General features: G+C 54.2%; 50 protein-coding genes and 2 pseudogenes (2 of these 52 only partly in view). 29 read left to right on the plus strand and 23 right to left on the minus strand.

The window, feature by feature from the left end:
* Positions 1 to 88, minus strand: the 5' portion of a protein-coding gene (locus tag MUA00_RS19795) for a glutathione S-transferase family protein (RefSeq protein WP_271124706.1). The gene continues 530 nt to the left of window position 1, outside the view; 88 of the gene's 618 nt are visible here — the first part of the coding sequence; its start codon is at positions 86 to 88; its stop codon lies off the left edge, out of view.
* A gap of 70 nt (positions 89 to 158) precedes the next feature.
* On the opposite strand from MUA00_RS19795, the gene MUA00_RS19800 reads away from it, so the two are divergent.
* Entirely contained in the window at positions 159 to 1,241 is a 1,083-nt protein-coding gene (locus tag MUA00_RS19800; RefSeq protein ID WP_271124707.1) for a LacI family DNA-binding transcriptional regulator, read from the plus strand.
* Positions 1,242 to 1,272: 31 nt separating this feature from the next.
* Here MUA00_RS19800 and MUA00_RS19805 read toward each other — a convergent pair whose 3' ends face one another.
* Positions 1,273 to 1,821, minus strand: a complete 549-nt coding sequence (locus MUA00_RS19805) for a DUF924 family protein (protein ID WP_271124708.1) — start codon at positions 1,819 to 1,821, stop codon at positions 1,273 to 1,275.
* Positions 1,822 to 2,022: 201 nt separating this feature from the next.
* Between MUA00_RS19805 and MUA00_RS19810 the strand changes: the two genes are divergently transcribed.
* The 4 genes from MUA00_RS19810 to MUA00_RS19825 all read left to right on the plus strand — a co-directional run bounded on the left by MUA00_RS19810 (position 2,023) and on the right by MUA00_RS19825 (position 8,152).
* On the plus strand, positions 2,023 to 5,115 hold the full coding sequence (locus tag MUA00_RS19810) for a beta-galactosidase (RefSeq protein WP_271124709.1): 3,093 nt from the start codon (positions 2,023 to 2,025) through the stop codon (positions 5,113 to 5,115).
* Positions 5,116 to 5,180: 65 nt separating this feature from the next.
* Positions 5,181 to 6,443 (plus strand): MFS transporter, encoded by a 1,263-nt coding sequence (locus MUA00_RS19815; RefSeq protein WP_271124710.1) that lies wholly within the window; start codon positions 5,181 to 5,183, stop codon positions 6,441 to 6,443.
* A 133-nt stretch (positions 6,444 to 6,576) separates the two neighbouring features.
* Positions 6,577 to 7,368, plus strand: coding sequence for an MBL fold metallo-hydrolase (locus tag MUA00_RS19820; protein ID WP_271124711.1), 792 nt, complete (start codon positions 6,577 to 6,579; stop codon positions 7,366 to 7,368).
* Positions 7,369 to 7,453: 85 nt separating this feature from the next.
* Complete coding sequence (locus MUA00_RS19825) at positions 7,454 to 8,152, plus strand: RluA family pseudouridine synthase (RefSeq protein WP_271124712.1); 699 nt, start codon at positions 7,454 to 7,456, stop codon at positions 8,150 to 8,152.
* Between the two features lie 85 nt (positions 8,153 to 8,237).
* On the opposite strand, the gene MUA00_RS19830 is transcribed toward MUA00_RS19825, so the two are convergent.
* Positions 8,238 to 8,588, minus strand: coding sequence for an MmcQ/YjbR family DNA-binding protein (locus tag MUA00_RS19830; RefSeq protein ID WP_271124713.1), 351 nt, complete (start codon positions 8,586 to 8,588; stop codon positions 8,238 to 8,240).
* 240 nt (positions 8,589 to 8,828) lie between these two features.
* On the opposite strand from MUA00_RS19830, the gene ansP reads away from it, so the two are divergent.
* The 3 genes from ansP (at position 8,829) to pqqU (ending at position 13,308) form a co-directional block, all read left to right on the plus strand.
* Positions 8,829 to 10,328 carry an L-asparagine permease gene (gene ansP, locus MUA00_RS19835; protein ID WP_271124714.1) on the plus strand — a complete coding sequence of 500 codons (1,500 nt, stop codon included), beginning with the start codon at positions 8,829 to 8,831 and terminating at the stop codon, positions 10,326 to 10,328.
* Between the two features lie 55 nt (positions 10,329 to 10,383).
* Entirely contained in the window at positions 10,384 to 10,932 is a 549-nt protein-coding gene (idi, locus tag MUA00_RS19840) for an isopentenyl-diphosphate Delta-isomerase (RefSeq protein WP_271124715.1), read from the plus strand.
* Between the two features lie 237 nt (positions 10,933 to 11,169).
* A complete protein-coding gene (pqqU, locus tag MUA00_RS19845) occupies positions 11,170 to 13,308 on the plus strand; it encodes a TonB-dependent receptor PqqU (RefSeq protein ID WP_271125017.1) in 2,139 nt (712 codons plus the stop codon).
* A gap of 94 nt (positions 13,309 to 13,402) precedes the next feature.
* On the opposite strand, the gene MUA00_RS19850 is transcribed toward pqqU, so the two are convergent.
* The 3 genes from MUA00_RS19850 to umuD form a co-directional block, all read right to left on the minus strand.
* Positions 13,403 to 13,768 (minus strand): DUF4186 domain-containing protein, encoded by a 366-nt coding sequence (locus tag MUA00_RS19850; RefSeq protein WP_271124716.1) that lies wholly within the window; start codon positions 13,766 to 13,768, stop codon positions 13,403 to 13,405.
* Between the two features lie 140 nt (positions 13,769 to 13,908).
* The gene (gene umuC / locus MUA00_RS19855; protein WP_271124717.1) at positions 13,909 to 15,171 is read right to left on the minus strand and encodes a translesion error-prone DNA polymerase V subunit UmuC; all 1,263 of its coding nucleotides are present in this window, start codon (positions 15,169 to 15,171) and stop codon (positions 13,909 to 13,911) included.
* A complete protein-coding gene (umuD, locus tag MUA00_RS19860) occupies positions 15,155 to 15,589 on the minus strand; it encodes a translesion error-prone DNA polymerase V autoproteolytic subunit (RefSeq protein WP_271124718.1) in 435 nt (144 codons plus the stop codon). Before umuD ends, umuC begins: the two co-directional genes overlap by 17 nt.
* A 392-nt stretch (positions 15,590 to 15,981) precedes the next feature.
* Here umuD and paoA point away from each other — a divergent pair, with 392 nt between their 5' ends.
* The 6 genes from paoA to yciZ all read left to right on the plus strand — a co-directional run bounded on the left by paoA (position 15,982) and on the right by yciZ (position 21,721).
* Positions 15,982 to 16,710: an aldehyde dehydrogenase iron-sulfur subunit PaoA gene (gene paoA, locus MUA00_RS19865; protein ID WP_271124719.1), complete on the plus strand. Its 729-nt coding sequence runs from the start codon at positions 15,982 to 15,984 to the stop codon at positions 16,708 to 16,710.
* Complete coding sequence (locus MUA00_RS19870) at positions 16,707 to 17,657, plus strand: FAD binding domain-containing protein (protein WP_271124720.1); 951 nt, start codon at positions 16,707 to 16,709, stop codon at positions 17,655 to 17,657. The genes paoA and MUA00_RS19870 overlap by 4 nt, the downstream gene beginning before the upstream one ends.
* Positions 17,658 to 17,661: 4 nt before the next feature.
* Positions 17,662 to 19,860, plus strand: coding sequence for an aldehyde oxidoreductase molybdenum-binding subunit PaoC (paoC, locus tag MUA00_RS19875; protein WP_271124721.1), 2,199 nt, complete (start codon positions 17,662 to 17,664; stop codon positions 19,858 to 19,860).
* 57 nt (positions 19,861 to 19,917) lie between these two features.
* Positions 19,918 to 20,877, plus strand: coding sequence for an XdhC family protein (locus MUA00_RS19880; protein WP_271124722.1), 960 nt, complete (start codon positions 19,918 to 19,920; stop codon positions 20,875 to 20,877).
* Positions 20,877 to 21,443, plus strand: a complete 567-nt coding sequence (locus MUA00_RS19885) for a nucleotidyltransferase family protein (protein WP_271124723.1) — start codon at positions 20,877 to 20,879, stop codon at positions 21,441 to 21,443. The genes MUA00_RS19880 and MUA00_RS19885 overlap by 1 nt, the downstream gene beginning before the upstream one ends.
* A gap of 95 nt (positions 21,444 to 21,538) precedes the next feature.
* Complete coding sequence (yciZ, locus tag MUA00_RS19890; protein WP_271124724.1) at positions 21,539 to 21,721, plus strand: protein YciZ/DeoL; 183 nt, start codon at positions 21,539 to 21,541, stop codon at positions 21,719 to 21,721.
* A 52-nt stretch (positions 21,722 to 21,773) separates the two neighbouring features.
* Here the strand turns inward: yciZ and fsa are convergent, their stop codons facing one another.
* Positions 21,774 to 22,436, minus strand: a complete 663-nt coding sequence (gene fsa, locus MUA00_RS19895; RefSeq protein ID WP_271124725.1) for a fructose-6-phosphate aldolase — start codon at positions 22,434 to 22,436, stop codon at positions 21,774 to 21,776.
* Positions 22,437 to 22,569: 133 nt separating this feature from the next.
* On the opposite strand from fsa, the gene MUA00_RS19900 reads away from it, so the two are divergent.
* The 4 genes from MUA00_RS19900 (at position 22,570) to osmB (ending at position 27,186) form a co-directional block, all read left to right on the plus strand.
* Positions 22,570 to 23,469: a glycyl-radical enzyme activating protein gene (locus tag MUA00_RS19900; RefSeq protein ID WP_271124726.1), complete on the plus strand. Its 900-nt coding sequence runs from the start codon at positions 22,570 to 22,572 to the stop codon at positions 23,467 to 23,469.
* A 5-nt stretch (positions 23,470 to 23,474) separates the two neighbouring features.
* A complete protein-coding gene (locus MUA00_RS19905; RefSeq protein WP_271124727.1) occupies positions 23,475 to 25,907 on the plus strand; it encodes a formate C-acetyltransferase/glycerol dehydratase family glycyl radical enzyme in 2,433 nt (810 codons plus the stop codon).
* Between the two features lie 43 nt (positions 25,908 to 25,950).
* Positions 25,951 to 26,709, plus strand: coding sequence for a DNA-binding transcriptional regulator YciT (yciT, locus tag MUA00_RS19910; protein ID WP_271124728.1), 759 nt, complete (start codon positions 25,951 to 25,953; stop codon positions 26,707 to 26,709).
* 258 nt (positions 26,710 to 26,967) lie between these two features.
* Positions 26,968 to 27,186, plus strand: coding sequence for an osmotically-inducible lipoprotein OsmB (gene osmB, locus MUA00_RS19915; protein WP_271124729.1), 219 nt, complete (start codon positions 26,968 to 26,970; stop codon positions 27,184 to 27,186).
* Positions 27,187 to 27,318: 132 nt separating this feature from the next.
* On the opposite strand, the gene yciH is transcribed toward osmB, so the two are convergent.
* From yciH to pgpB, 5 genes are all read right to left on the minus strand, one after another.
* Positions 27,319 to 27,645, minus strand: coding sequence for a stress response translation initiation inhibitor YciH (gene yciH, locus MUA00_RS19920; protein ID WP_271124730.1), 327 nt, complete (start codon positions 27,643 to 27,645; stop codon positions 27,319 to 27,321).
* 3 nt (positions 27,646 to 27,648) lie between these two features.
* Positions 27,649 to 28,386, minus strand: a complete 738-nt coding sequence (gene pyrF, locus MUA00_RS19925) for an orotidine-5'-phosphate decarboxylase (protein WP_271124731.1) — start codon at positions 28,384 to 28,386, stop codon at positions 27,649 to 27,651.
* A gap of 201 nt (positions 28,387 to 28,587) precedes the next feature.
* Entirely contained in the window at positions 28,588 to 29,757 is a 1,170-nt protein-coding gene (gene lapB, locus MUA00_RS19930; protein WP_271124732.1) for a lipopolysaccharide assembly protein LapB, read from the minus strand.
* Positions 29,758 to 29,763: 6 nt separating this feature from the next.
* Positions 29,764 to 30,069 carry a LapA family protein gene (locus MUA00_RS19935; RefSeq protein ID WP_271124733.1) on the minus strand — a complete coding sequence of 102 codons (306 nt, stop codon included), beginning with the start codon at positions 30,067 to 30,069 and terminating at the stop codon, positions 29,764 to 29,766.
* 137 nt (positions 30,070 to 30,206) lie between these two features.
* Positions 30,207 to 30,971: a phosphatidylglycerophosphatase B gene (pgpB, locus tag MUA00_RS19940; RefSeq protein WP_271124734.1), complete on the minus strand. Its 765-nt coding sequence runs from the start codon at positions 30,969 to 30,971 to the stop codon at positions 30,207 to 30,209.
* 209 nt (positions 30,972 to 31,180) lie between these two features.
* On the opposite strand from pgpB, the gene ribA reads away from it, so the two are divergent.
* The 3 genes and pseudogenes from ribA to MUA00_RS19955 all read left to right on the plus strand — a co-directional run.
* Complete coding sequence (ribA, locus tag MUA00_RS19945) at positions 31,181 to 31,771, plus strand: GTP cyclohydrolase II (RefSeq protein WP_271124735.1); 591 nt, start codon at positions 31,181 to 31,183, stop codon at positions 31,769 to 31,771.
* A gap of 166 nt (positions 31,772 to 31,937) precedes the next feature.
* Positions 31,938 to 32,030 (plus strand): annotated as a pseudogene (locus MUA00_RS19950) (hypothetical protein); the annotation flags it as partial.
* Positions 32,026 to 32,142: pseudogene (locus tag MUA00_RS19955) on the plus strand (cytochrome c biogenesis protein DipZ); the annotation flags it as partial. The pseudogenes MUA00_RS19950 and MUA00_RS19955, both read left to right, overlap by 5 nt.
* A gap of 134 nt (positions 32,143 to 32,276) precedes the next feature.
* Here MUA00_RS19955 and acnA read toward each other — a convergent pair.
* The 6 genes from acnA to topA all read right to left on the minus strand — a co-directional run bounded on the left by acnA (position 32,277) and on the right by topA (position 39,813).
* Complete coding sequence (gene acnA / locus MUA00_RS19960) at positions 32,277 to 34,952, minus strand: aconitate hydratase AcnA (protein ID WP_271124736.1); 2,676 nt, start codon at positions 34,950 to 34,952, stop codon at positions 32,277 to 32,279.
* Positions 34,953 to 35,130: 178 nt separating this feature from the next.
* Positions 35,131 to 35,229: a small membrane protein YmiC gene (gene ymiC / locus MUA00_RS19965; RefSeq protein ID WP_271124737.1), complete on the minus strand. Its 99-nt coding sequence runs from the start codon at positions 35,227 to 35,229 to the stop codon at positions 35,131 to 35,133.
* Between the two features lie 157 nt (positions 35,230 to 35,386).
* Complete coding sequence (locus MUA00_RS19970) at positions 35,387 to 35,557, minus strand: hypothetical protein (protein ID WP_271124738.1); 171 nt, start codon at positions 35,555 to 35,557, stop codon at positions 35,387 to 35,389.
* A gap of 2 nt (positions 35,558 to 35,559) precedes the next feature.
* Complete coding sequence (locus MUA00_RS19975) at positions 35,560 to 35,700, minus strand: YmiA family putative membrane protein (protein ID WP_271124739.1); 141 nt, start codon at positions 35,698 to 35,700, stop codon at positions 35,560 to 35,562.
* Positions 35,701 to 36,037: 337 nt separating this feature from the next.
* Positions 36,038 to 37,012, minus strand: coding sequence for an HTH-type transcriptional regulator CysB (gene cysB / locus MUA00_RS19980; protein ID WP_271124740.1), 975 nt, complete (start codon positions 37,010 to 37,012; stop codon positions 36,038 to 36,040).
* A 203-nt stretch (positions 37,013 to 37,215) separates the two neighbouring features.
* Positions 37,216 to 39,813: a type I DNA topoisomerase gene (topA, locus tag MUA00_RS19985; RefSeq protein ID WP_271124741.1), complete on the minus strand. Its 2,598-nt coding sequence runs from the start codon at positions 39,811 to 39,813 to the stop codon at positions 37,216 to 37,218.
* 405 nt (positions 39,814 to 40,218) lie between these two features.
* Between topA and MUA00_RS19990 the strand changes: the two genes are divergently transcribed.
* Positions 40,219 to 40,470 (plus strand): YciN family protein, encoded by a 252-nt coding sequence (locus MUA00_RS19990; RefSeq protein ID WP_271124742.1) that lies wholly within the window; start codon positions 40,219 to 40,221, stop codon positions 40,468 to 40,470.
* A 51-nt stretch (positions 40,471 to 40,521) separates the two neighbouring features.
* Here the strand turns inward: MUA00_RS19990 and sohB are convergent, their stop codons facing one another.
* Entirely contained in the window at positions 40,522 to 41,571 is a 1,050-nt protein-coding gene (sohB, locus tag MUA00_RS19995; RefSeq protein WP_271124743.1) for a protease SohB, read from the minus strand.
* A 264-nt stretch (positions 41,572 to 41,835) separates the two neighbouring features.
* On the opposite strand from sohB, the gene MUA00_RS20000 reads away from it, so the two are divergent.
* Entirely contained in the window at positions 41,836 to 42,597 is a 762-nt protein-coding gene (locus MUA00_RS20000) for a YciK family oxidoreductase (RefSeq protein ID WP_271124744.1), read from the plus strand.
* The gene (gene cobO, locus MUA00_RS20005; RefSeq protein WP_271124745.1) at positions 42,594 to 43,184 is read left to right on the plus strand and encodes a cob(I)yrinic acid a,c-diamide adenosyltransferase; all 591 of its coding nucleotides are present in this window, start codon (positions 42,594 to 42,596) and stop codon (positions 43,182 to 43,184) included. Before MUA00_RS20000 ends, cobO begins: the two co-directional genes overlap by 4 nt.
* 159 nt (positions 43,185 to 43,343) lie before the next feature.
* Here the strand turns inward: cobO and MUA00_RS20010 are convergent, their stop codons facing one another.
* The 3 genes from MUA00_RS20010 to MUA00_RS20020 form a co-directional block, all read right to left on the minus strand.
* Positions 43,344 to 45,719 (minus strand): glycoside hydrolase family 3 N-terminal domain-containing protein, encoded by a 2,376-nt coding sequence (locus MUA00_RS20010; protein ID WP_271124746.1) that lies wholly within the window; start codon positions 45,717 to 45,719, stop codon positions 43,344 to 43,346.
* 3 nt (positions 45,720 to 45,722) lie between these two features.
* Positions 45,723 to 47,111: an MFS transporter gene (locus tag MUA00_RS20015; RefSeq protein ID WP_271124747.1), complete on the minus strand. Its 1,389-nt coding sequence runs from the start codon at positions 47,109 to 47,111 to the stop codon at positions 45,723 to 45,725.
* Between the two features lie 235 nt (positions 47,112 to 47,346).
* Complete coding sequence (locus tag MUA00_RS20020; RefSeq protein WP_408639728.1) at positions 47,347 to 49,509, minus strand: TonB-dependent siderophore receptor; 2,163 nt, start codon at positions 49,507 to 49,509, stop codon at positions 47,347 to 47,349.
* Positions 49,510 to 49,665: 156 nt separating this feature from the next.
* On the opposite strand from MUA00_RS20020, the gene MUA00_RS20025 reads away from it, so the two are divergent.
* A complete protein-coding gene (locus MUA00_RS20025) occupies positions 49,666 to 51,228 on the plus strand; it encodes an alpha/beta hydrolase-fold protein (protein ID WP_271124748.1) in 1,563 nt (520 codons plus the stop codon).
* Positions 51,229 to 51,265: 37 nt separating this feature from the next.
* Here MUA00_RS20025 and ppsA read toward each other — a convergent pair whose 3' ends face one another.
* Positions 51,266 to 53,644: a phosphoenolpyruvate synthase gene (gene ppsA, locus MUA00_RS20030; protein ID WP_271124749.1), complete on the minus strand. Its 2,379-nt coding sequence runs from the start codon at positions 53,642 to 53,644 to the stop codon at positions 51,266 to 51,268.
* 334 nt (positions 53,645 to 53,978) lie between these two features.
* Between ppsA and ppsR the strand changes: the two genes are divergently transcribed.
* The 4 genes from ppsR to MUA00_RS20050 all read left to right on the plus strand — a co-directional run.
* Positions 53,979 to 54,812, plus strand: a complete 834-nt coding sequence (gene ppsR / locus MUA00_RS20035) for a posphoenolpyruvate synthetase regulatory kinase/phosphorylase PpsR (protein ID WP_271124750.1) — start codon at positions 53,979 to 53,981, stop codon at positions 54,810 to 54,812.
* Positions 54,813 to 54,972: 160 nt separating this feature from the next.
* Positions 54,973 to 56,025 (plus strand): 3-deoxy-7-phosphoheptulonate synthase, encoded by a 1,053-nt coding sequence (locus MUA00_RS20040; RefSeq protein ID WP_271124751.1) that lies wholly within the window; start codon positions 54,973 to 54,975, stop codon positions 56,023 to 56,025.
* Between the two features lie 163 nt (positions 56,026 to 56,188).
* Positions 56,189 to 56,353 (plus strand): hemin uptake protein HemP, encoded by a 165-nt coding sequence (gene hemP / locus MUA00_RS20045; protein ID WP_271124752.1) that lies wholly within the window; start codon positions 56,189 to 56,191, stop codon positions 56,351 to 56,353.
* Between the two features lie 81 nt (positions 56,354 to 56,434).
* Positions 56,435 to 57,671, plus strand: partial view of a TonB-dependent hemoglobin/transferrin/lactoferrin family receptor gene (locus tag MUA00_RS20050; protein ID WP_271124753.1) — the 5' portion only. Its footprint extends 740 nt past the window's final position; 1,237 of the gene's 1,977 nt are visible here — the first part of the coding sequence; it begins with the start codon at positions 56,435 to 56,437; its stop codon lies beyond the right edge, outside the window.

Below are 57,671 nucleotides of genomic sequence, written 5' to 3' on the forward strand. Positions count from 1 at the left end.
TTTTCCACTTATAAGGTTCATTCGTCAGGATGAACATAATTTCAACAATCGCCGAGCCGCATCCCGGCGCACCGTAGAGTTTGTACATGATGCTCTCCTGTCTAAAGTGATTAAGTGTAGAATACCTCCGGACTTTAAGAGCGATAAGGAAACCCGGCATGAAACCCAAGTCAGTAACGCTTTACGATGTGGCGGAATATGCCGATGTTTCCTATCAGACCGTTTCCCGGGTGATTAACCAGGCCAGCCACGTTTCCGAAAAAACGCGTCTGAAAGTTGAGGCGGCGATGGTCGCGCTAAATTACGTACCCAACCGCGTAGCGCAGCAGTTAGCCGGGAAACTGAGCCAGACCATTGGCCTCGCCACCACCAACCTTTCGCTTCACGCCCCTTCGCAAATTGTTGCGGCTATCAAAACTCAGGCTGGCAGCATGAACTTCAACGTGGTTATCTCCATGATTGAAAAACCAGGGCTTGCGGCCTGTAAAACAGCGGTCAACAGCTTGCTTTCACAGCGCGTAGACGGGCTGATTGTTAATATCCCTCTCGAAAACGAAGAAGCGCAGGCGGTAAAAGAAACCTGCGCCAACGTGCCTGCGCTGTTTCTGGATGTCTCCCCGGACCTGGATGCCAACACTATTATTTTCGATCCCAACGAAGGCGCGCGTCTGGGCGTTGAACACCTCATTGAACTTGGGCATCAACACATCGCGTTGCTCACCGGGCCGCTGACGTCGATTTCAGCCCGCCTGCGTTTTGAAGGCTGGAAGAAAACGCTGAGCGCGCACAAGCTGGAAGCCGTTGCGATAATGGAAGGCGACTGGAGTTCGCTTTCAGGCTATGAACAGGTTTCCAGACTGCTGCGCGAGGGTAAGATGCCGGGCGGGATTATCGTCGCCAACGACCAGATGGCCCTTGGCGCGCTGCGCGCGCTTTCCGAACAGGGTTTAGCGGTGCCGGCAGACGTGTCCGTGGTGGGCTATGACGATACCGAAGACAGCGCCTGTTTTATTCCCCCGCTCACCACCATTAAGCAGGATTTCAGAAATCTGGGTAAGGCAAGCGTGAATCGCCTGCTTGAACTGATTCACAAGCCAGCGACGCAGCCACAGCCGCAGGTGCTGCCCGTTACGCTTGTGGAGCGCAAAACCACCGCTGCTCCCGGCGGGAACGCCCCTTCCGCTCAGGCGCTTGCGGATGCGCTGGTAGCGCTCGCGCACCAGGTCGGAAGATTGGGCTAACGGTTTTCCCCGGTTTATCCGCACAGGATGGTTACTTCTGTTCCGCCAGCCAGAGGATCTCTTCCGGCGTTGAGGGTCTACCGAGCGCCTCATTACGCCAGGGATAGCGCCCAAATTTATCGATAACCTGTTTGTGCTGTTTTTCAAATTCGCAGGATTGCTCACTGCCATACTCCTGGAACATTCTGAGCGCCAGTTCGTGAATAACCGGCGATTCCGAATGCATGTAGGGCATAAGAGCAAAGTCTCTTTTCTCAACCGGCAGTTCAGCAAAACCGGGGGATGTTACCAGTTCCTGTGCAAGCACTAAGGCCATGCCGTCTGCTGCGTAGGCAAGAGGACCTACGCGAAAAAGGTTTCGCGAAAACTGGTCGAGAATAATAACTTCAGCCAGTCGTCCGGAAAGGCTTTCTCTCCAGCTAACCAGTTCACCACGAATTGCTGCGCGATAAACGGCGGAAAAACGGCTTCGGATCTGTTCATCAAGCTTTTCCTCTGCGCTAAACCAGAGATCGGGAGCGGTTTCTTTAAACCAAAAATCAAGCACGCTCTCATCATCTTCCGCGGTTTCAGCTTTCATCGTTTAGCTCCGGCTTTTTTATTGAATAAATAGAACTATAGAGAAGTTCCGTTTTGTCTGTAGAAGGCTTGCTCCGCCTGGCGTGACAAATCTGTGAGCCATATCACCTAATGCCGCCATACTGCTTTACACGCCAGCCGGAAAAAATCATATTGCCTTTAAATTGTGAGCGCTTCGCAAATTAATTAAGGAACCCGGAATATGATAATAAAAGCAGGCAGCAATGCCGCCACTCTTGCTTCCGTCCTGGCCCGGCGCGACTGGGAAAACCCGGCCGTAACCCAGTTAAACCAGCTCGCCGCCCATCCCGCGTTCGCCAGTTGGCGCTCTGCGGAACTGGCGCGCAAAGACGCACAGTCTCAAAGCCTGCGCAGCCTTAACGGCATCTGGAAATTCAGCTACTTTACCCGGCCACAAGCCGTTCCCGAAAGCTGGGTTGAGCAGGACCTTAACGGGGCTGACGACGTTCAGGTTCCCTCTAACTGGCAGATGCTGGGTTACGATGCGCCAGTTTATACCAACGTCACCTACCCCATTCCTGTCAATCCGCCGTTTGTTCCTGAAGAGAACGCCACGGGTTGTTACTCGCTCACATTTAACCTTGATGCGGACTGGCTGGCGTCGGGGCAAAGCCGCATTATTTTTGACGGCGTGAATTCCGCCTTCCATTTATGGTGCAACGGCAACTGGGTTGGCTACGCGCAGGATAGCCGCCTGCCGTCTGAGTTTGACTTAAGCCAGGTGCTCAGGGCGGGTGAAAACCGCATCGCGGTGATGGTGCTGCGCTGGTGCGATGGTTCGTATCTGGAAGATCAGGATATGTGGCGTATGAGCGGTATTTTCCGCGACGTTACGCTGCTGCATAAACCGCAAACTCATCTCAGCGATATCCGCATTGCTACCCACCTGAATGAAGATTTCACCCGCGCCGAACTGGAAGCGCTGGTTGTGGTGAACGGTGATGAACAAGAGACGCAGGTTTGCGTTCAGCTATGGCATGGCGATGAACTGGTCGGTGAAAAGCAGCAGCCGATCGGCAGTGAAATAGTCGACGAACGTGGCGCATACAGCGACCGCACAACGGTTCGCCTGCCCGTAGAACGCCCGCTGCTGTGGAGCGCGGAGACGCCGAATCTTTACCGCGTGGTGGTGGTGTTAAAGGATAAGCATGGCGCGGTGATTGAGGCCGAGGCCTGCGACGCCGGTTTCCGTAAAGTAGAAATTTCGCAGGGACTGCTGAAGCTCAACGGCAAACCTCTGCTGATTCGCGGCACCAACCGTCACGAGCATCACCCGGAAAATGGCCAGGTGATGGATATCGATACCATGCGCCGGGACATTATGCTGATGAAACAGCATAACTTTAACGCCGTTCGCTGCTCCCACTACCCCAACCACCCGATGTGGTATCGCCTGTGCGACCAGTACGGTCTGTATGTGGTTGACGAAGCAAACATTGAAACTCACGGCATGGTGCCGATGAACCGTCTGAGCGACGATCCCGTCTGGCTGCCCGCCATGACCGAGCGCGTTACACGCATGGTGCAGCGCGACCGCAACCACCCCTCGATTATTATCTGGTCGTTAGGCAATGAATCCGGCCACGGCAGCAACCACGATGCACTGTATCGCTGGATCAAATCCAACGACCCGACGCGTCCGGTGCAATATGAAGGCGGCGGCGCGAACAGCGCGGCAACGGATATTATTTGCCCGATGTATGCCCGCGTCGACCAGGATCAGCCTTTCCCGCAGGTGCCAAAATGGTCAATCAAAAAGTGGATCGGCATGCCAGATGAAAACCGTCCGTTAATTCTGTGCGAATACGCGCACGCCATGGGCAACAGCTTCGGCGGCTTCCATAAATATTGGGCGGCGTTCCGTCAGTATCCTAAGTTACAGGGCGGTTTTGTCTGGGACTGGGTGGATCAGTCGCTGATTAAACGTGACGAGAAAGGCCAGCCGTTCAGCGCCTACGGCGGCGATTTTGGCGATAAGCCTAACGACCGTCAGTTCTGCATGAACGGCCTGGTGTTTGCCGACCGCACGCCGCATCCGGCGCTGTACGAGGCGAAACAGGCGCAGCAGTTCTTCCAGTTCTCTTTGCTGCGCGAATCGCCGCTCAAAGTTGAGATCGCCTGCGAATACCTGTTCCGCGCAAGCGATAACGAACGCCTGGTCTGGACGGTGAAGCAGGCAGGCACGGAACTGGCGCGCGGCGAAGCGCTGCTGGATATCTCTCCGCAGGGTAAACAAGTCATCATCCTTGATGCGCTGCCAGAAATCACACGCGGCGAAGACGTATGGCTCACGGTGCAGGTGCAGCAAATCGAAGCAACCGCCTGGTCGGAAGCAGGTCACATCTGCGCGTGGGATCAATGGCAACTGCCGGGCGTGCTGGCGACTCCGGAGCGAACCACGCAGGGTGAAGCGCCGCAGCTTGAAGCGACCAGCGACAGCTTCGAAGTTCATCAGAGTAACCAGCGCTGGGTCTTCAGCCGCGAAACCGGTCTGCTGACGCAATGGTGGAAAGACGACAAAGCCACCCTGCTTTCGCCTCTGCAGGACCAGTTCACTCGCGCCCCGCTGGATAACGATATCGGCGTCAGCGAAGCCACGCGCATTGACCCCAACGCCTGGGTTGAACGCTGGAAAGCGGCAGGCATGTACGAGCTGGAAGCTGAGCTGCTGAGCTGTGAAGCGCAAGGGCTTGAACGCGAAGTGCTGCTGCGCACGGTTCATCGCTGGACGCACCAGAACAAGACGCTGTTTGTCAGTCGAAAAACTTATCGCATAGACGACCAGGGAGAGCTGCATATCAGCGTCGACGTAGATATTGCGTTTGGCACGCCTGCCCCGGCGCGCATCGGGCTGACCTGCCAACTGGCAGAGATCCAGCCCACCGTGAGCTGGCTTGGCCTTGGACCGCACGAAAACTATCCGGACCGCAAACAGTCTGCGCTGTTCGATAAGTGGCAGTTGCCGCTGGAGGAGATGCACACGCCGTATGTGTTCCCGACGGAAAACGGGCTGCGCTGCGACACGCAAAGTCTGGAATACGGCGAAAACCTGTGGCGCGGCAGATTCCATTTCAACCTCAGCCGCTACAGCCAGCGACAACTGCGTGAAACGTCGCATCGACACCTGTTATCCGCAGAGCCCGGTAGCTGGCTGAATATCGACGGCTTCCATATGGGCGTGGGCGGAGATGATTCCTGGAGTCCCAGCGTTTCGCCAGAATATTTGCTTGAAAAACAACAATATCACTATTCAGTGAGCTGGGTGCGTCGTTAAGCCCTGCGCTTTCGTCCGGGCAGACCTGGCCAGTCTGCCCTGCTTTTACCCTAAGGATAAACATCATGTACTACTTAAAAAACACCAATTTCTGGATGTTCGGGCTGTTCTTTTTCTTCTACTTCTTCATTATGGGCGCCTACTTTCCGTTTTTCCCGATCTGGCTGCATGACATCAACCACATCAGCAAAAGCGACACCGGCATCATCTTCGCCAGCATTTCGTTTTTCTCCCTGCTTTTCCAGCCGATTTTTGGCCTGCTTTCCGACAAGTTAGGGCTGCGTAAACACCTGCTGTGGATTATCACCGGCATGCTGGTGATGTTCGCCCCGTTCTTTATTTATGTCTTCGGGCCGCTGCTGCAGGCCAATATTTTACTGGGATCGATAGTCGGCGGGATTTACCTCGGTTTTATCTACAACGGCGGCGCGCCGGCCATTGAAGCCTATATCGAAAAAGTGAGCCGTCGCAGCTCGTTTGAATTCGGCCGTGCGCGCCTGTTTGGCTGTGTCGGCTGGGCGCTGTGCGCGTCGATTGTCGGCATTATGTTCACCATCAATAACCAGTTTGTTTTCTGGCTCGGCTCCGGCTGTGCGGTGATCCTCGCCATTTTACTGTTTATTGCCAAACCGGAAACGCAGCCGTCTGCGGAAGTGGCCCATTCCCTTGGCGCTAACCATTCGCCGTTTAGCTTCCGCCTCGCGTTAGAATTGCTGAAAAATCGTAAGCTGTGGTTCCTCTCGCTCTACGTGGTCGGCGTGTCGTGTACTTATGACGTGTTTGACCAACAGTTTGCCAACTTCTTTACCTCGTTCTTTGATTCAAGCCAGCAGGGCACGCGCGTATTCGGCTATGTCACAACCATGGGTGAATTGCTGAACGCCTGCATCATGTTCTTCGCGCCGCTCATTGTGAACCGCATCGGCGGCAAGAACGCGCTGCTGCTGGCCGGGGCGATTATGTCGGTGCGCATTATCGGCTCCTCATTTGCTTCAACGCCGCTTGAAGTCATTGTGCTCAAAACGCTGCATATGTTCGAAATTCCGTTCCTGATCGTCGGCTGCTTTAAGTACATCACCAGCCAGTTTGAAGTGCGTTTCTCCGCCACTATTTACCTGGTGTGCTTCTGCTTCTTCAAACAGTTAGCGATGATTTTTATGTCCGTCTTCGCAGGCTACATGTATGACAAAGTCGGCTTCCACGGCGCGTACCTGGTGCTGGGCCTGGTCGCCCTGTCGTTTACCTTGCTGTCCGTGTTTACCTTAAGCGGCATGGGGCCTTTACAAGCCCTGCGCTCTTTCGGCAAGCAGGATGAGAAACTGGCGTAATAAAATTACGGCGGGGCGTACTGCGTCCCGCCGTTTTTACGTCTGATTTGTTGGATGAGAAATACCAGAAACGGCAGGTAAGACAAAAGCTATCCTTCTGAATGAATCTCTGACGAACAAAGAGGACGACTTAATGATTACTTTATGCAAAGCCTGCGGCACATCCTATGAGATAGCGGGTTCCCATCCGCAACATTGCAAAATCTGTGAAGATGAGCGCCAGTATGTCCCCGTAACGGGACAGGAATGGATCGATTCAGACACCCTTTTTGCTTCGCACTCAAACAAATGGAAACAGCACGAGACCAACCTTCTCAGCATCCGGACCGTTCCTGATTTTGCGATTAATCAGCGCGCTTTTATTCTCAGAACGCCGGAAGGCAATATTCTGTGGGACTGCATTGCCACTCTCGACGACGCCACGAAAACGCTGGTTTCTTCGCTGGGCGGGCTCAGGGCTATCGCCATCTCTCATCCTCATTACTACACCACCATGCAGGACTGGGCCGCCGAATTTGACGCCCCGATTTACCTGCATGCCGGCGATCGCCAGTGGATCATGCGCGGCAGCCCCTGGATCACCCTTTGGGAAGGCGACACCCTTAATCTTACCGCTGACGTCAGTATCATTCGTCTTGGCGGGCACTTCGCTGGCGGCAGCGTTCTTCACTGGGCGCGGGACGAAGGCGTGCTGCTTGCCGGAGACATCCTTCAGGTCACCCCGGGGGCAGATGCCGTATCCTTCATGTGGAGCTATCCCAATATGCTGCCGCTTTCGGCCGTAACGGTCAGCGACATTACGCGCCGCCTGAGCGCCGTGAAATTTAAAAAACTCTACGGCGCGTTTGAAGGAAAGGATATCAAGGAAAATGCCGATGACATCGTGCGTCGTTCAGGTGAAAAGTATATTGCCTGTCTCAGTTAAGTGAATTTATCAGGCGAACAGCGAGATTCGTCAGTCGGCTCAAAATTCGTTATCATCCGCACCCACACTTCATCCTGGTAGCCCGATGTCTAAGATTGTCGATACCTTTATTGCTCCGCCGTGCCATGACAATATCGAGCATCTCTATCAGGACGATCACCTGGTACTGATCAATAAACCCGCCGGACTGCTCAGCCTCTCGGGGAAAAATCCGCAAAATCTGGATTCGGTGCATCATCGACTGGTACAGATATTCCCCGGCTGCACCCTGGTCCACCGCCTGGATTTCGGCACTTCTGGTCTGATGGTGATTGCCCGCAATAAAGCTATCAATGCCGCCCTCTGCCAACAGTTCAGCCAGCGCACGGTGACCAAAGTGTACAGCGCGCTGCTTTGCGGGCATCTGAAAGACAACGAAGGGGTGATAGACGCAGCGATTGCCAGGGACCCGGCGATGTTTCCTCTGATGTCGATTTGCGCAATCCATGGCAAACCCGCTCGCTCCCGCTATCGGGTCGTTGAACGCTTTTATCATGAACCGGAGAACGGGACGCCGCTGCCCTTGACGCGGGTACAGCTAACCCCGGAAACCGGGCGTACCCATCAACTCCGCATTCACTGTCAGCAGTTGGGGCACCCTATTTTGGGCTGCGATCTGTATGGCGGTCGCCTGCTGCCAGGCACCGAACAGACGCCGCGGCTGATGCTGCACGCCAGCGAGCTGCATATTGTTCATCCCATCAGCAACGAGTTGATCAAAGCCCGTCACGCCAGCCCGTTCTGAAAGCGAAAGTAGCTTGACGATAATGTGTCCTGCTCCCCGTTGATTTATGCGCCGTGATGCCAGCAGCATTACGGCTGCGCACCCGTTAGCGGGTAAGCCGGTAGCTTTCATCTATCAAATCGAGAATCTCAGCGTCCGGCACTTTATCCAGAAGCACCGTCACCCAGTGTTCTTTATTCATATGATAAGCGGGCAAAATTCCGGGCTGCATTCTCAGCGATCCCAGCAGTTCCGGCTGAACTTTGATGTTCATCGCCTCAAGCAACGACGTCCCTTCAAGCCCCAGCTTTTCTGCCTGTATGGCATAAACCAGCGCAAACCATTTCTTTTTAAATTTATGCCTTAACACCGCGTAATCGCTGTTTTTCTGCCACGGGTAGTCAGGCTCAACCTGATATTTTTCAAATACGCTTTCAAAGAGCGCTTCACGTTTCATACGTCGTTTTCTCACCTCGCCCATTTCCTGTTGAGCAAAGTTAACACAACCCCTTCCCCGCTTTCGATTGTGAAGTCATTTCGGCCCGGTCACGAACCGCAAAGCAGGCTTTGCGTTGCTCTTCATTTCCTGCCAGGATCCATCGCCGAAATTTGCCATGTCCGCGATTTAACAAACTACAGGACAGAGGGTTTCGGAGGATAAACATTCAAGGCAAGCAGTAACAACACAGGAATAACAATGAAAACAAAGCACAAAACTGAGGCTGAACACCGCGCCGCTAAAAGGCGCTGGCTCAACGCTCAAGATTCTGGCTACCACAAGGCGATGGGCAATCGTCAGGTGCAGATGATTGCTATCGGCGGCGCCATCGGCACGGGTTTATTTCTCGGCGCAGGCGCTCGCTTACAGATGGCCGGACCGGCGTTAGCGCTGGTGTATCTGGTCTGCGGCATTTTCTCTTTCTTCATCCTGCGCGCACTGGGTGAACTGGTTTTACATCGTCCTTCGAGCGGCAGTTTTGTTTCTTATACCCGCGAGTTTCTTGGCGAGAAAGCCGCCTATGTCTGCGGCTGGATGTACTTCGTCAACTGGGCGATGACCGGCATCGTGGATATCACGGCCGTTGCGCTTTACATGCATTACTGGGGCGCGTTTGGCGATGTGCCGCAGTGGGTGTTTGCTCTCGGCGCGCTGGCGATTGTCGGTACGATGAATATGATTGGCGTGAAATGGTTCGCCGAAATGGAGTTCTGGTTTGCGCTTATCAAAGTGCTGGCGATTGTCGCTTTTCTGGTGGTCGGGACGGTATTTCTTGGCAGCGGCAAAGTGCTCGACGGCAACGCCACCGGCTTCCATCTGATAACCGATAACGGCGGCTTCTTCCCGCACGGCCTGTTGCCTGCGCTGGTGCTGGTGCAGGGCGTCGTCTTTGCCTTTGCCTCTATCGAACTGGTGGGCACGGCGGCGGGAGAATGCAAAGATCCGCAAAATATGGTGCCAAAAGCCATCAACAGCGTTATCTGGCGTATCGGCCTGTTCTACGTTGGCTCTGTCGTGTTGCTGGTGCTGCTGCTGCCGTGGAATGCCTATCAGGCGGGGCAAAGCCCGTTCGTCACCTTCTTCTCGAAGCTCGGCGTGCCTTATATCGGCGACATCATGAATATGGTGGTGCTGAGCGCGGCGCTCTCAAGCCTGAATTCCGGCCTTTACTCTACCGGACGTATTCTGCGTTCTATGTCGATGGGCGGCTCGGCGCCGAAGTTCATGTCCAGGATGAGCAGGCAGCAGGTGCCTTACGCGGGGATTCTGGTCACGCTTGGCATCTACGTTATTGGCGTGGTGCTAAACTATTATGTGCCTTCGCAGGTATTTGAAATCGTTCTGAACGTCGCGTCGCTTGGGATTATCGCTTCCTGGGCGTTTATCGTGGTTTGCCAGATGAAACTGCGTCAGGCTATCAAACAGGGCAAAGCTGACGACGTAAGCTTTAAGCTGCCGGGCGCCCCTTTCACCTCCTGGCTCACGCTGCTGTTCCTGTTTAGCGTACTGGTGCTGATGGCGTTCGACTATCCGAACGGCACCTGGACTATCGCCTCAATCCCTTTGATAGCCGTGCTGCTTACCCTGGGATGGTTCGGGGCGCGTAAGCGCGTGAACCTGATTGCAAACCAGGTTCACGAACATCACGAAGAAGAACAGCCTGAACATCTTATTCCTGCGGATGATTTAAGAAGCTGATACGTTAAGGCGGGTAAGCTTTGCGAACCCGCCTCCCGTTTACCGGATAAATGTTATGACTGCTGTAACCGAATACGTCCTGCTGCTGGATGACAAACTAAACATCTCAGGCACCATGGAGAAATCACGGGTACACACCGCCGCCACGCCGCTGCATCTGGCCTTCTCCTGTTATATTTTTAACGCGCAAAATGAGCTGCTGCTGACGCGCCGCGCCATTGGCAAAGTTGCCTGGCCGGGTGTCTGGACCAACTCGGCCTGTGGTCATCCTCAGCCAGGCGAAGCCCTGCCCGACGCGGTGATACGCCGTTGCTATTACGAACTGGGGCTGGCTATTGAAACGCCAACGCTGATTGACGAGTCGTTTCAGTACTACGCTACCGATGCCAGCGGCATCGTAGAAAACGAATATTGCCCGGTTTTTTTCACCCGCACCGCTTCCCGGCCGCAGCCAAATGAAGACGAAGTGATGGATTTTAGCTGGATACCCGTTGAGCAGGTATTAGCGGGGGTTAACGCCGTTCCTGCCGCTTACAGCCCGTGGATGGTTGAGCAACTGCGGCGACCTCTGATTCAGGCGGCGTTGAAGCAAAAAATTTCGTAAGATTTTTCCACTGCCAAACGGCTTGAATACCTGACGAATTTTGTCGTCGGCATGGCCTGAAAAACTCACTCCTGCGTCCCCGTCCTTGCGCTTAGTTGTTCTTTCACCAACACTTATCCTTAACGTAAAGTGCCTTTACAGTTTTCAAACTTTACTCATAAGTATTAACATATGCCGACAATGTTCCAGATGGTTCGTCTGGACGCTCGCCCTTCTCACCTGATGAAAATTGCTCTGATGAAAATGACTCAACACGGAAAGTCCACTCTCCCTCTCTTGCTGATCCCGGCCCTGACGCCCTGGGCTGCGCCTGTCCTTGCTGCTGATGCGCCGAAAGATAATGAACAAACGATGGTCGTTACGGCAAGCCCCGGCGGCATATCCGAGCTGGATACGCCGGCTGCCGTCAGCGTCGTCGCTGGCGATGACATGCGCCAGGCCGCGCCGCGCGTTAATCTTTCAGAGAGCCTGAGCAGCGTGCCGGGTTTGCAGGTACAAAACCGCCAGAACTATGCGCAGGATTTGCAGCTTTCGGTACGTGGATTTGGGTCGCGCTCCACCTATGGCGTGCGCGGAGTGAGAATGTATGTGGATGGTATTCCGGCCACCATGCCGGACGGCCAGGGACAAACGTCCAACATCGATATCAACAGCGTTGAGAGCATCGAAGTGCTGCGCGGTCCGTTTTCGGCGTTATACGGCAACGCCTCCGGCGGCGTGGTAAACGTCAATACCACAACCGGCACCCAGCCGCCGACCCTTGAGGCAAGCACGTATTACGGCAGTTTCGGTAGCTGGCGCAACAGCGTCAAAGCCACGGGGTCTACCGGCGACGGCACTCAGGCAGGCGACGTGGATTATTCCGTTTCCGCCTCACGCTTTACCACGCACGGCTATCGCGACCACAGCAGCGCACAGAAAAATCTAGGCAATGCCAAACTTGGCGTGCGTCTCGACGAAGCCAGCAAGCTGACCTTTCTGTTCAACAGCGTGGATATTGACGCAAACGATCCGGGCGGTTTGACCGAACAGGAGTGGCATGACAACCCGACCCAGTCGCCGCGCGCTAACCAGTACGACACGCGCAAAACCACTAAACAAACCCAGGCTGGCCTGCATTATGAACGCCAGCTCACGGCAAACGATGACCTGAGCGTGATGGTTTATGCTGGCGAGCGTGAAACCACACAATACCAGTCGATTCCCGTTGCGCCGCAGCTTAACCCAACCCATCCGGGCGGCGTGATCCAGCTTTCACGTCACTATCAGGGCATAGATTCCCGCTGGACGCACCGCGGCAATTTGCTTTCTGTGCCGGTCAGTTTCACGACGGGTCTTGATTACGAAACCATGTCCGAGAAGCGCAAAGGCTACGAGAACTTCGTGGTTGAAAACGGCGCCACCGTGCTGGGCGAAAAAGGCGACATGCGGCGTAATGAACGCAACTTAATGTGGAACGTAGATCCCTATCTGCAAACCGCGTGGCAGTTTACCGACAAACTGAGCCTTGATGCCGGGGTGCGCTTTAGCTCGGTTTATTTCGACTCTAACGATTACTACATCACCGGCGCCAACGGCGACGACAGCGGCGAAGCGAGCTACCACAAATGGCTGCCGGCCGCCTCGTTGAAGTACGCGGTAACCGACGCGTGGAATGTCTACGCCTCGGCGGGGCGCGGATTTGAAACGCCAACCATCAACGAATTGTCCTATCGCGATAACGGCCTGTCCGGGCTGAACTTTGGCCTGAAGCCGTCCACCAGCGACACCGTAGAAGTCGGCAGCAAAACCCGCATTGGCAACGGTTTGTTCACCGCGGCGGTATTCCAGACCGATACCGATGACGAGATCGTTACCGATCAAAGCAGTGGCGGACGCACAACCTATAAAAACGCCGGTGAAACCCGTCGCCGTGGCGTTGAACTTTCGCTCGATCAGCAGTTTGCTTACGACTGGCGCGTGAAGATGGCGTGGACTTATCTGGACGCCACCTACCGCACCAACGTCTGCGGCGACGACAACTGCAAAGGCAACCGCATGCCGGGCATCGCTCGCAATATGGGCTATGCCGCGCTGGAATACGCGCCGGAGGAAGGTTTCTATGCGGGAGCGGACGTTCGCTATATGAGCGATATTCAGGCCGATGACGAAAACGACGCCAAAGCGCCGACCTACACCGTCGCCTCGCTGAACAGCGGCTATAAATTCCGTATTCAGCAAAGCTGGCGGCTGGACGTATGGGGACGCGTGGATAACCTGTTCGACCGGGATTATGTCGGCTCGGTCATCGTTAATGAAGGCAACGGCCGCTACTTCGAACCGGCGCCGGGCCGCAATTACGGCGTGGGCGTGAATCTGAGCTATACGTTCCAGTAACGATAGCCGTTGTGGCGGTGGATGGCGCGCATACGCTTATCCACCCTACAATGCCCATAGCCAGGTCGGGTAAGCGCTGCGCCACCCGAAAAAGCTACCCCGATGCGCCCGTCATTTGCACAGTCAGCCACCGGTAAATCACCGCCACCACATACTGCTGTTGTTCGGCTGACAGCGCCGTTCCCGCCGGAATATTGTGCCATTTGGCAAGGCAGCCACGGCAGCAGGTGGCGGTGGCATGCTGGGCGATAAACACCGGATGACCGCGCATCGGCGTTTGCTTGCCGTCGTTATTCGGCTCGGCGGGCGCAAGACGCTTTGCGATAAAATCTTCGGCGTGGCGGGTGATGGTTTCCGGGCCTTTATCAATGCAATACTGGCGCTCTTTCGGACCAAGGCGGAAACGCATACGAAACGAGGAGCGCGCCAGGCGCTGGAAAACGGGGTCAAGACTGGTCACTGCATCACTTCTGGCTGGTTTCATAGAAGGCACATTCTTCCTCTTTTTCTGTCCGCCAGGTAAGCAGACCTGCAAGCGTAAATAACGTTCACCTGAACCTTTTCTTTTGCACAACAAGATCTGTCGATCGCCAAATAAAATTATTTAACGACGGGCAGGTCTGAATAACGCGTTGTATACCCGGGCGAGAGCATTTCGCGCTTCATCGCCCAGCTTTGTTGAATCCCCTGCCCGGCAAACCACACCGTGCCTCTGCCCGACTGATTAAGCTTATCAATCACCTGCATCAGTTCATTGCTGTTCGCCCGGGGCTGGTACTCGTCAAAAAGATTAAGCTGCGCCACCCCCAGACTGTAGAAGTCGCTTAGCATCACTCCTGCTTTCATATAGCGATGGCCGTCTTTCCAGATGCGATCGAGAGCGTTCGTGGCAACACGAATAATATCCCGGGTATCGTTGGAAGGAACAGCCAGACGTCCGCTGGCCTGAGGGTCGTAAAAGACTTCATTTGCGGCGTGCGAACTGGTACGCATAAACACGCTAATAACGCAGCAGAACTGTTTCTCTTTCCTGAGTTTCTCAGCGGCTCGTTCCGCATAGGCGCAAACCGCCTGATGCATCTCTTCATACGTGGAGATGCGGTGCCCAAATGAACGGCTGCATAAGATATGTTGTTTGGTCGGCGCAAATTCTTCCGGCTCCAGACAGGCTTCACCGCGTAGTTCACGAACCGTGCGTTCGAGCACCACGCTAAAGTGTTTACGGATAATCCAGGTTGGGCTTTCAGCCAGTTGCAGCGCATTTCCAATGCCCAGCATTTCGAGTTTTTTACTGATGCGTCGCCCAACTCCCCAGACTTCATGCACCGGCACCAGGGGCAATAGTTTTCTCCGGCGTTCGCTGTCGGATAAATCCACCACGCCACCGGTTTTACGCCACCTTTTCGCCGCATAGTTGGCAACTTTCGCAAGGGTTTTGGTTGGCGCAATACCCACCCCGACGGTCAGGCCCGTGTGCTTCAACACCCGGTTACGTATCTGATGACCAAACGTCTCAAGCGAAAGGCAGCGGCTTACGCCAGACACATTAAGAAAAGCCTCGTCGATGGAGTAGACCTCTACTGCGGGAGCTATCTCAGCCAACGTCATCATTACCCGATGGCTGAGATCGGCATACAAAGCGTAATTTGAGCTGAAAACAGCGACCTGCTGGCGCTGCAACTCGGCCTTAATTTTGAAGTAAGGCGCGCCCATTTTTATCCCTAAGGCCTTCGCTTCGGCCGAGCGCGAAATAATGCACCCATCGTTGTTCGAAACCACCACCACGGGCTTGCCCTGCAAATCCGGCCGAAAGACGGTTTCGCAGGAGGTGTAGAAGCTGTTGACATCAACCAGCGCGAACATGTCTGTTCGATTTTAATGTGAACGTCACTACGCCGAAGATTTCCAGCTCTTCTTCCGACCGGAAAACTATCGGGGAATAATTGGCATTATGCGGCACCAGCCGCAGGCAGGGACGGGTATGCAACTCTTTAACGGTAAATTCCCCGGCGACTGCCGCAATAACGATGTCGCCATGTACTGCGGACAGTGAGCGATCCACCACCAGCAGGTCGCCATCGCTGATACCCGCGCCGGTCATTGAATCGCCGCTGACTCTGACAAAGTAGGTCGCGCTCGGGTGTTTTACGACCAGTTTATTCAGATCAAGTTTGTCCTCGACATAGTCCTGAGCCGGGCTGGGAAAGCCGCAGGAGACTCGTTCCAGGAAAAGAGGCAGTTCAATAAGCTTGCCGGGATTAACCGAAAAAATACTGTTCATAATGGCTCGATCAATATCATACTGTATATAAATACAGTATTACGTATTTACCGAATGAATCAAGCGACTTGTGGCGAGACTGAGTAAACCCTTTGTAGCCGCACAAAAATTAGCCGGTCAATTTTTTGCTTCCGTATAAAATTTGTCACGCTTAGCCAGCAACGCTCCTGAATCCCATAAATATTCTGTTAAAACAAAGCATTAACCCTCAAGAGATCACATTCCTCTTCTTCATTGATGAATGCTGCTCATAGCACTATTCAGCCCCCGCAATAACCGCAGCGCCTGGGCCGACTATTATTAAATGTTCGTTATAAAAATTTATGCAGCGCAGTTGCGGAACATCTGTCCGCTTTTTCCTGGTTCAACTTTTCGAATACTGGAGGCCTGGTATGAGCAACCAAGGCAATGAAGCTAATAAAAAGCGCCTGCCTGATGCAGGCGGCATCAGGAGCAGTCATCACAACGCAAAAGATACGGAACAGAATCACTTCAGCCTGACGAGGCGGGATCTTGTGAAAGCCGGTGCGGCATCGGCGGCCATGGCGGCAATGTCTCCCTCCCCGGCGTTTAGCGCCGGCGAACCTCCTGTTACGCCGCCGCCTGAAATGTCTCTTCTGACGTTGAAGGTAAACGGCGAGGTTCGGCAACTGGAAGTGGATACGCGTACTACGCTGCTGGATGCGCTACGCGAAAACCTGCACCTCACCGGGACCAAAAAAGGGTGCGACCACGGTCAGTGCGGCGCATGTACCGTCATCGTGGACGGCCGCCGGATCAATTCGTGCCTGACGCTTGCCGTCATGCATCAGGATGCGGAAGTCACTACCATCGAAGGGCTAGGTACGCCGGAGAATCTGCATCCTATGCAGGCCGCGTTTGTTAAACATGACGGTTATCAGTGTGGCTACTGCACGCCGGGGCAAATCTGCTCGTCCGTGGCCGTTCTGAAAGAAATCGAAATGGGTATTCCGAGTCATGTCACCCTCGATCTGGTCTCCCCTCCACAGGCCACGGCGGATGAAATACGTGAGCGAATGAGCGGCAACATCTGCCGCTGCGGCGCTTACTCCAACATCCTTGCTGCGATTGAAGACGTCGCCGGGGGGCAGAAATCATGAAGGCATTTACCTATGAACGTGTCAAAACGCCTGCCGAGGCGGCCGCAAGCGCCCGTCATAAGCCCGGCGCAAAATTTATTGCGGGCGGCACCAACCTTCTCGATTTAATGAAGCTTGAAATAGAGACCCCCTCCCACCTGATTGACGTTAACGGCCTGGCGCTGGATAAAATTGAACCGACCGACGACGGAGGGTTGCGGATCGGCGCGCTGGTGCGTAACACCGATCTGGCTGCGGACCCGCGGGTTCGTCGCGACTATGCCGTGCTTTCGCGGGCGCTGCTTGCTGGCGCATCTGGCCAGTTGCGCAACCAGGCGACCACCGCCGGTAACCTGCTCCAGCGCACGCGCTGTCCCTACTTTTACGATACCAATCAGCCCTGCAATAAACGGCTTCCCGGCAGCGGCTGCGCGGCCCTGGAAGGCTTCAGTCGGCAACATGCGGTGGTTGGAGCCAGTAAAGCCTGTATCGCCACCCATCCCAGCGATATGGCCGTCGCCATGCGCCTGCTCGATGCCGTTGTGGAGACGGTGAACCCGGACGGGAAAGTGCGAAAAATTCCTGTCGCCGATTTTTACCGCGCGCCGGGCAATACGCCTCATCTGGAGAACGCGCTGTCCACAGGTGAACTGATCACCGCAGTCACGCTGCCGCCTCCCCTCGGCGGAACGCATATCTATCGCAAAGTACGCGATCGCGCTTCATATGCCTTTGCCCTGGTTTCGGTCGCCGCCGTCGTGCAACCCGACGGCAGTGGTCGCGTGGCGCTGGGTGGCGTTGCGCACAAACCATGGCGGCTTGAGGAAGCCGATGCGGAAGTTGTCCACGGGGCCAAAGGGGTCTACGAGCGGCTATTCGCAAGCGCAAAACCGACGCCTGAAAATGAGTTCAAGCTAATCCTGGCGAAGCGCACGCTCGCCTCGGTACTGACGGAAGCGAAGGGGTAAAGCCATGAAATTTGATAATCCGGCAAAAGACAATCCGATCGATCGGTTAAAAGTCATTGGCCAGCCTCACGATCGTATTGACGGCCCGCTAAAGACCACGGGAACCGCCCGCTATGCCTATGAGTGGCATGATGAGATGCCCAACGCGGCTTACGGCTACGTACTCGGCTCGGCAATTGCCAAAGGACAAATCAGCTCCATTGACCTGCAGGCGGCCCGCAACGCGCCTGGCGTGCTGACAATCGTTACCGCCGACAACGCCGGACGTCTCGGTAAAGGGGAAAGGAACGCCGCAGCGCTGCTGGCCGGTCCCGATATTGCGCATTACCATCAGGCTATCGCCGTCGTGGTTGCAGAAACTTTCGAGCAGGCTCGCGCGGCGGCAGAACTGATTGAGGTGCAGTATCACCGCGAACAGGGCGCTTACAATCTTGCCGCCGAAAAACCGTCCATCACCACGCCGCCTGAAAGCGAGCCGGACAAAACAACGGGCGATTTCGCCAGCGCCTTCTCAGCGTCGGCTGTGCAGCTTGACGCCACCTATACCACCCCCGATCAGAGCCACATGGCTATGGAGCCGCACGCCTCGATGGCCGCCTGGGACGGCGGTAAGCTTACCGTCTGGACCTCTAACCAGATGGTTGACTGGTGCCGGACCGATCTTGCAACAACGCTGAAGCTGCCTGCGGAAAATATACGCGTCATTTCGCCTTATATCGGCGGCGGCTTTGGCGGAAAATTATTCCTGCGCAGCGACGTGCTGCTGGCCGCGCTGGGCGCCCGTGCGGCTAAACGGCCGGTGAAAATAGCGCTACAAAGGCCGTTTATTCCCAACAATACGACCCACCGTCCGGCAACTATCCAGCATATTCGTATCGGCACGGATAAAGACGGGCGAATAGGCGCTATCGCGCATGAAAGCTGGTCAGGCAATCTGCCTGATGGTCAGCCGGAGACAGCGGTGCAGCAAACCCAACTGCTCTATGCCGGCGCTAACCGCTTTACCGGGCTGCGGCTGGCGAAAATCGATCTGCCGGAAGGCAACGCCATGCGTGCGCCTGGTGAAGCGCCCGGCATGATGGCGCTGGAAATCGCCATCGACGAGATCGCAGAAAAAGCCGGGGTCGACCCGGTAGAGTTCCGCATTCTCAACGATACCCAGGTCGATCCCGCAAACCCCGAGCGTTTTTTCTCACGGCGTCAGCTAATTGAATGTCTGCGCACGGGGGCAAAACAGTTTGGCTGGCGCCGCCGTAATGCCGAACCCGCGCAGGTGCGGGACGGCCGCTGGCTGGTTGGTACAGGGGTTGCGGCCGGTTTTCGTAACAATCTGGTGATGAAGTCCGGCGCTCGCGTTCACCTTGATAGCCAGGGCAAGGTGACGGTTGAAACCGATATGACGGATATCGGCACGGGCAGCTACACAATCATCGCCCAGACTGCGGCAGAAATGCTGGGCGTGCCTCTGGAAAAAGTGGTGGTGCGACTCGGTGATTCCAGCTTCCCTGTTTCTGCTGGTTCAGGCGGGCAATGGGGAGCCAACAGCTCGACGGCGGGCGTTTACGCAGCCTGCGTTAAGTTACGCGAAACGGTAGCCGCAAAGCTCGGTTTTGATCCGGCTACGGCGGAATTTGCCGATGAACAGATCCACGCCGGCGATCGCAGCGCTCAGCTTAAAGAAGCGGCGGCTGACGGGACGCTAACCGTTGAAGACAGTATCGAATTCGGCGAGTTAGATAAGAAATTCCAGCAGTCCACTTTCGCAGCACACTTTGTTGAAGTGGGCGTGGATATGGCAACCGGGGAAACACGCGTTCGCCGAATGCTGGCCGTATGCGCCGCGGGCCGGATACTTAATCCGAAAACGGCGCGAAGCCAGGTTATTGGCGCAATGACCATGGGCGTGGGTGCGGCGCTGATGGAGGAGTTAGCCATTGACCAGCGGCTGGGGTATTTCGTTAACCACGACCTCGCTGCCTACGAGGTGCCGGTTCACGCCGATATCCCCGAGCAGGAGGTTATTTTCCTTGAAGATACCGATCCGGTGTCATCGCCGATGAAAGCCAAAGGCGTGGGTGAGCTGGGCTTGTGCGGCGTAAGCGCGGCTATCGCAAATGCCGTTTATAACGCGACCGGCGTGCGGGTTCGGGATTATCCCATCACGCTCGATAAGCTGCTGAAAGGATTGCCGGAGGTCATTTGAGAATCGGCAGACGTGTGAGAACAAACCGTGCCACAGCTTATTGAGGACAGATAAAACATGCTGCAACAATCTCACCTTATCGAACAGACAGATGACGACTGGCGCACGCCGGAACAGGCGTTGTTGACCGATAACAGCATTGAGATTCTGCGTTTTGCGGCTGATGCTGTTACCACCGGCTTAGCCGTTGCTCTGGTGACGCTGGTTGATATCCGCGGCGGCGGCGCGCGTGCGCTGGGGGCGCAAATGGCCGTCCGGGAAGATGGCCTGTATTGCGGCTTCGTATCAGGCGGCTGTGTTGAAGCCGCTGCCGCTTACGAAGCCATGGAAGTGATTAATTCAGGAAACGATCGCCGGATTGTTTACGGCAAGGGATCGCCCTGGTTTGATATCGTGCTGCCCTGCGGGGGCAGCATCATGCTCAGTATTCATAAACTACGCTCCGCCCGGCCGCTGCTGGCGGTGCTGGCCGCTCTGGAGAGGCGCAGGCCCGCGGGCCTGCGCTATAACCCGCAGTTACAAACCCTGCAATGTATTGTCCCTGACGGGAAAACAGGCTGGAGCGGTGAATGTTTCGACGTCTGTTACCGTCCCTGCACGCGAGTGGTTATTTACGGTCGTTCCGTCGAAGCAGAGGTTACCGCCAAACTGGCTCAGGCCGTCGGCTATGACGTTTGCACCAGTAACAGCACGGCGCTGCGAACGGCATCTGCGTTTATTGATTCAGACACGGCGGTGATCCTGCTCTACCACGACCTCAACCGGGAGCTGCCCTTCCTGCAGGCCGCTCTGGGCGCGACGCCTTTTTACATCGGCGCGCTGGGCAGCAGACAAACCCACCTTGAGCGCGTGCAGAAGCTGGCCGACCTTGGCTGGCATGGCCGCGACATAGAGCGAATCAAAGCGCCGATCGGGATATTCCCTAAAGCACGCGATGCGCACTCGCTGGCGCTTTCCGTTCTGGCTGATGTGGCAGCGGCGCGCCTGAGCAGCATCGACAAAGAGAAAATCAGCTAATGCCTTCTCCTGTCGTCATTATTCTTGCCGCTGGTCGCGGGGAAAGGTTTCTTGCATCCGGAGCGACGACGCACAAGCTGGATGCGCTGCTTAATGGAAAACCTGTTTTGTGGCATGTGCTTCAGGCGGTGAAATCGTCCGGCCTCAACTGGCATCTGGTGAAGCCAGAAGGCGGTACTCGCGGCATGAGCGATTCTATTGCGATGGGCGTGCAGGCAACCTCAGGCGCATCGGGATGGCTGATTTTGCCTGCCGACTTACCGCTGATTCATCCGGCCTCACTACAGCGCGTCGCCGCTGCGCTGAGAGAAAAACCCGTTGCTGTGCCCTATTACCGCCAGCATCAGGGACACCCTGTGGGATTCCGCCGGGAGTATTTTGATTCGCTTACCGCCCTTTCCGGCGATTTCGGCGCCCGGGAAATCGTGCGGGATTCACGGCTATGCGGGAAGGTGCTGGATCTTTCGCTTTCCGATGCCGGCGTGGTGCACGATATCGACGCGCTGACTGATTTACGCCTCGCCCAAAGACTGCTTAACGCGCGGGCAAGACGCATGTCCGGTTGATGAATATTTATAAGTTGTTCGATAATCTACTGAGGAAATGCGTAAAATTTGCATTATTCTTTCGTCGATCGTTTTTGACTCTAACAGGATGCATTATGGCTACAGTGGACCCCCGGCAGCTCGCTAAGCGTATTGATACGGTACTGGATATTCTGGTCGGCGGCGATCATGCCTCGGCGGTGAATAACCTCGAAATTTTGAAAGCGGAATTACTGAGCATCGCGAATGGCGAAGAGACACCCGAAAGCGATTTGAAAAAATCGCCGTGGGAAATTTAAGCGCTTCGTTGAAACAAGGGTGGATGGCGCTTATCCACCCTGCGAAAGCGGGCTACAGCGTCAGAGAGCCAAAGGCGCCCTGCCAGTCTTTTTCAAAGGTGGCGATGGCCGCGTTAACGGCAGGCGTCGTCAGCAACTGGTCGGCAACGTCTACCGGCAACGTAATAGATTCGCAGCCGGCCAGCAGGCACGACATAGCCTGATGCGGCGTACGGAAGCTTGCCGCCAGCACTTTGGCATGCGGCGCATGGAGCGTCAGCAACTGCTGTAAATCCTGCACCATCTGAATACCGTCGCCGCCCTGGGCGTCCAGCCGATTCACGTAAGGCGCGACATATTCAGCCCCGGCAAGCGCTGCCAACAAACCTTGCGCGGCGCCATATACCGCCGTACCCAGCGTTGTAATGCCCAGCGCTTTCAACTGTTTCATCGCCGCCAGGCCTTCTACGGTGGTCGGAACCTTCACGACCAGGCCCGGCACGCGACTGGTCAGCAATTGTGCTTCGCGAACCATTTCATCGGCGTTGGCCGCGATAACCTGGGCAAATAGCTTGCCTTCGCCGCCCAGCGCATCCTGCAACGCCGGCAACACTTCCCAAAGCGGTTTACCCGCTTTTGCGATAATAGACGGGTTGGTCGTCACCCCTTGCAGCGGCAGAACGCGAGCAAGACGCTTAACGGCGGCTACGTCGGCCGTGTCTAAATACAGTTCCATAAGCTCTCCAGATTCGGGTTGGGTCTCAATGTCGTCATCATAGCTTCGCCTTCTTATTGTTACCTGATCAAAATCAATAAAACTTTCATTCGAAAGTAATCTAATTTACGAAAGAAAGTTACGAGGCGAGATTATGCTTTTCAATATCCAGCGCTACTCCACACACGATGGCCCGGGCATTCGCACCGTGGTGTTTCTTAAGGGCTGCTCGCTCGGCTGCCGCTGGTGCCAGAACCCGGAAAGCCGTGCGCGCACGCAGGATATTTTATTCGATGAGCGCCTTTGCCTGGCGGGCTGCGTTTTGTGCCAGCAAGCAGCCCCGCAGGTGATTTCACGCCTGGACGAAAAGCTGATTATCGCCCGCCAAAAACTCACCGATGCGCACATGAACGCCCTTACCGACTGCTGCCCAACCCAGGCGCTGAGCGTTTGCGGCGAGATGCAAAGCGCCGACGCCATTATGGAAAAGGTGCTGCGCGATAAACCTTTCTACGATCGCAGCGGCGGCGGCATTACGCTTTCCGGCGGCGAGCCTTTTATGCAGCCTGAAATGGCACGTACTTTGTTGCAGCGCAGCAAGGAAGCCGGCATCAATACCGCCGTGGAATCCTGCCTGCACGTGCCGTGGAAATATATCGAACCCTCTTTGCCGCATCTGGATCTGCTGCTCGCAGATTTAAAACATGTCGATAAGCAACGCTTCCATCAATGGACGGATGGCAACGCCGAACGAGTGCTGGATAACTTTCGCAAACTTGCCGCGCGCGGCGTGGAAATGACGATCAGAGTGCCGTTAATCCCCGACTTTAACGCTGATGAGCAGTCCATTCGCGCCATCAGCGATTTTGCCGCCGACGAAATCGGCGCGAAAGCTATCCATTTTTTGCCCTACCACACCTTAGGTATCAACAAATATAAACTCCTGAACGTTCCCTATCTGGCAGCGCATAAGCCTCTCGATGCGCCCGGGCTGCTGCTTTTCGCCGAGCAGTACGCCAGCCAGAAAGGCATGACCGCCTGGATTCGAGGATAAATATCATGACCGAACTGAACCTGAACTTTCTCAGCCCGCGCATTCAGGCGCATAAAGAAGCGCTGATCCATATCGTTAAACCGCCGGTCTGTACCGAGCGCGCCCGGCACTATACCGCTATTTATCAGCAGCATCAGGATAAGCCGCTGCCGGTTCGTCGCGCGCTGGCGCTGGCTCACCACCTGGCCGAGCGCACTATCTGGATCAAACACGATGAGTTGATCATCGGCAACCAGGCAAGCCACGTGCGCGGCGCGCCGTTCTTTCCGGAATATACCGTGGGTTGGATCGAGGCAGAGATCGACGAACTTGGCGATCGTCCGGGCGCAGGCTTCTCCATTACCGCCGAGGATAAAGCCGTAATGCACGAGATTTGTCCGTGGTGGCGCGGCCAGACGGTGCAGGATCGCTGCTACGGCATGTTTACCGACGAGCAAAAAGCGCTGCTGGCGACCGGCATTATTAAAGCCGAAGGCAATATGACTTCGGGCGACGCGCACCTGGCGGTGAATTTCCCGCTGCTGCTGGAGCTGGGGCTTGATGGTCTGCGTGAAAAAGTAGCCGAGCGCCGCGAACGCTTGCGCCTCACCGACTGGGACGATCTGCACAAAGAACAGTTCCTGAAGGCGATTGATATTACTTTCGCAGCGTTAAGCGACCATATTCTGCGCTACGCAGCACTTGCGAAAGAAATGGCGGGCAAAGAAGCGCGAATTGCCCGTCGCAACGAACTGCTGGCCATAGCCGAAAACTGCGAGCATATCGCTCATCAGCCGCCTGTATCTTTCTGGCAGGCGCTACAGCTAAGCTACTTCGTGCAACTGGTGCTGCAAATTGAATCCAACGGTCACTCCGTTTCCTTCGGTCGTCTGGATCAGTATCTTTATCCCTGGTATCGCCGCGATGTGGAGCTTGCGCAAACCCTGGGGCGCAATGAGGCTATCGAACTGCTGCAAAGCTGCTGGCTGAAGCTGCTGGAAGTAAACAAAATCCGTTCCGGCTCGCACTCCAAAGCCTCTGCGGGAAGCCCGCTTTACCAGAATGTGACCATTGGCGGGCAAAGATTGCTTAATGGCGAAGCGATTGACGCGGTGAACCCGCTTTCTTACGCGGTGCTGGAATCCTGCGGTCAGCTACGTTCCACCCAGCCAAACCTTAGCGTGCGTTATCACGCCGGGATGAGTAATGATTTCCTCAATGCCTGCGTACAGGTGATTCGCTGTGGGTTTGGCATGCCGGCCTTCAATAACGATGAGATCGTTATTGATGAATTCATCAAGCTTGGCGTGAGTCGCGAAGATGCATATGACTATGCGGCGATTGGCTGCATCGAAACCGCCGTGGGCGGCAAATGGGGCTATCGCTGTACCGGTATGAGTTTCATTAATTTTGCCCGGGTGATGCTGGCAACGCTTGAGCATGGCCGCGACGCCACCAGCGGAAAAGTATTCCTGCCGCAGGAAAAAGCGCTCTCGGCGAGTAACTTCAACAGCTTCGATGAAGTGATGGCCGCATGGGATGAACAAATCCGTTACTACACGCAAAAATCTATCGAGATCGAATGCGTGGTGGATACCGTGCTGGAAGAAAACGCCCACGATATTCTCTGCTCGGCGCTGGTGGATGACTGTATCGAACGCGGTAAAAGCATTAAGCAAGGCGGCGCAAAATATGACTGGGTTTCTGGTCTGCAGGTGGGTATCGCAAACCTCGGTAATAGCCTGGCTGCGGTGCGTAAGCTGGTCTTCGAGCAAGGTACAATCGGTCAGCAGCAACTGGCCGAAGCGCTGGCGAATGATTTTGATGGCCTTAGCGGCGAGCAGCTACGTCAGCGGCTGATTAACGGCGCGCCTAAATACGGCAATGATGAGGATGAAGTGGATCTGCTGCTGGCTCGCGCTTACCAAACCTATATCGATGAGCTTAAGCAATATCACAATACCCGCTTTGGGCGTGGGCCGATTGGCGGTACTTATTACGCGGGAACTTCGTCAATTTCGGCTAACGTGCCTTTTGGGGCGGCAACCATGGCGACGCCTGACGGCCGCAAAGCGACTACCCCGCTTGCGGAAGGCGCAAGTCCCGCATCTGGCACCGACAGGCTTGGTCCGACGGCCGTAATCAGTTCGGTCGGCAAGCTGCCAACCAGCAAAATTTTGGGCGGCGTGTTGCTGAATCAGAAGCTGAATCCGTCCACGCTTGATAACCCGCGCGACCGCGAAAAACTGATGTTTATGCTGCGGACTTTCTTTGAGGCGCACAAAGGCTGGCATGTGCAATACAATATAGTTTCCCGTGAAACCCTGCTGGATGCAAAACAACATCCTGATAAGTATCGTGATTTAGTGGTGCGCGTAGCAGGTTACTCGTCATTTTTCACAGCCTTATCTCCGGACGCGCAGGATGATATTATAGCCCGAACAGAACATACACTTTGACGACTCCGGCGGCGGCTAAGGCCGCCGCCCATAATTGGCTGACATGAATTCCAGACAACAAATCATATTACAGATGGTGATTGATCAAGGCCGCATGAGCGTGACCGATCTTGCCAAAACAACCGGCGTTTCCGAAGTGACTATCCGCCAGGATCTCAACCTTCTGGAAAAGCGTAGCTATCTGCGGCGCGCCCACGGTTATGCCGTTCCGCTAGAAAGCGACGACGTTGAAACCCGGATGATGAACAACTACACCCTGAAACGTACTCTGGCGGAATTTGCAGCAACGCTTGTGAATGACGGTGAGACCGTGTTTATCGAAAATGGCAGTAGCAATGCCCTTCTCGCCCGCACGCTGGCGGAGCATAAGCGCGTTACGCTGATTACCGTAAGCAGTTACATTGCCCATCTGCTCAAGGACACAAATTGTGAAGTCATTTTGTTGGGCGGAATTTACCAGAAAAAAAGCGAGAGCATGGTAGGCCCGCTCACCCGACAGTTCATCCAGCAGGTGCATTTCAATAAGGCGTTTATTGGCATTGATGGCTTTCTGCCTGAAACAGGGTTCACCGGTCGCGATATGATGCGCGCTGACGTGGTGAATGCGGTGCTGGAAAAGGGCAGCGAAGCGATAGTGCTGACAGACAGCAGCAAGTTCGGCGCAATCCACCCTTATACGCTTGGGCCAATCGAATGCTTTAGCCGGGTAATAACCGATGACGGCCTGAACGCGACTACGCATCAGCAACTGCTGGATAATGGCGTTCAGGTTGATATCGTGAAGCAGTTTCCTCTGAGTTAATCCGCTTATTCCAGGACTGCCTGTCTTTTGCGCAGGCAGTTGCGCTATCAGATTTATCCTGAGAACCATTTAAGAGTTTTTACCTGTCTTAATTCCCGGCGAAAATTAAAATATTTATTAGCGATATAACAGGAAGTGATAATCACCCGCGTTATCTTTTAGGTCTGTATCGCCGCGTAGTTTCACGGCAGTTCCCCTAAAGCCACTATACTTACAGGGAGACTTGTATCCGTGAATCAATTATTCAGGAGAAAGTAAATGACCTTAAATAACAAAAAAATTGCCGCTGTTATGCTGGCTCTTACCGTTGCGATGTCTCTGAGCGCATGTTCTAACTGGTCCAAACGCGATCGTAACACCGCAATCGGCGCCGGGGCCGGGGCCGTAGGCGGAGCGGTATTGTCCGACGGTAGTGCTCTGGGTACGCTGGGTGGTGCCGCTGTCGGTGGTATTATCGGTCACCAGGTCGGTAAATAAGGCCTGAAGCCAGCAAAAGCTAATATGCTTTGATGAATTAAAACTGTTTCAACATTCAGGTCTGGCAGCAGTTATAAAAAAGGCCACGGAAATATCCGTGGCCTGATTATTTATAATTTGCTTACCGATCTGTCATCCGCCTGCCAGTTTCACTTTCATGCCTTTTGCTTCCAGCAGTGATTTAATCAAATCGCGTTTATCGCCCTGAATTTCAATCACGCCCTCTTTAACTGCCCCGCCGCAGCCGCATTTCTTTTTCAATTCAGCAGCTAAGGTTGCAAGCGTGGCATCATCAGCGTCAATGCCGGTTATCAGACAAACACCTTTGCCTTTTCGTCCGCTGGTCTGACGCTGGATGCGCACGATGCCGTCGCCCTTTGGGCGCACCACTTCTGCTTTTGGCTCGTCAATGCGCCCCGTTTCCGTGGAATAAACCAGACGGCTGTTCTCGTCTTTCATTATTTATGCTCCCTGTTTTAGCGAGGCACGAATATCGCGCAGCGTTTGCGCCGGATCGGCGGACTGGGTGATCGGACGTCCAATCACCATATAATCGACGCCCGCCGTTTGCGCCTGAACCGGCGTCATAATGCGGCGCTGATCGCCCGCATCGCTTCCTGCAGGACGAATGCCGGGCGTGACGAGTTTAAACGCCTGGCCCAGTTCATTTTTGAAACGCACGGCTTCATGGGCCGAACAAACAACGCCATCCAGACCGCAATTCTGCGTCAGACGCGCCAGGCGCTCTGCGTAATCCGCAGGGCTTGAAGTTATGCCAAGATCGGCTAAATCGCTCGCTTCCATGCTGGTGAGCACGGTGACAGCAATAAGCAACGGCGCGTCCTTTCCAAACGGGTTCAAAGCTTCGCGAGCGGCAGTCATCATGCGCGCCCCGCCGCTTGCATGAACGTTCACCATCCATACGCCCAGCTCGGCCGCTGCGGCTACTGCACGCGCGGTGGTATTTGGAATGTCATGGAATTTCAGGTCGAGAAAAACATCGAAACCGCGCTGCTGGAGGTCGGCAACAAACCGGGGGCCAAACAGAGTAAACATCTCTTTGCCCACTTTCAGGCGGCAGTCCTGCGGGTCGATGCGGTCAACGAACGCCAGGGCGCTGTCGCGCTTATCGTAATCGAGCGCAACGACGATTGGCGAATCGGTGGCAACACGGGAGGAGGAAGATGCGGTTGAATTCATGACTAAACCTTCTGACTGTTGGGCACCAGCGCGGCGCGGAGATAAACGGCAAGCATTCTACCCGCCACCCCGGCAAATTTACAGTTGCCATTACGTCCTGCGGAGCAATTAGTTCTCAGGGGTTGAAATGAGAAATAAGTAAACAGACAAGTATGTTGTAACTAAAGTGCGGACTTTTTTAAAAGCAGCACCGGTACGCTGCTATTGTCCGTCCAGCCCGCGGATCGGTTTAACCGTCGACCATGCCCGGCAGGACGGGCAATGCCAGTACATGGTAAATGCGGTAAAACCACACTTCTGGCAGCGATAACGCGGTTTGGTGCGAACCTGCTCGCCTACCATATCACGCAGCACAATCAGACTTTCTTTTGCGCGCCCTTCTTCCGCATCCTGCAGATGGTAATCGATCAGACGATGGAATACGCGCATCGTTGGGTGCCGCTGCAACTGGCGGTTGATATAGACCTGCGCGATATCCGCCCCTTCTTTTTGCTCCAGAATACCGGCCAGCATCAACTCTGCCACGGCCCCGGTATTTTCTTCAACGCAGCGTTTAAGGAAGGTTTCCCACTCTTCTGGTTTGTTGAGCTGCTGGAAGCAGACCTGCAGCATTTCCAGCGTTTCGCTGACCAGCTCGCTGTCCTGATCGATAACGCGCTGGAGAGTTTCCACGGCTTTCGCGTATTCGCCCTTCGCCATAAAAATACGCCCCATCATAATGGAGACGCGGGCGCAGCTTTTATCTGCCGCCGCCCCTTTCTTCAGCAGCGACATCGCGCGGTCGAGATCGTCGCTGCCCATTAGCTGCAGGGCGAGCTCGCAATAGAAGTGGGCGATTTCTGTGCGCTGTTTGTCTTTCCCCAGCTTGACCAGACGTTCAGCAACATCAATGGCTTTCTGCCAGTCGCTGGTAGCCTGGTGAATTAGCAGAAGCTGCTGCAGCGCCCCAACGCGAAAATCCGTTTCGTCCACCAGTTGAGCAAACATATCTTCTGCCCTGTCGTACAAACCGGCGGCCATATAATCCCGGCCCAGTTGCTGAACCGCCAGCAGCCGCTGTTCATAGGTCAGGGAGGCGCTTTCCATTAAGGACTGGTGGATGCGAATGGCGCGGTCGACTTCCCCACGCGAGCGGAACAGATTGCCCAACGTGAGATGGGCCTCAACGGTGCTGGTGTCCTCTTTGAGCATATCAAGGAAGAGATCGACCGCTTTATCCTGCTGGTTAGACAGCAGAAAGTTTACCCCGGCGACATAGTCGCGCGACAGGCGGTTGGCTTCCTGCTGTTTATTTTGATACGCACTTCTGCGGCCCATATACCAGCCATAAGCGGCGGCCACGGGCAACAACAGAAACAGCAGTTCCAGCATATCCGGTTATTCCTTCACGGCCGGAACGGTGGAATCTGGCACGACGGGATCCGTGGCGACCTGCTGCTCGAGGCGCTTAATTTTACGCTCGGCGCGGGCAAGTGAAATACGCACACGCAGCCAGAACAGGCTGCAGATGAGCCAGCCGATGATAAAACCCGCAGCAAACAGCGTCGCCAGTAAGGTGGAGACCCTGTATTCGCCCTGAGCAAGCAAATAATTAAAGTTCACTACCTGATCGTTTTGCGCGCCTAAAGTGACGGATACCACAAAGATCGCTAGCACCAGTAAGAAAATGAATAAATATTTCACATTACTTCCCGTTATGTGGTCGTACGCGACGGTTATGCGCTAATGCTGTTCAACGGTATAAATTACCATTTCCGGCGAGCCCGGGGAATCCATTAGCGACGTCCAATTCATAAGAAATGGGGGTTAAATTAATATTCTCAAGGCTCGCCGTCTCTTTCGGCTATTTCTTCAGCTTCCTGAACCGGCACAGAAAGCGGGCCGCAGAACTTTTGTGCAAGCCAGGTGGCCAGCGTCACCAACAGCCAGGACAAAAGCGTGGCGACGATCAAATCGCGCGGCCAGTGCATGCCCAGTAAGAGTCGGCTCCCCATTACGCCGGTGGCCCACACCAGCAGTAAAACTATGGTAAACATACGTCGGCGAGGCCATAACAGGCCAACGCCCAGCAATGCCCAACTGGCGGCAAACATCGAATGTCCGGAAGGAAACGCAAAACCAGTCTCTTTTTGCCAGTGTTTACGCAGCCAGCCTGGCACTTCGCCATTATCAGTCAGTTGACTCTTTACTAATTCGCTGCGCTGCTTACGCTTTAAATTGTAGAACTCATCGGTGGGAACATGCTGCGTTTTTTCAAGCCACACCACGAACGGGCGGGGTTCCTGCACCTGATCTTTGATAACAGATTTTACGGTTTGCCCGATAATAATCGCCGCGCCAAGGATAGCAAACAGCATCACTGCCGCTTTAAGGCGAAACCGCAAACACCATAAAAACCAGGCGCAAAGCACAACATGGGTAATGATTCCCCAGGGCTGCGTCACCGTTTCGGTTATCCAGTACATCCCTTTTAACCAGCCGCTGTTGCCCCCCGGCGTCCACTGCCAGCCAGATAACCAAACCGTTAACGGCATAATTAACAGCAATCCTGCTCCTGCCGCAGTTCGCTTTGCTATCGCGCGCATCGTTCCTCCTGAAAAGACAAAATCAATCAAGGATACCCGAAAAGTGCACAGGAGGATAAACGGGCGCATCATCAAAGAGTAAAAATAGCTTTCCGCCCAGCCAATTAGGCGAAGCCTTCTGCGTTGTGGCAAAATAGCCAATAATAATTGCACAAGCCAGAAAACTGGCAGGCGCCTGCGGGTGTCGATATGAGTACCTGGAGAATCACATGCAGCTTAAACGTGTGGCAGAAGCCAAACTGCCAACCCCATGGGGCGATTTCCTGATGGTGGGTTTTGAAGAACTGGCGACCGGGCAGGATCATGTCGCCCTGGTTTTTGGTGATATTACCGGGGATGAATCCGTTCTGGCTCGCGTCCACTCCGAGTGTCTGACCGGCGATGCATTATTTAGCCTGCGCTGTGACTGTGGTTTCCAGCTCGAAGCCGCGCTGTCGCATATCGCAGAAGAGGGTCGCGGCGTGCTGCTTTATCATCGCCAGGAAGGGCGCAATATCGGCCTGCTCAATAAAATTCGCGCATACGCTTTGCAGGATAAAGGGTACGACACGGTGGAAGCCAACCATCAGTTAGGGTTTGCTGCAGATGAGCGCGATTTCACTTTGTGTGCGGACATGTTCAAACTGCTGGGCGTTGATGCGGTTCGTCTGCTGACGAACAACCCCAAGAAAGTGGAAATTCTGAGCGAAGCCGGGATTAACATCGTCGAGCGCGTGCCGCTTATCGTGGGCCGCAACCCGAAGAATGAACATTATCTGGATACCAAAGCGGCCAAAATGGGCCACCTGCTTTCAGAGTAACGACCGCCCTGCTTTCCGGCAGACGCTTTTTGTATCGCACTGTATCCGGCGACGGGCTTAATACATAGCCTTGCAAAAAGCGTCCATCTGCACATATTCCCCCTACAATGCGATGTTGAGATGTCTCCGTCATTTCATAAAACCTTCGGAGACATCGCAATGTTTAAAAGGTTATCGGGTCATCGCGCCGGAAAACCGCGGCTTCGGCTCCACACGCTTTATATCTGCCTCCACACCGCGCAATGGACAACCTTCCGCGACATTATTACTTTGATGTGAACGGCGCGTTACGCTACGCCGCTTTCGGCGAGGGAGATAATGCAAAGCAGGAGCAAATTATTCAGACCTTGCTTAAAGAGGTACGAACCTGAAGCGGGTATCCGGCGCTGCGCTTAAATGCCCTGCTTAACAGGCTAAGCGGTTAAAAAAATAAAGGCAGATTTCTCTGCCTTTATCATTGCCGCATACCGTTAATTTTCGGCGTATCACTTGCCGGTCGCTATTCTTACTTCAGCATATTACGGATGACGTAATGCAAAATGCCATCGTTGCGGAAATAGGTTAATTCGTTTCCGGTATCGATACGGCAGCGGCACTCAATCACCTCTTTTCGCCCGTCAGTATGTGACAACGTCACCGGCACGGTGCCGCCAGGCGTCAGCGAGTCAAGCCCGGTGATATCAATGGTCTCTTCCCCGGTTAGCCCAAGCGTTTTGCGCGTTACGCCCTGTGGGAATTCGAGCGGTAAAATACCCATCCCGATAAGGTTAGAACGGTGAATACGCTCAAAGGATTCGGAGATGACTACCCGCACGCCCAACAGTCGCGGCCCTTTCGCAGCCCAGTCCCGACTCGAGCCGGAACCGTATTCTTTCCCCGCGATAACCGCAAGCGGGATCCCCTTCGCCTGATAGCGCATCGCCGCATCATAAATAGACATCACTTCATCACCGGGCAGCAGGCGCGTCATCCCACCCTCAACGCCGGGCACCATTTCGTTACGGATACGGATATTGGCGAATGTGCCACGCATCATGACTTCATGGTTGCCGCGACGCGAGCCGTAGGAGTTAAATTCTTTACGCTCAACGCCATGGTTTAGCAGATAACGCCCTGCCGGACTGTCCGGCTTGATACTGCCCGCAGGCGAAATGTGGTCGGTTGTGACCGAGTCACCCAGCATTGCCAGCACGCGGGCGCCGTGAATATCCTGTACCGGTTTCGGCTCTGCTTCCATATCGTCAAAGAAAGGCGACAGGCGAATATAGGTGGAATCGCTCTGCCAGCCGTAGGTATCCGAGCGGTCGACTTCAATGTTGCGCCACTCCGGCGTGCCTTCGAAGACTTCGGCATATTCTTTGTTGAACATCTCGGTAGAAACCTGCGCTACCGCGCGTGCGATTTCCTGGCTGCTCGGCCAGATGTCCTTCAGATATACCGGATCGCCCTTGCGATCGTGTCCCAGCGGGTCGGTTGTCAGGTTAACGTTCATGTTCCCCGCAAGCGCATAGGCGACCACCAGCGGCGGTGACGCCAGCCAGTTAGTTTTTACCAGCGGATGAATACGTCCTTCAAAGTTACGGTTACCGGAAAGCACGGCGCCGACGGTTAAATCGCCTTTTTTAATCGCGAGTTCTATAGGGTCCGGCAGCGGCCCTGAATTCCCGATACAGGTGGTACAGCCGTAGCCGACGAGGTTAAAACCCAGTCCGTCCAGGTAAGGCGTCAGTTTTGCTTTGGCGAGATAATCTGAAACGACTTTAGAGCCCGGAGCCAGCGAGGCTTTAACCCACGGCTGGCGCTTAAGACCAAGCGTAAGCGCTTTCTTCGCCAGAAGTCCTGCCGCCATTAACACGCTGGGGTTAGAGGTATTGGTGCAGGAGGTGATGGCAGCAATGACCACCGCGCCATCCGGAAGCTGGTATTCGCGCCCGCCCATCGTGTAATCCACCGGCGCGCGATCTTTTTGCGTGGTGTTAATTTCAAGTTCGTTACTGGCGTTAAAGGCTTTCGGCACTTCGCCCAGCGGGACCCGGTCCTGCGGACGTTTCGGGCCGGCGACGCTCGCTTCCACCTCATTCATATTCAAAGCAAGCGTGCTGGTAAAGACTGGCTCATCGCCGGTATTGCGCCACATGCCCTGGGCTTTTGCGTACGCCTCGACCAGGGCTATCTGATCTTCAGTGCGTCCGCTCAAACGCATGTAATCAAGCGTAACGGCATCGATTGGGAAGAAACCGCAGGTTGCGCCATATTCCGGCGCCATATTGGCGATAGTGGCGCGGTCTGCCAGCGGCAGTGAATCCAGCCCGTCGCCGTAAAATTCAACAAACTTGCCGACGACGCCATGCTTGCGCAGCATCTGGGTGACGGTCAACACGAGGTCGGTTGCGGTAATGCCTTCACCGAGTTTGCCGTCGAGCTTAAAGCCGACCACATCGGGGATCAGCATAGATACCGGCTGACCGAGCATCGCGGCTTCCGCTTCAATCCCCCCTACGCCCCATCCGAGCACGCCGAGGCCGTTAATCATTGTGGTATGGGAATCGGTGCCAACCAGCGTGTCAGGATAAGCGACCAGTTCATCGCCCTGCATTTCACTCCAGACGGCTTTGCCAAGATATTCCAGGTTGACCTGGTGGCAGATGCCGGTGCCAGGCGGCACAACGCTGAAGCGGCTGAACGCCTGCTGGCCCCAGCGCAGGAAGACGTAACGCTCATGGTTACGCTCCATTTCCAGGCGCACGTTTTCTTCAAACGCGTCGTCATCGCCAAAGCGATCGACGGTCACGGAGTGGTCAATAACCAGGTCAACGGAAGAAAGCGGATTTACTTTGGCGACATCGCCACCGAGGCGTTTAACGGCTTCACGCATGGCTGCTAAATCCACCACCGCTGGCACCCCGGTAAAATCTTGCATTAATACGCGTGCCGGGCGATAGGCGATTTCACGATCGGCATGGGCGTTTTTCAGCCAGCCAGCCAGAGCATGGATATCATCTTGAGTGACGGAATCTTCATCCTGCCAGCGCAGCATGTTTTCGAGTAAGACTTTTAGCGACTTGGGTAAACGCGTGATATCCCCAAGTTCCTTTGATGCCAGCGGCAGGCTGTAGTAATGATAGGTTTTATCCAGCGCCTGAAGTGTATCCTTACTGGCTTCTCGTAGGGTTAACGACATAGCTCCTCCTTAATTGCAGGGATAGCGATGCCCTGAATAAATTCAGGGTCACTACTAAAGATAACACATAGATGTCGTAACGTTTTGATAACAACCCGAATTGATAAATGGGGCTGTCAGGCGCTATGGAGGGGCTGAATGAAAAACGCCCCGGCATCAAATGCGGGGCGTTTTGAGATTAGTTGACCACTGTTGCGATCAGTTGTGCCCAGAACAGTACCGAAACGGTAAAAGCGCCGAGCCATGACCAGTATTTCATACTGCGATGATTTATCATAAGCATTACTCTTTATTTGCGATATGCAATTTGGCTGATTAAATAATCAGTCTCCAGAATATTGCTGTGTGTAGTTATTAAGTTGTACGCCGTTAACTGCGTCTAATAAGAAAGTGTGATTGACCGCAAGTTAATTAAACGTAAATAAAATTAGTGATTATTGTTTTTTGTGATCGTCAGCAGAAAACATATCAATAAATTCTTGTTGCTGTTTGGTTAGCTTCCAGGAGTCTGGCAGTTGAGTTTTACCCGCCTTCATCTCCTGGAGCGGCTTGTCATCTTTCTGAAATACCGCTTTGCGTTGCCCGACTTGTCCGAGGATGGCCATATTTAGCTCCAATAGTGCCAGGCCACCAGCGCGACCACCAGCCAGAACAGGCCTGAAACCAGAAATACCGCCAGCCAGGCTTTACGTTTAAGCTCAGGATCCCTTTGCGGTTGTTCACTTCCTGAAGGCATTGCTAACCTCATACAATCGACACCACTTATCATAAACTTGTTAACAATCGTTATAAGCAATCGTCCGTTGGGATTAATCCTAAAGAAACTCTAGCTCAAAAGCCAGCAAATTTGCTCATTGTTTACAAGAAAAGATTTAATCTTTTGACGTGAAATAAGTTATTGAAGCATCACATTTGCGCTGCGGTTAATTATTATCTACGCCTGTCGCATAATAGAGACAGATTACCCTTTGTTATAATATGGGTAAAAGAGGCAGGAGGATATTAATCGAGATGAGACTAATTCGTATTTATTAGAAATGATAAAAAACGGTACCTCCTCCGGGCGAAGAAGATACCAGAGGGAATTATTTGGCGGGTAATTTAATATCTTTAAACATCGCTTCGATATCTTCATTGGACTTTAAGGCCACGGCGGTATCGACCACATCGCGCGTCAGATGCGGGGCAAAGCGCTGAATAAAATCATACATATAGCTGCGCAGGAAGGTGCTGCGGCGGAAGCCTATCTTGGTAGTGCTGTGGCTGAACACGCCCTGGGCTTCAATACGAACCAGGTCCGGGTCGGAAACAGGGTCGACCGCCATGCTTGCAATCACCCCTACCCCTAATCCCAGACGCACGTAGGTTTTAATCACATCCGCATCGGTTGCGGTAAAGACGATACGCGGCGTTAAACCTGCGCGGTTGAACGCCGTGTCCAGTTCAGAACGTCCGGTAAAGCCAAAGGTGTAAGTGACTAACGGATATTGAGCAAGCTCTTCAATCGTGACAGATTCCCTGGAAGCCAGCGGATGTTCTGGCGTCACCACAATCGAGCGGTTCCAGTGATAGCACGGCAGCATCACCAGATCGTCATACAGATGAAGCGCTTCGGTGGCAATAGCGAAATCTGCATTGCCTTTCGAGACCGCTTCCGCAATTTGCGTTGGCGATCCCTGATGCATGTGCAGCGAAACACGGGGATAGCGCTCAATAAAACCTTTAATCACGCCCGGTAACGCATAGCGCGCCTGTGTATGCGTTGTGGCGACGTACAGAGAGCCTTTGTCAGGCCAGGTATGTTCGCCGGCAACAGATTTGATTGCATCGACTTTAGAAAGCACTTCGCGGGCAATACGGATAATTTCCTGCCCGGCAGGCGTAACCTGGGTGAGATGTTTACCGCTTCGGGCAAAAATCTGAATACCCAGCTCATCTTCTAACATGCGCACTTGTTTACTGATGCCCGGCTGAGAAGTGTAAAGTCCTTCTGCCGTCGACGAGACGTTAAGATTGTGGTTTACCACCTCAACGATATAACGAAGCTGCTGTAGTTTCATGACTTACCATCCAGGTCAAAATGTCCCCGGGCGCCAGCGGTGCGGGGGATTAAGACGATGTGAGATTAAAGAGATATGCAGTAAAGCCACTATATCAGTTATATCTTCTATGTATAGATGGTAAGAAAAAATAATAAAGAGGTTATATAAGAGGATATAAAAAAACCGGAGCGTCAGCCCCGGTTTCTGGTAGGAGAGGAAGCTTATTTTTTCCCTTCAACCCATTTCCCGTCGACAAAGAAGGCAGACCAGCCAGTGGCTTTGCCGTCTTTTTCTGAGGAAACGTATTGCTGCTTAGTCTTGCGGCTAAAGCGAACAACGGATTTATTGCCTTCTGCATCCTGCTGCGGCGCATCGGCCAGATAACGAAGCTTCTCCGGCAGACGGTCGCGGAAGCGGTACAACTCTTCCACTAAAGGCGCGCGCGTTTCTCGCGATTTAGGGAAGGTGTTCGCTGCCAGGAACACGCCTGCAGCGCCGTCGCGCAGAACAAAGTAGGCGTCTGATTTTTCGCAAGGCAGTTCCGGTAAGGGAACCGGATCTTCCTTCGGAGGAGCCACTTCGCCGTTGCGCAGGATCTTACGCGTGTTCTTACATTCATCGTTAGTACAGGCCATGTACTTGCCGAAACGCCCCATTTTCAGGTGCATTTCAGAGCCGCATTTTTCGCACTCAACGATTGGGCCGTCATAACCCTTGATGCGGAACTCGCCCTCTTCAATTTCGTAACCGTCGCAGGTTGGGTTATTACCACAAACGTGCAGCTTACGTTTTGGATCGATGAGGTAGCTGTCCATCGCCGTGCCGCATTTAGCACAACGACGTTTCGCACGCAGCGCGTTGGTTTCCGCGTCATCGCCTTCAAGGACGTTGAGCACTTCGTTTTCCGGCACCAGGTTAATGGTGGTTTTGCAACGCTCCTTCGGCGGCAACGCATAGCCTGAACAGCCCAGGAATACCCCGGTACTTGCTGTACGGATACCCATCTTACGGCCACAGGTTGGACAGTCGATGCTGGTTAGCACCATCTGATTCGGGCGCATGCCACCTTCTTCCGGCTCCTGCGCTGCTTTTTCAAGCTGGCCGCTGAAATCGGTGAAGAATTCGTCCAGCACACCTTTCCACTCGGCCTGGTTGTTCGCCACCTGGTCGAGGTTGTTTTCCATCTGCGCGGTGAAGTCGTAGTTCATCAGCTCGCGGAAGTTTTCTTCCAGACGATCGGTGACTATCTCGCCCATCTTTTCTGCGTAAAAACGACGATTCTCAACGCGCACATAACCACGATCCTGGATAGTGGAAATGATGGATGCATAGGTTGAAGGACGACCAATGCCGCGTTTTTCGAGCTCTTTAACCAGAGATGCTTCACTAAAGCGAGCAGGCGGCTTGGTGAAGTGCTGGCCTGGCGTCAGTTCAACCAGCGACATCACGTCACCTTTATTGACCGCAGGCAAGGTTCTGTCTTCATCGCCTTTACGCAGCGCCGGCATCACTTTTGTCCAGCCGTCAAAGCGCAGGATACGACCACGGGCCTTCAGGCGGTAATCCCCAGCTTCCAAGGTTAACGTCGTGGAGTCGTATTGCGCAGGCGTCATCTGACAGGCCACAAACTGACGCCAGATAAGCTGATACAGTTTCTGCGCGTCCGCTTCCATATCCTTTAAGGATTCGGCAAGCACACTCACGTCAGAAGGACGAATCGCTTCGTGCGCTTCCTGGGAGTTTTCTTTACTTGTGTACTGCAGCGGCGAGGCAGGCAGGTATTTCTTGCCAAAATTCTCGTCGATATAACCGCGCACCATGCTTACCGCGTCCTGGCTCAGGTTCGTGGAGTCAGTACGCATGTAAGTGATGTGGCCCGCTTCGTACAGACGCTGCGCCATCATCATGGTTTTTTTCACGCCAAATCCAAGACGGGTGCTGGCAGCCTGCTGCAGCGTAGAAGTAATAAACGGCGCGCCAGGCTTGCTGCTGGTCGGTTTATCTTCACGCTCAAGCACGGTGTAACGGGCTTTTTCAAGCTCGCTGACCGCCGCCATGGTTTGTTCGCGGTTGACCGGACGGAACGGTTTATCTTTGTGGTGGCTGACCTGAACCGGAAGATTGTCGCCCACAGGCGTTGCCAGGTTAGCATCAATTTCCCAAAACTCTTCAGGAACGAACGCTTTGATTTCGCGTTCGCGCTCAACAACCAGGCGTACTGCAACGGATTGAACACGCCCAGCGGAAAGCCCGCGCGCAATTTTCTTCCACAGCAGCGGAGACACCATATAACCCACCACGCGGTCCATAAAGCGACGCGCCTGCTGGGCGTTTACACGGTCAATATTCAACTCGCCCGGCTTTTCGAAAGCCTGCTGGATAGCGTTTTTGGTGATTTCATTAAACACCACGCGGCTATAGCGCGATTCATCGCCGCCGATCACTTCCCGCAGGTGCCATGCGATGGCTTCCCCTTCGCGGTCAAGGTCGGTTGCGAGATAGATATGGTCAGCTTTTTCAGCAAGGGATTTCAGTTCTGAAACCACCTTTTCCTTGCCCGGCAGCACTTCATACTGGGCTTCCCAGCTATGCCAGGGATCGACTCCCATACGATTTACGAGCGCGCCGCGTTCATCCTTTTTGACCTTTTTGGTCGTTTTGGTGGAGGCGGAGTCAGCGCTCTTCTTGGTGGTTGATCCACTGGTCGGCAAATCACGGATATGACCTACGCTGGACTTAACCACATAGTCATTTCCGAGATATTTGTTGATCGTTTTGGCTTTTGCCGGGGACTCAACGATGACGAGAGCTTTACCCATATTCACCTTTACCTAATTTAATTCATCCAGAATACGTCGCACGCAGTCTCATTCTCCTGGAAGCGGCGCGCCTTTTTTTATATTGCGACAGCGTCAAAGGAGATCAACTCTTTTTTCAAACACCGGCCTGAAAGCAGCGCTAACGCAGGTGATTGAGATACCGAGTCTTTCGTGCCGGTGACATAGCACGACGGAAGTTTGGTTGAATGTCAAGCAATTCCGTTGCCAGATTTGCGAAAGCGTCACACTCTACCTGATAAAATCCGATACGCAACTTTATTAGCATGCAAAATAGATTCCCGCCAGCAGGGTTAACTTTTTTGCGGGCCTGAGGTTTACAGGGGTATATTGCCCTTAACTGTCATGTGGACGTACACTAGCGCCAGTTTTTCTGGAGGAGACAACATGCAATCTACAACTCAGCCTATCGACCGTGAAACGCTTCTTATTGAGGCCAATAAAATCATTCGCGATCACGAAGATTTTATCCATGGCATGAAAGCCACAGGCGTTGAGCAAAAGAATGGCGTGCTGGTGTTTCGCGGCGAGTATTTCCTTGATGAACAAGGTTTACCTACCCCGAAAAGTACGGCGGTATTTAATATGTTCAAGCACCTCGCTCATGTCCTGTCCGAGAAATATCACCTGCAGGACTAAGTTTGCCATCAATCTGAAAGCGAGGCCTGCGGCCTCGCTTTTACCTTTTATTCACAATAGCGGTTTTTCGCCGCGCTGCCACCAACGCAGCAACAGGCGGTCGAGACTGTTTGCCGCGCTCCCTGTAAATCGATCCATTATCTTTTTATGCTGAGCGAAGCGTACGCCAATAACTTCGTGGTTTTTCATCAGGCCAATAAGCAAATCGTCGCTGGTGCTGACATCATCCACCAGCCCCTTATCTTTTGCCTGCAGACCGTACCAGTGTTCACCGGTAGCAACTGCATCAATATCCAGCGCAGGACGCATTTCATGCACAAAGCGCTTAAAGAGAAGATGCGTTTCGTTCAGGTCTTCGCGGAATTTTTCGCGGCCCTGCTCGGTGTTTTCACCAAACAGCGTCAGGGTGCGTTTGTACTGCCCAGCGGTGTGCAGTTCAACATCGATATCATTGCGTTTTAACAGACGATGGAAGTTCGGCACCTGCGCCACCACGCCGATGGAGCCAATAATAGAAAACGGAGCGGCAACGATACGATCCGCGACGCAGGCCATCATATAACCTCCGCTGGCCGCAACTTTATCAACGGCAACCGTCAGGCGAACGTTGTTCTCGCGCAGGCGCTGCAACTGCGATGCCGCAAGTCCATAACCATGCACTACGCCGCCCGGGCTTTCTAAACGCAGCAGAACCTCATCTTCAGGCTTAATAACGGCCAGTACCGCCGTGATTTCTTCGCGCAGAGAAGTGACCTCATGGGCGTCCATACTGCCTTTAAAATCCAGAACATAGAGCGTCGGTTTGTCAGAACTGACCGTTTCGCCCCGTTTAGCACGCGCTTTAGCCTGTTTTGCCTCAAGTTTGTGTTTCTTCTTTTGGCCTTTATGCCACAGCTTTTGCTGATGTTCGTCAAGACGCGCCGCCTGCATCTCTTCGCGCATCTCCTGATACTGTTCGCTTAAATTCGTCAGGCGCAGTTCGCCGCGCTGGTGCTTTTTGCGTTGAGCTACGTTCACCACAATAGTGGCAATGGCCGCGATCGCGACGACAACCGTGACAATTTTGGCCAGAAACAATCCATAATTCGCAATAAAATCCACGTATTCCGCCTTTATTTCAGTGCATTAATCCTGTGGTGAAGTGTACCCGAGCGCACCCTTCACGTCTGCATGCAACTATATACGCTGCGGGATGGCTTCCCGAATGAATTTAAAGTCGCGAAACTTTTGCAAAATGTTAATCAGGAATAATGTCTCCTGATGGCTGATTGAAATACCCCTCCCTTTCAGGCATAAAGCCTTGTGTACCAAAAACCACGAGAAATAAGACGTGAGCACCTCTATGCATCGCGCGAGGAGTGAATTTTGCATTACCAACCGAAAACCGATCTGCTGCAAAACCGCATTATTCTGGTCACCGGCGCCAGCGACGGCATCGGCCGCGAAGCAGCGCTGACGTATGCACGCTATGGCGCCAGCGTTATTCTGCTTGGGCGCAACGAAGACAAACTTCGCGCCGTGGCGCAGGAATTAAATCATTTATATGGCGGCACGCCGCACTGGTTTACTCTGGATTTACTCACCGCCACGCCGCAGGATTGCGAGCATCTGGCGCAGAAACTTACAGGCCTGGTGCCGCGCCTTGACGGCGTTCTTCACAATGCCGGCATGCTCGGCGACGTGGCGCCAATGGCGCAGCAGGATCCGCAAACCTGGCAGAACGTCATGCAGGTTAATGTCAACGCCACCTTCTTCCTTACCCAGGCGCTGTTGCCTCTTCTGCTTAAGTCTGATGCCGGTTCACTGGTCTTCACCAGCTCAAGCGTTGGTCGCCAGGGCCGGGCCGGTTGGGGAGCTTACGCAGCATCGAAGTTTGCTACCGAAGGCATGATGCAGGTGCTGGCGGAAGAATATAAGCAACAAAATCTGCGCGTAAACTGTATCAATCCGGGCGGCACCCGCACCGCAATGCGGGCCAGCGCTTTTCCAACGGAAGACCCGCAAAAGCTCAAAACGCCGCGTGATTTGATGCCGCTTTATCTGTGGCTGATGGGCGATGACAGCCGTCGCAAAACCGGCATGAGCTTTGACGCTCAGCCTAACCGTAAACCAGGAATTTCCGAATGAGCGACGATCGTTACCAACAGCGGGCCCAGCGCCAGAAAGAAAAAGTTGATGCCCGCATTGAGGCGGCCCAGGAAGAGCGCGGCATTTTGATTGTGTTCACCGGCAACGGGAAAGGTAAAACCACGGCTGCGTTCGGCACCGTCACCCGCGCTATAGGACACGGCAAAAAAGTTGGCGTCATTCAGTTCATTAAAGGTCAGTGGCCTAATGGCGAGCGAAATTTACTGGAACCGCACGGCGTGGAGTTTCAGGTAATGGCGACAGGCTTTACCTGGGAGACCCAGAACCGCGAAACGGATACCCAGGCGTGCCTCGCCGTCTGGCAACACGCCAGACGCATGCTGGCGGACAGCTCGCTGGATTTGGTGATCCTTGATGAAATCACTTACATGGTCGCCTACGATTATCTGCCGCTTCAGGAAGTGCTGGACGCGCTCCAGCAGCGCCCTGCTAATCAAACGGTAATTATCACCGGCCGCGGCTGCCACCGGGACATTCTGGAGATTGCCGATACGGTCAGCGAGCTACGCCCGGTGAAACATGCGTTTGATGCGGGAGTGAAAGCGCAGATCGGCATTGATTATTAAAGGTCATGCCTGCCTGTACAGCTATCAATATAATCTGGTGGATGGCGCTGGCGCTTATCCACCCTACATATTGAACGAACGATAGGATAAAGCGCCAGCGCCTCCGAGCCATTGAATGATTATGTAGGTCGGGTAAGCGCCAGCAACACCCGACTGAAATCACAGCTTCATTTCACAGTGGCCGACCATCCGCCAGTTTCCCTTTATAATCCGCGTATCACCCTTCACCGTCACAATGCCACGGCTGCGGATATCCCCGCTAGATGCCCCAATTTGTACCTCAAATTCCCCCGGTTCGACTACACGTTGCCCGTCACGGCGCGTGAAATTAAGCATATCGGTTGGGACAGTGAACGTCAGCACAGCAGTTTCCCCAGGCTTAAGATGCACGCGCTGGAAAGCTTTTAATTCCTGAACCGGGCGCACCATCGAAGCCACTTTATCGTGAATATAAAGCTGCACCACCTCGCTGCCCGCAGCAGAACCGTTATTTGTTACGGAGATGCTGGCACTAACTTCACCGCCCTGATTTTCAACCGTGGCAGTCGCCAGTTTCAACGTGCCGTATTCGAACGTTGTCCATGTTTTGCCGTAGCCAAACGGATAGCGTGAGCCGAAGTGGAAGGCAAACGGCGTGCCGCCGCTTTTCAGCTTGTGATTGTAGTAATAAGGCATGGCGCCTGCGCTTTTCGGAACGGATACCACCAGCCGTCCTTCGGGCTCTGCCTGTCCGGTCAGCACGTCTGCGATGGCGTGCCCGCCCTCCTGCCCCGGCGCCCAGGCCATCAGCAATGCGGCAACCTTATCTTCCTGACCGCCCAGGTTGTAAGGACGACCTCCGGTCATTACCACGACAACCGGTTTACCCGTGGCTAACAGTTCCTCCAGCAATTGCTGCTGCACGCCTGGCAGCATAAGGTTATCCGTATCGGAACCTTCACCCACCGTGCCGCTCTGGAACAGGCCAGCCAAATCTCCCACGCACAGCACCACAACATCGCTTTGCTCCGCTATCTGCAGCGCTTCGGGAATCAGGCTGGTGTCGAAAGAAACCGGCGACTGTTGCATGGGTTTACCGCCGCTGTCACCGGGGAATACCGGCGCGCCGGCCATGCGTTTTTCAATAATGTGGCAGCCTTTGGCATAGCGAACGTTATCGCTGCCAAGCTGTTCGCGTAATGCTTCAAGCGGCGTGACGACCTGTGAGGTTTGCTCCAGCATGTCGCTGATAATGAGATGCACCGGGAAGCTGTAGCCGCTAAGCAGCGCCAGCGGGTCGTCCGCCGTGGGCCCTATCACCGCCACACGCGGTTTACCTTTCAGCGGCAACGTGCCGTCATTTTCCAGAAGCGTGATTGACCGGGTCGCCACTTCACGCGCGATCCGCACGGTGGATTCACTCTGCAGCTCAATCTTGTTTTCATCGGCATAAGGATGTTCAAACAGGCCAAGGCGGAATTTCTCTTTCAGCACGCGCGCGACGATTTCATCGATTTTTTCCATGGTGATTAAACCGCGTTCGACGGCCTGCGCCAGGTGGCGGGCGCAGTCATCTTTCGGCAGTTCGACGTCCAGACCCGCGTTAAACGCCAGGGCTGCCGACTCAGCCGCATCATGCGAAACGCCATGATGTTGATGGAGCAGGCTTACGCCGCCGTAATCCGCGACAATCAAGCCATCGAACCCCCACTGTTCGCGCAGCACGGTGGTCAGCAGAAACTCGTCTGAATGCCCCGGCTGATTATCAATATCATGATATGCAGGCATCACGGAGCCAGCATTGGCCAGCTTCACCGCCATTTCAAACGGCAGCAGGAAGGTATCGTTCAGTTCGCAAAAGCCGAGATGCACAGGAGCATGGTTACGCGCGCCTTCGCTAAACGAATGACCGACATAATGTTTAAGCGTCGCCAGCAGGTCGCGATTTTTACCCTGCAGGCCTTTAACATAGTGCGTGGCCATCATGCCCACCAGCCACGGGTCTTCGCCGAAGGTTTCTTCCGTCCGGCCCCAACGCACGTCTCGCGAAACGTCAAGCACCGGGGCCAGCCCCTGATGGCAACCGGTTGAACGCGCTTCATTACCAATCGCGGCGGCAGCGCGTTCGATCAACTCCGGATCCCAGGTCGAACCGTAATTTAGCGATGACGGAAACAGCGTGGCGTCTTTGCAAAGCAGGCCCACCAGACACTCTTCATGAAAAAGCGCAGGAATACCAAGACGGGTCTCTTCGACTAACGTTTTTTGCAGGCGATTGGCCGCCCGCACGCCTTCTTTCGCCTCAACGATGTGCGTCCCCAACGGACGGGTAATTTGCCCGATGCCCAGCTTTAAACGCTCGGCCAGATCCGCCTGTTCCGCTACGCCAGCAAACTCATCGCTTAAATCGGTTCGCTCACGATGATTGCCGTCGCCGGATAAAATCAGCCAGTACGCGTGCATCTGCGCGAACTTTTCTTCCGGCGTCATGCGTGAGAGGAGATCGGCAACGCGTTCGTTAACCGGGCGATGAGGGTCCTTATAAATGGCAGACATACATTACTCCTGTGTAACGGGGGCAAGAGACGGTGAGTCATCACGAACCTGGCGCTTAGCGGCCAGTTCGCTGGCAATGCTGTAGACCGTGCGGCTGTTGAGTTTGTAGATAAACAGCAGCAGCGCCATGGCAATAAACAGCACCGAAGGAATGAGGGTAAACAACGCGTTGATGGTGCTCAGCACTGAAGCCGACTGGGTGGGTTGATTTGGCAGATAATCGACCATGCCGAGGATCCAGCCCACAACCGCGCCGCCGAGCGCCAGGCCAAATTTGATGGCAAACAACGCGGTAGAAAATACCAGCCCGTCAAGGCGGCGCCCGGTGCGATGCTCTTCGTAATCCACCACGTCAGAAAACATTGTCCACTGCAGCGGTGTGGTGAGATTTTGAATAAAACTGAATACCAGATTAAGGCCAAAAATAAACCAGATGGCCGTTGGAGGAATAAAGAAAATCGCCGTACCAAAAATAACAAAGCTAACGATGGTCCACTGATATGCCCGTACGCGATCGAATTTCCCGAGCAAGCGTTCAGAAAGCAAAGCCCCCAACAGCGAAGCAACCATCCCCGAGACAATAAAAGCAAAAACCAGATCGGGACGTAATAAAACATACTTCACGTAATACATCGTAGCGGAACCACGGGTTACCACGGCGGTTAAAAGTAAAATATTGAACAAAAATACAATTCGCCATTGGCTATTCTTCGCCAGTAATTTTAAATCCCCGACCATAGAACCTGAAGTGTCATTACGTGGGGAATAACGTTCTTTGGTCATCGCAAAGCAGCAGTAAAATAACCCTACGCCAAGCAGTCCCATTAAACTCATGGCATAGAAATAACCTTTTTGCAGATTGCCGTTGCCTAACCAGTCGACCAGCGGCAGCGCGATAACGGTGACTATCAACCCGCCAATAAACGACAGCGCAAAACGCCAGGACTGGATAGAGTGCCGTTCGCGTGGGTCAAGCGTTAACGCCCCTGGCATCGCGCAATAAGGCACGTTTATCGCTGAATAAACCAGGCTAAGAATGCTGTAAGTGGCGCAGGCATAAATAATTTTTGCCGTTGGGCCGACATCCGGAACGTAAAAAGTGATAAGGCAGCTCACGCCAAAAGGAATCGCGAACCACAAAAGCCACGGACGGAACCGGCCGTGTTTAGTCTGTGTGCGGTCGACCATTGCGCCAATGCACGGGTCGACAAAAGCATCCACCACGCGCACCACCAGAAACATGGTGCCCATAATAGCCGCCGGCAAGCCAAAGACATCGGTATAAAAATAAGCGAGGAATAATGTAGCGGTTTGCCAGACTAATGCGCTGGCCATATCACCGAGGCCATAGCCAATTTTATCTTTGGTACTGAGAACTGAAGAGGCATTCATTATTTTTGACCTTCTTTGTCGGGCACAAAATAGTTCCACCATCCGCATGACATCTCACGGCATTTATTTTCCGCCCTCAGTATTGGTTAACTGACGCAAAGACAACAATTGCCGAATTGCCCAGACAAATTATGATTTTTTGCTTTTTCTGATAAATGTGACGAGGTGCAAATCTACAGGTGAGACAAAAGTAAGAAGCCCGTCAGAATTGACGGGCTGGATAATGGCGAAAGCGTTACCAGTTATAGCTGACCGTTGCGGTCATCGTGCGGCCAATGCCGTAAAAGCATGCGGAATCCGAAGCACAGGAAGCGACATATTTCGTGTCCGCAAGGTTATTAACGTTAAGCTGTACGGCGGCCCCTTTCAGAGCGCTGCTCATCTCCCCCAGTTCGTAACGCAGCATCGCGTCATACAGATCAACGGACGCCACCTTAAACGTGTTTTGCGCATCGCCGTAACTGGTGCCGATATAGCGCATCCCAACGCCCGCCGTCAGGTTTTTCAGCGCTCCGCCCTGGAAGGTGTAACTGCCCCAGGCAGAAGCCATATGGGTCGGGGTGCGGGCTGGCGTTTTGCCTTCGGTTCCCGCCACCGTGGTGCTGACGTTTTCTGCATCCGTGTAAGTCCAGGAGCCAATGAGATTAACGCTGTCAAAGAGCGTGGAGTGGATTTCGGCCTCCACGCCTTTAGCGCGCACTTCTCCGGCGTTTTCAAACCAGCCGAGGCTGCTGTTGTAGGTTGAAACGTTGGTCTGGCGCAGATCGTAGAGCGCAAGCGTCATAAAGGTATTTTCAACCGGCTGATACTTAAGCCCCACTTCGGTTTGCTTACCGGTTGTCGGCTCAAACGGCGCGGCGCCCGGAGCGCGATTGGTTTGCAGGTTTGGTTCAAATGACGTGCTGTAGCTAATGTATGGCGAGAGGCCAAAATCAAAGGCATAGAGCAAACCGGTACGCCAGGTGAATTTGTTGTCGTTCTGCTGCACGGTAGTGCTGTTCTGGTTGTCCGTGGTGCGCACTTCCGACCAGTCGTAGCGCCCGGAAAGCAGCAGTTGCCAGTTATTCCAGCTCATCTGATCCTGCAGGTAAATCCCCATCTGGTCGAGATTCTGCTGCTCATCCGTTACCAGACTAAAGGTGCTTTCATCTACGTTGATGCCATAAACCGGGTTCGGCCAGTAGATATCGTACTGAGAGCCCATACCACGCCAGAACTGCTGATTGTCGTTGCTTGATTTATAATCCAGGCCGCCCAACACCGTATGCCCAACGTCGCCGGTTTCAAACAGGGCCTCAAGCTGGTTATCAATGCCAAACTCGTCGGTGTCGCGAATTTCATGCTGAGCGCGACGCGCCAGGGTCAAATCGTTTACTGACGTCGCATAAACAAGATAGCGGTACTTCTGTTTGATTTTCGCGTAGCGGGCATTCTGACGGAAAGTGAAGACATCATTAAAGGCATGCTCAAACTCGTAGCCCACCATCGTTTGTTCACGCCAGGACCGATCGTAGTTGGGATCGCTGACGTTAAAATCGAGTGGAATGTAGCCCGCGGACGTTTCGGTGACGAGCCCCGCCTTCGGCAGAAAGTTACGATAGCCCGCGTCAGGATCTTTCTGATAGCTGGTCAGCAGCGTGAAACGCGTCTGGTCATTCGGATACCAGGTGATTGCCGGGGCAACCGCCATGCGCGTCTCTTTATAATCAGAAACCTGGTTGTCCTGCGTGCGGGCAATACCATTTAAACGATAAAGCACGCGGCCATCGTCGCTTAACGGGCCGCCAAAATCGAACGCGCCTTCGGCAAGATTGTTATTGCCGGCGCGGAATTCAACTTTATGAATGGCTTCGCTTGTCGGGCGTTTGCTGGTCATGCTAATCAGTCCGCCCGGATTCACCTGGCCGAACAGCACCAACGCCGGTCCGCGCACCAGCTCCACTCTTTCAAGCAACCATGGGTCAACGGTGCCGGTTTGCGATGAAGCCGTTGCGCCGAAGCTCAGGCCATCAAGATACTTCGGTACATAGCTGAAGCCACGCACGAACACTTCATCGTTACGGTTAGAACTCCCGCGATATTCCGTGAATACGCCGGCGGAATAGCGCAGCGCCTGCGACACGGACGTAACGTCCTGTGCGTCCATCTGATCGCGCGTGACTACCGAAACGGACTGCGGCGTTTTGATCAGGTCCGCCGCCGTTTTGGTGGCGGAAAGCGTTTTGGTCGCAACCATGCCGCTAAAAGGCGCGGTGGGTTCTTCTGACACCTTTCCGCTTACCACCATCGTCTCTTCAGCCGGGCGCGCTGTCTCGGCCCATGCGCCGCCGCTGATGCCCAGCGCGGTAATATTCATCAGCCACAGACTTTGCGTTATCTTATTATTTTTAAAAAGCATTTATTACCGCCCCCTCTTCGCAAAAACATTCAATGAATCGTTTTGAGATTAACTGTTACGTTTTGTCATAAACACGACGGGTTGAGATGGTATTGCAAATCATTCCTATTTGCATTAGCGTTCCTGAACTTTTTTAACAATTGCTAATGGAACCTAATGAATCGAGCCTGGATAGGATTAATGTTGGGGTTATGTTCGGCCTCCGCGATGGCAGCAACGTGCGCGCCACGCGGTACGCAGGGAGAACAAGAGGGAAAGTTTGATGCCAGCGGTGAAATCTGCTTTTCCCTGCCGTCGCTGGGAGAAAACTACGCCAGCGCAACAATCGCGGGCGCGCGCGATGCGAAGTTGCTGGATGCAAAAGGGTATCTCTGGCGAGCGCTGGTAGAAAACGGCCCGGCGGATGGCCAGCATGACCTGCTGTTTGCCCTGCCGGTTAAGCGTGAATCAAGCCTGCTTTTGCGCGGCGATCCGGGCGCCAGATGGCATTTCAAATGGCAGATCCGCGAAACCACACCGTTGCCCAAAGAGCAGATGCTTGAGCCGGTTAGTCCCGTCCTGAAAACCCTGCTAAAAACGTTACAGAACGGCGGCACTACGGACGCATTCTGGCAAGCAAGGCAAGAAGAAGGCACTCCTCTTGTGGAGCACGTGGATGACACGCATAAACGGGTGACTTTCCTGTGGCGTGGCGCGCGGGGCAACGCTTTTATTCTTGGTTCCCCGGCGGGCGATCACGATCCCCTGTTCCGCCTCGGCCAGTCAGACGTCTGGTTCCGCAGCTATGTGGTGCCGTCGGATACGCTGATGCAGTATAAATTAGCGCCTGACGTGCCCGTAGTAGCCGGTTCTGCCCGTGACCAGCGTCGGGCGATCCTGGTAACGGCGCAGGCCGATCCTCTTAATCCCCTGGCAAGTCCGGCATTAAAAGCGGACCGCTGGAACCGTTATTCGCTGCTGAATCTCACAGCCAGCCGTTATTGCACGCCGCAGGCAGCCGGCCAGCCGATACGCAATGGCTCTTTGATTCGCTACCAGGTGGAAAGCACAAGGCTTGGCAATAGCCGGGAAGTGACGGTTTATCGTCCACGCACAGGCCAGCCGGTGCGCTGGTCGCTGCTGGTGTTTGACGGAAAGACTTATCAGGATCGCTACCATCTGGCTAACGTGATGGACGGCCTGATTGCACGCCATTCGCTGCTGGCCATTAATGTGATATTTATCGACAGCCTTGATAACGAACGCCGCCAGAAAGAGCTTCCGCCAAACGTAGATTTTGCCGATTTCATGGCACTGGAGCTGATGCCGTGGCTGAAAAACCAGGGTATTTCCACGTCGGCACAGAGGACTATTGTTGCGGGTTCCAGCTATGGCGGCATCGCATCGTCCTGGGTGGCGCTGCGCTATCCGCAAGTGTTTGGCAATGTGCTGAGTCTTTCGGGTTCGTACTGGTGGGCGCCAAAGGGCGAGAAAGCGAGCTGGCTTACCCGGCAGTATCAGCAGTTGCCTGAGCAACCTGTGCGGTTCTGGCTACAGGCTGGCCGTTTTGAAAGCCACGGGCCGAACGGTGGGATTTACCGCAATACGCTGGAATTTGAGAAAGTGCTGCGCGAGAAAGGCTATAAGGTCAGCTTTCACCCCTGGTCAAGCGGGCATGATTATGCTGCCTGGTGCGAAGCGATGGTGACGGGCGTGAAGGATTTAGCGGGCCGTCGTTAAAAAAAAGCGCCTCATCTCTGAGGCGCTTGCATTTTATTTACTTGTTAATTTCTGCCAGGCTCAGCCAGGTTTGCACCACGGTGTCCGGGTTCAGGGACAGGCTGTCGATCCCCTCTTCCATCAGCCAGGCGGCAAAGTCTTCATGATCCGACGGGCCCTGTCCGCAGATGCCGACGTATTTGCCCTGTTTCTTCGCCGCTTTGATTGCCATGGACAACAGCGCTTTCACCGCGTCGTTACGCTCATCAAAGAGTTCGGACACCACGCCGGAGTCGCGATCCAGACCTAACGCCAGTTGCGTCATGTCGTTGGAGCCGATGGAGAAACCGTCGAAATACTGCAGGAATTCATCCGCCAGCAGGGCGTTGGATGGGATCTCGCACATCATGATGATTTTCAGACCGTTTTCACCACGTTTCAGACCCTGGCGCTCCAGTTCTTCCACCACGGCTTTTGCCTGCGCAACGGTACGCACGAACGGCACCATCACTTCAACGTTGGTTAATCCCATTTCGTTACGCACGCGTTTCATCGCGGCGCATTCCAGCGCAAAGCAATCACGGAAGCTGTCTGCCACGTAGCGGCCCGCGCCACGGAAGCCCAGCATTGGGTTTTCCTCTTCCGGTTCATAACGCTCGCCGCCCACCAGGTTGGCGTATTCGTTAGATTTGAAGTCGGACAGACGCACAATTACGCGTTTCGGCCAGAAGGCCGCGCCCAGGGTCGCGATCCCTTCTGTCAGGCGGCCTACATAAAATTCTACCGGGTCGTCATAGCCCTTCATCATTTCGCGGATTTCGTTTTGCAGCGCCGGTTCCTGCTGGTCAAATTCCAGCAGCGCACGCGGGTGCACGCCAATCATACGGTTGATGATGAATTCCAGACGCGCCAGGCCAACGCCTTCGTTCGGCAGACAGGCGAAGTCGAATGCGCGGTCGGGGTTGCCGACGTTCATCATGATTTTCAGCGGCAAGTCCGGCATGGTATCGACCGTTGAGCTTTTCACGCTGAAATCCAGCAGATCCTGATAAACGTAGCCGGTATCGCCTTCCGCGCAGGAGACGGTCACGTTCTGATCGTCCTGCATGCGTTCGGTCGCATCGCCACAGCCGACCACCGCCGGGATGCCCAGCTCACGGGCGATAATCGCCGCGTGGCAGGTGCGCCCGCCCCGGTTGGTCACAATCGCCGCCGCTTTCTTCATGATCGGTTCCCAGTCCGGGTCGGTCATGTCCGTTACCAGCACGTCGCCGGGCTGGATACGGTTCATTTCGCTGATATCGTGAATGACTTTAACCGGACCGGCGCCGATGCGATGGCCGATAGCGCGCCCTTCCGCAACGATTTTACCCTGCGAATGCAGTTGATAACGCTCCATGACCTGGCCCTGAGAACGCACGGTTTCCGGACGCGCCTGGACGATAAACAGCTTGCCGGTATGGCCGTCTTTGGCCCACTCGATATCCATCGGGCGACCGTAGTGTTTCTCGATCTGCACCGCCTGCTTAGCCAGTTCCTGCACTTCATCAGGGGTGATGGAGAACCGGTCGCGGTCGGCCTGCGGCACATCTTCAATACGCACCTGCTTGCCGTGTTCCAGGCTTGGCGCATAAACCATACGGATCTTTTTCGACCCCATGTTACGACGCACGATGGAAGGTTTACCGGCTTCAAGCGTCGGCTTGTGGACGTAGAACTCATCCGGGTTAACCGCGCCCTGCACCACCATTTCACCCAAGCCAAACGCGGAGGTGATAAACACCACCTGGTCGAAGCCGGATTCGGTATCAATTGAGAACATTACGCCCGATGACGCAAGGTCGGAGCGAACCATCCGCTGAACGCCGGCGGAAAGCGCCACACCACGATGATCGTAGCCCTGGTGTACGCGATAAGAGATGGCGCGATCGTTAAACAGCGAGGCGAAGACATGCTTCACCGCCACCAGCACCGCGTCATAGCCTTGCACGTTAAGGAAAGTTTCTTGCTGCCCGGCAAACGAGGCGTCCGGCATATCTTCTGCGGTGGCGGAGGAGCGCACGGCAAAAGAGGCTTCGGCATCGTCGGCGGAAAGTTGTTCATAGGCATCGTGAATCGCTTTTTCCAGTTCAGGCTGGAAAGGCGTGTCGATAATCCACTGCCGAATTTGCGCGCCAGCTTTAGCAAGCGCCGACACATCGTCGATGTCCGTCTTATCCAGCAGTTCATAAATGCGCTGGTTTACACCGCTCTGGTCGAGAAACAGATTAAACGCCTCGGCGGTGGTGGCAAAACCGTTCGGCACACAAACGCCCATGCCTGAAAGGTTGGTAATCATTTCACCCAGGGAGGCGTTTTTCCCCCCCACCCTGTCTACATCATTCATGCCGAGTTGGTTATACCAAAGCACCAGCGGTAACGAGCCATTATTGGACATCGAAACAATCCTTTTATGAAATATGAGTGGGCACAAGAATTTCCTGACTTCTTATTTAGCCTGGCATATTTGCCCGCCTGAGTGAAACGGTTGAATCGTTCAAGCAAAATAAAAATATGAATTTTTCAGATAGTTTCCTGAAAATCCTAAACCGTTGATTATCCATTAAACCATAGAATTTTAGGGGTTAAGTTATCGCTTATATTTTTGAACTACCCGGTTCATTAAAAATAAAAACAACATTTCATTTTAAAATTGCGACAAGGATTATCACGGAATGCCTTGTTTTAATTTATGCTTTATAAAATTATCGTGAAAATGTCAGGGACACAAAATGGATAACGCTGTAGACAGGCAGGTATTTTATATTTCCGACGGCACCGCCATTACCGCCGAAGTGTTGGGTCACGCGGTCATGTCACAATTCCCGGTCTCTATCAACAGCATTACGCTGCCGTTTGTGGAAAACGAAAGTCGCGCCCGTGCGGTGAAAGAGCAAATCAACGCCATTTTTCAGCGATCCGGCGTGCGACCGCTGGTTTTTTACTCCATTGTTCTGCCGGAAATTCGCGCCATTATTCTACAAAGCGAGGGCTTTTGTCAGGATATCGTGCAAGCTCTGGTTGCGCCTTTGCAACAAGAACTGAAGCTGGACCCGACGCCCATCGCCCATCGCACCCACGGGCTTAATCCCGGCAACTTAATAAAATATGACGCCAGAATCGCCGCGATTGATTACACACTTGCGCACGACGACGGCATTTCGATGCGCAATCTCGATCAGGCCCAGGTGATCCTGCTGGGGGTTTCCCGCTGCGGCAAAACGCCGACCAGCCTGTACCTTGCGATGCAGTTTGGCATTCGCGCCGCCAACTATCCTTTTATCGCCGACGATATGGACAATATTCAGCTACCGGCCGTGCTGAAACCTCTTCAGCATAAACTGTTCGGCCTGACGATTAACCCGGAGCGCCTGGCCGCGATTCGTGAAGAGCGCCGTGAAAACAGCCGCTATGCCTCCATGCGCCAGTGCCGTCTTGAAGTGGCGGAAGTCGAAGCGCTGTTCCGTAAAAACCAAATCCGTTATCTCAACAGCACCAATTATTCCGTTGAAGAAATGGCGACAAAAATCCTTGATATCATGGGTCTGAATCGTCGCATGTACTAAGAAACTAGTACACAAGTCGAGTTTTATCTGTCAGGATAGTCGGATTGTGGTGGCGTTATACCTTTTGTGTGGTTGAAATCGACATAAATTGGTTTATCGTGATCGCCATCACTTCCCGGCACTCTCGCCGTGCAGAAGACAAAAATTTCTGAGACGCACAATGAACAAAACAGATGAACTGCGAACAGCGCGCATCGACACTCTTGTTACACCTGCTGAACTGGCCGACCGTTTTCCCGTGTCGCCGGAGGTTGCGCAAAACGTTATCGCTTCCCGCCGCCGTATTGAAAAAATCCTTAATGGTGAAGACAACCGCCTGCTGGTGATTGTTGGCCCGTGCTCTATTCACGATCTGGATGCGGCGATGGATTATGCCCGTCGCCTTGAGACGATGCGCCAGAAGCATGGCGATCGTCTTGAAATCGTGATGCGCACATATTTTGAAAAACCCCGCACGGTAGTGGGCTGGAAAGGGTTAATTTCCGACCCGGAACTGAACGGCAGCTATCGCGTCAATCACGGCATCGAACAAGCCCGCCGCCTGCTGTTGCAGGTAAACGAGCTTGGCGTGCCGACCGCGACGGAATTCCTGGATATGGTGATCGGCCAGTTTATTGCCGATTTAATCAGTTGGGGCGCCATCGGCGCACGTACCACTGAAAGCCAGATCCACCGTGAAATGGCCTCGGCACTCTCCTGCCCGGTCGGTTTTAAAAATGGCACCGATGGCAATACGCGCATCGCCATTGACGCCATTCGCGCCGCCCGCGCCAGCCATATGTTCCTTTCGCCGGACAAACACGGCCAGATGACGATTTACCAGACCAGCGGCAATCCGTTTGGCCACGTGATTATGCGCGGCGGCAAACAGCCGAACTATCATGCGACGGATATCGCTGCGGCCTGCGACAGCCTGCAGGAATTCGACCTGCCTGAACAATTGGTCATTGATTTCAGCCACGGCAACTGCCAAAAACAGCACCGCCGTCAACTGGAAGTCTGTGAAGATGTGTGTAATCAGATCCGCAACGGCTCACGCGCCATCGCTGGCGTGATGGCGGAAAGCTTTATTCGCGAAGGCACGCAGAAAATCGTCGCCGGCCAGCCGCTGGTGTACGGCCAGTCGATTACCGACCCATGCCTGAGCTGGGAAGATACTGAAACCCTGCTTGCTATGCTTGCCGACGCGACGGGCAGCCGTTTCGCAAACTAAAATTGCCTCCTTCTCCTGCCGGAGAGGGAGTCAATCCTCCCTTTAGTTCAAAATTGATCCATTCACAAATTTCTTACAAATAAAGCTTGCCGCTGAAACATAGTTTATTGATAATGATTATCATTGTTACATTGATTGTTATTTGTATACAGAGTGGATCGCTATGGACAAGTCTTTCACCCCCGCCACCCCACAGCCTCTGACTGCGCCTCGTCAGATCGACAGCAAAGCATTACTGGGTTCTGATGGCCGCGTTGTGATTGTTCACGAAGGCCAGCACTATCTGTTACGCCAGACCCAGGCCGGGAAACTGATCCTGACCAAATAAAGCCAAAAATTCTTTCGCAAGCCACCCAGGTCATCCCCAGGCAGCCAGCGCTTTTCGTTTTTCCTTATGGAGAGTTGCGCTATGCCATTTTTACACACAGCCGGATTCCGTCTGTCACTTCTGACTGTCGCGGTGTTTACTGCCCTGCCTGCCTGCGCCAAAGATGACCAGGTAACCGTGGTCGCCACAGGCAACGTTCGCAGCACCTTCGAAGCGCCGATGATGGTCAGCGTCATTGATGCCGATACGCCGGAAGGGCAAACCGCTTCTTCCGCGGCGGACATGCTTCGCAAAGTCCCGGGCATCACGCTTTCTGGCTCAGGTCGCACCAACGGCCAGGACGTTTCCATGCGCGGTTACGACCGCCGGGGCGTGTTGATGCTGGTTGACGGCGTACGCCAGGGCACCGATACCGGACACCTGAACAGCACATTTCTTGATCCGGCGTTGGTAAAACGCGTTGAAATCGTGCGCGGCCCTGCAGCCCTGCTTTACGGCAGCGGCGCGCTGGGCGGAGTTATCTCTTATGAAACTGCCGACGCCAGCGATCTGCTGTTTGAAGGCCAAAACAGCGGTTATCGCGTGTTTGGCACCGGCGCAACCGGCGACCACAGCATTGGCATGGGCGCAAGCGCCTTTGGCCGTACGGACGATCTTGACGGCGTGGTTTCCTGGTCAAGCCGCGACCGTGGTGATATCCGCCAGAGCGACGGCGAAACGGCGCCAAACGATGAAAACATCAGCAACTTCCTGACCAAAGGCACCTGGCGCATCGATCCGGCCCAGTCCCTTTCAGGCTCCCTGCGCTATTACAACAATGACGCTCTGGAACCGAAAAACCCACAAACTACCGATGCGAGCGAGTCAAACCCGATGGCGAATCGCTCGACTATTCAACGCGATGCTCAGGTGAAATATCATCTTGGCCCGCAGGACAGCGACTGGCTCAACGCTGACGCCACGGCTTACTGGTCAGAAGCGCGTATTAACGCGCAGACGCAAGCCGACGGCGGTGAATTCCGTAAGCAGACAACCAAAGGCGGCAAGCTTGAAAACCGCAGCCGTCTGTTTAACGACAGCTTTGCTTCGCATCTGCTGACCTACGGCGGTGAATATTACCGTCAGGAGCAGCATCCCGGCGGCAACACCACCGGCTTCCCGCAGGCGAAAATCGATTTCAGCTCCGGCTGGCTGCAGGATGAAATCACCCTGCGCGATATCCCGGTTTCCCTTCTTGCCGGTACGCGCTATGACAACTACAGCGGCAGCAGCGACGGCTATGATGACGTTGACGCCGACAAGTGGTCTTCTCGCGGAG

The sequence above is a fragment of the Dryocola boscaweniae genome, from assembly GCF_025215095.1.
GTDB classification, from domain to species: domain Bacteria; phylum Pseudomonadota; class Gammaproteobacteria; order Enterobacterales; family Enterobacteriaceae; genus Dryocola; species Dryocola boscaweniae.

Bases quoted from the DNA above. Each gene is read 5' to 3' on its own strand.
- MUA00_RS19800 (WP_271124707.1), top strand. From the start codon at position 159: ATGAAACCCAAGTCAGTAACGCTTTACGATGTGGCGGAATATGCCGAT.
- MUA00_RS19805 (WP_271124708.1), bottom strand. From the start codon at position 1,821: ATGAAAGCTGAAACCGCGGAAGATGATGAGAGCGTGCTTGATTTTTGG.
- MUA00_RS19810 (WP_271124709.1), top strand. From the start codon at position 2,023: ATGATAATAAAAGCAGGCAGCAATGCCGCCACTCTTGCTTCCGTCCTG.
- MUA00_RS19815 (WP_271124710.1), top strand. From the start codon at position 5,181: ATGTACTACTTAAAAAACACCAATTTCTGGATGTTCGGGCTGTTCTTT.
- MUA00_RS19820 (WP_271124711.1), top strand. From the start codon at position 6,577: ATGATTACTTTATGCAAAGCCTGCGGCACATCCTATGAGATAGCGGGT.
- MUA00_RS19825 (WP_271124712.1), top strand. From the start codon at position 7,454: ATGTCTAAGATTGTCGATACCTTTATTGCTCCGCCGTGCCATGACAAT.
- MUA00_RS19830 (WP_271124713.1), bottom strand. From the start codon at position 8,588: ATGAAACGTGAAGCGCTCTTTGAAAGCGTATTTGAAAAATATCAGGTT.
- ansP (WP_271124714.1), top strand. From the start codon at position 8,829: ATGAAAACAAAGCACAAAACTGAGGCTGAACACCGCGCCGCTAAAAGG.
- idi (WP_271124715.1), top strand. From the start codon at position 10,384: ATGACTGCTGTAACCGAATACGTCCTGCTGCTGGATGACAAACTAAAC.
- pqqU (WP_271125017.1), top strand. From the start codon at position 11,170: ATGAAAATGACTCAACACGGAAAGTCCACTCTCCCTCTCTTGCTGATC.
- umuC (WP_271124717.1), bottom strand. From the start codon at position 15,171: ATGTTCGCGCTGGTTGATGTCAACAGCTTCTACACCTCCTGCGAAACC.
- umuD (WP_271124718.1), bottom strand. From the start codon at position 15,589: ATGAACAGTATTTTTTCGGTTAATCCCGGCAAGCTTATTGAACTGCCT.
- paoA (WP_271124719.1), top strand. From the start codon at position 15,982: ATGAGCAACCAAGGCAATGAAGCTAATAAAAAGCGCCTGCCTGATGCA.
- MUA00_RS19870 (WP_271124720.1), top strand. From the start codon at position 16,707: ATGAAGGCATTTACCTATGAACGTGTCAAAACGCCTGCCGAGGCGGCC.
- paoC (WP_271124721.1), top strand. From the start codon at position 17,662: ATGAAATTTGATAATCCGGCAAAAGACAATCCGATCGATCGGTTAAAA.
- MUA00_RS19880 (WP_271124722.1), top strand. From the start codon at position 19,918: ATGCTGCAACAATCTCACCTTATCGAACAGACAGATGACGACTGGCGC.
- MUA00_RS19885 (WP_271124723.1), top strand. From the start codon at position 20,877: ATGCCTTCTCCTGTCGTCATTATTCTTGCCGCTGGTCGCGGGGAAAGG.
- yciZ (WP_271124724.1), top strand. From the start codon at position 21,539: ATGGCTACAGTGGACCCCCGGCAGCTCGCTAAGCGTATTGATACGGTA.
- fsa (WP_271124725.1), bottom strand. From the start codon at position 22,436: ATGGAACTGTATTTAGACACGGCCGACGTAGCCGCCGTTAAGCGTCTT.
- MUA00_RS19900 (WP_271124726.1), top strand. From the start codon at position 22,570: ATGCTTTTCAATATCCAGCGCTACTCCACACACGATGGCCCGGGCATT.
- MUA00_RS19905 (WP_271124727.1), top strand. From the start codon at position 23,475: ATGACCGAACTGAACCTGAACTTTCTCAGCCCGCGCATTCAGGCGCAT.
- yciT (WP_271124728.1), top strand. From the start codon at position 25,951: ATGAATTCCAGACAACAAATCATATTACAGATGGTGATTGATCAAGGC.
- osmB (WP_271124729.1), top strand. From the start codon at position 26,968: ATGACCTTAAATAACAAAAAAATTGCCGCTGTTATGCTGGCTCTTACC.
- yciH (WP_271124730.1), bottom strand. From the start codon at position 27,645: ATGAAAGACGAGAACAGCCGTCTGGTTTATTCCACGGAAACGGGGCGC.
- pyrF (WP_271124731.1), bottom strand. From the start codon at position 28,386: ATGAATTCAACCGCATCTTCCTCCTCCCGTGTTGCCACCGATTCGCCA.
- lapB (WP_271124732.1), bottom strand. From the start codon at position 29,757: ATGCTGGAACTGCTGTTTCTGTTGTTGCCCGTGGCCGCCGCTTATGGC.
- pgpB (WP_271124734.1), bottom strand. From the start codon at position 30,971: ATGCGCGCGATAGCAAAGCGAACTGCGGCAGGAGCAGGATTGCTGTTA.
- ribA (WP_271124735.1), top strand. From the start codon at position 31,181: ATGCAGCTTAAACGTGTGGCAGAAGCCAAACTGCCAACCCCATGGGGC.
- acnA (WP_271124736.1), bottom strand. From the start codon at position 34,952: ATGTCGTTAACCCTACGAGAAGCCAGTAAGGATACACTTCAGGCGCTG.
- ymiC (WP_271124737.1), bottom strand. From the start codon at position 35,229: ATGATAAATCATCGCAGTATGAAATACTGGTCATGGCTCGGCGCTTTT.
- MUA00_RS19970 (WP_271124738.1), bottom strand. From the start codon at position 35,557: ATGGCCATCCTCGGACAAGTCGGGCAACGCAAAGCGGTATTTCAGAAA.
- MUA00_RS19975 (WP_271124739.1), bottom strand. From the start codon at position 35,700: ATGAGGTTAGCAATGCCTTCAGGAAGTGAACAACCGCAAAGGGATCCT.
- cysB (WP_271124740.1), bottom strand. From the start codon at position 37,012: ATGAAACTACAGCAGCTTCGTTATATCGTTGAGGTGGTAAACCACAAT.
- topA (WP_271124741.1), bottom strand. From the start codon at position 39,813: ATGGGTAAAGCTCTCGTCATCGTTGAGTCCCCGGCAAAAGCCAAAACG.
- MUA00_RS19990 (WP_271124742.1), top strand. From the start codon at position 40,219: ATGCAATCTACAACTCAGCCTATCGACCGTGAAACGCTTCTTATTGAG.
- cobO (WP_271124745.1), top strand. From the start codon at position 42,594: ATGAGCGACGATCGTTACCAACAGCGGGCCCAGCGCCAGAAAGAAAAA.
- MUA00_RS20010 (WP_271124746.1), bottom strand. From the start codon at position 45,719: ATGTCTGCCATTTATAAGGACCCTCATCGCCCGGTTAACGAACGCGTT.
- MUA00_RS20015 (WP_271124747.1), bottom strand. From the start codon at position 47,111: ATGAATGCCTCTTCAGTTCTCAGTACCAAAGATAAAATTGGCTATGGC.
- MUA00_RS20020 (WP_408639728.1), bottom strand. From the start codon at position 49,509: ATGCTTTTTAAAAATAATAAGATAACGCAAAGTCTGTGGCTGATGAAT.
- MUA00_RS20025 (WP_271124748.1), top strand. From the start codon at position 49,666: ATGAATCGAGCCTGGATAGGATTAATGTTGGGGTTATGTTCGGCCTCC.
- ppsA (WP_271124749.1), bottom strand. From the start codon at position 53,644: ATGTCCAATAATGGCTCGTTACCGCTGGTGCTTTGGTATAACCAACTC.
- ppsR (WP_271124750.1), top strand. From the start codon at position 53,979: ATGGATAACGCTGTAGACAGGCAGGTATTTTATATTTCCGACGGCACC.
- MUA00_RS20040 (WP_271124751.1), top strand. From the start codon at position 54,973: ATGAACAAAACAGATGAACTGCGAACAGCGCGCATCGACACTCTTGTT.
- hemP (WP_271124752.1), top strand. From the start codon at position 56,189: ATGGACAAGTCTTTCACCCCCGCCACCCCACAGCCTCTGACTGCGCCT.